This is a genomic window from Streptomyces daqingensis (assembly GCF_014645895.1).
Taxonomy (GTDB): domain Bacteria; phylum Actinomycetota; class Actinomycetes; order Streptomycetales; family Streptomycetaceae; genus Streptomyces; species Streptomyces daqingensis.
The window spans coordinates 57,672-112,275 of record NZ_BMMP01000014.1; the positions used below are offsets into that span (position 1 = coordinate 57,672).

Annotated in this window: 53 protein-coding genes (2 of these 53 only partly in view); 30 read left to right on the top strand and 23 right to left on the bottom strand. The window is 71.4% G+C overall.

Translation table 11 applies throughout. The features are described 5' to 3' along the window. A protein-coding gene (locus IEY56_RS20555) for an ArsR/SmtB family transcription factor (RefSeq protein ID WP_189038739.1) crosses the window boundary here: on the top strand, positions 1 to 123 show its end. The gene continues 207 nt to the left of window position 1, outside the view; only the last 123 of its 330 coding nucleotides appear in the window; the start codon falls outside the window, past its left edge; it ends in the stop codon at positions 121 to 123. A 67-nt stretch (positions 124 to 190) separates the two neighbouring features. Further along, positions 191 to 1,468 (top strand): ATP-grasp domain-containing protein, encoded by a 1,278-nt coding sequence (locus IEY56_RS20560; protein ID WP_189038740.1) that lies wholly within the window; start codon positions 191 to 193, stop codon positions 1,466 to 1,468. A gap of 34 nt (positions 1,469 to 1,502) precedes the next feature. Here the strand turns inward: IEY56_RS20560 and IEY56_RS20565 are convergent, their stop codons facing one another. After that, positions 1,503 to 2,594: a permease gene (locus IEY56_RS20565; RefSeq protein WP_189038741.1), complete on the bottom strand. Its 1,092-nt coding sequence runs from the start codon at positions 2,592 to 2,594 to the stop codon at positions 1,503 to 1,505. A gap of 333 nt (positions 2,595 to 2,927) precedes the next feature. Between IEY56_RS20565 and IEY56_RS20570 the strand changes: the two genes are divergently transcribed. Further along, entirely contained in the window at positions 2,928 to 3,254 is a 327-nt protein-coding gene (locus IEY56_RS20570) for an ArsR/SmtB family transcription factor (RefSeq protein ID WP_189038742.1), read from the top strand. A gap of 47 nt (positions 3,255 to 3,301) precedes the next feature. Here IEY56_RS20570 and IEY56_RS20575 read toward each other — a convergent pair whose 3' ends face one another. The 3 genes from IEY56_RS20575 to IEY56_RS20585 form a co-directional block, all read right to left on the bottom strand. After that, the gene (locus IEY56_RS20575; protein ID WP_189038743.1) at positions 3,302 to 3,706 is read right to left on the bottom strand and encodes an arsenate reductase ArsC; all 405 of its coding nucleotides are present in this window, start codon (positions 3,704 to 3,706) and stop codon (positions 3,302 to 3,304) included. 289 nt (positions 3,707 to 3,995) lie between these two features. Continuing rightward, on the bottom strand, positions 3,996 to 5,057 hold the full coding sequence (locus IEY56_RS20580; RefSeq protein ID WP_189038744.1) for a hypothetical protein: 1,062 nt from the start codon (positions 5,055 to 5,057) through the stop codon (positions 3,996 to 3,998). Positions 5,058 to 5,445: 388 nt separating this feature from the next. Next, positions 5,446 to 5,802 carry an ArsR/SmtB family transcription factor gene (locus IEY56_RS20585; RefSeq protein ID WP_189038745.1) on the bottom strand — a complete coding sequence of 119 codons (357 nt, stop codon included), beginning with the start codon at positions 5,800 to 5,802 and terminating at the stop codon, positions 5,446 to 5,448. Between the two features lie 359 nt (positions 5,803 to 6,161). Between IEY56_RS20585 and IEY56_RS20590 the strand changes: the two genes are divergently transcribed. Beyond that, the gene (locus IEY56_RS20590; RefSeq protein WP_189038746.1) at positions 6,162 to 6,632 is read left to right on the top strand and encodes an ArsI/CadI family heavy metal resistance metalloenzyme; all 471 of its coding nucleotides are present in this window, start codon (positions 6,162 to 6,164) and stop codon (positions 6,630 to 6,632) included. 291 nt (positions 6,633 to 6,923) lie between these two features. Here IEY56_RS20590 and IEY56_RS20595 read toward each other — a convergent pair whose 3' ends face one another. From IEY56_RS20595 to IEY56_RS20620, 6 genes are all read right to left on the bottom strand, one after another. After that, positions 6,924 to 7,967, bottom strand: coding sequence for a hypothetical protein (locus IEY56_RS20595; RefSeq protein WP_189038747.1), 1,044 nt, complete (start codon positions 7,965 to 7,967; stop codon positions 6,924 to 6,926). Between the two features lie 422 nt (positions 7,968 to 8,389). Further along, the gene (locus IEY56_RS20600; RefSeq protein WP_189038748.1) at positions 8,390 to 9,469 is read right to left on the bottom strand and encodes an ABC transporter permease; all 1,080 of its coding nucleotides are present in this window, start codon (positions 9,467 to 9,469) and stop codon (positions 8,390 to 8,392) included. Further along, complete coding sequence (locus IEY56_RS20605) at positions 9,466 to 10,428, bottom strand: ABC transporter permease (protein ID WP_189038749.1); 963 nt, start codon at positions 10,426 to 10,428, stop codon at positions 9,466 to 9,468. The genes IEY56_RS20600 and IEY56_RS20605 overlap by 4 nt, the downstream gene beginning before the upstream one ends. Further along, positions 10,421 to 11,998 carry a sugar ABC transporter ATP-binding protein gene (locus IEY56_RS20610; RefSeq protein WP_189038750.1) on the bottom strand — a complete coding sequence of 526 codons (1,578 nt, stop codon included), beginning with the start codon at positions 11,996 to 11,998 and terminating at the stop codon, positions 10,421 to 10,423. The genes IEY56_RS20605 and IEY56_RS20610 overlap by 8 nt, the downstream gene beginning before the upstream one ends. After that, the gene (locus IEY56_RS20615) at positions 11,998 to 13,068 is read right to left on the bottom strand and encodes an ABC transporter substrate-binding protein (RefSeq protein WP_189038751.1); all 1,071 of its coding nucleotides are present in this window, start codon (positions 13,066 to 13,068) and stop codon (positions 11,998 to 12,000) included. The genes IEY56_RS20610 and IEY56_RS20615 overlap by 1 nt, the downstream gene beginning before the upstream one ends. 182 nt (positions 13,069 to 13,250) lie before the next feature. Beyond that, positions 13,251 to 14,276, bottom strand: a complete 1,026-nt coding sequence (locus IEY56_RS20620) for a LacI family DNA-binding transcriptional regulator (RefSeq protein WP_189038752.1) — start codon at positions 14,274 to 14,276, stop codon at positions 13,251 to 13,253. Positions 14,277 to 14,446: 170 nt separating this feature from the next. On the opposite strand from IEY56_RS20620, the gene IEY56_RS20625 reads away from it, so the two are divergent. The 6 genes from IEY56_RS20625 to IEY56_RS20650 all read left to right on the top strand — a co-directional run bounded on the left by IEY56_RS20625 (position 14,447) and on the right by IEY56_RS20650 (position 23,261). Next, the gene (locus tag IEY56_RS20625; protein ID WP_373292144.1) at positions 14,447 to 17,104 is read left to right on the top strand and encodes a PA14 domain-containing protein; all 2,658 of its coding nucleotides are present in this window, start codon (positions 14,447 to 14,449) and stop codon (positions 17,102 to 17,104) included. Positions 17,105 to 17,359: 255 nt separating this feature from the next. Then, positions 17,360 to 18,724, top strand: a complete 1,365-nt coding sequence (locus tag IEY56_RS20630) for an MFS transporter (protein WP_189038754.1) — start codon at positions 17,360 to 17,362, stop codon at positions 18,722 to 18,724. Next, on the top strand, positions 18,721 to 19,944 hold the full coding sequence (locus IEY56_RS20635) for a M24 family metallopeptidase (RefSeq protein ID WP_189038755.1): 1,224 nt from the start codon (positions 18,721 to 18,723) through the stop codon (positions 19,942 to 19,944). Before IEY56_RS20630 ends, IEY56_RS20635 begins: the two co-directional genes overlap by 4 nt. Next, positions 19,944 to 20,837, top strand: a complete 894-nt coding sequence (locus tag IEY56_RS20640) for a LysR family transcriptional regulator (RefSeq protein ID WP_189038756.1) — start codon at positions 19,944 to 19,946, stop codon at positions 20,835 to 20,837. Before IEY56_RS20635 ends, IEY56_RS20640 begins: the two co-directional genes overlap by 1 nt. Before the next feature lie 406 nt (positions 20,838 to 21,243). Next, positions 21,244 to 21,999 carry a class I SAM-dependent methyltransferase gene (locus tag IEY56_RS20645; RefSeq protein ID WP_189038757.1) on the top strand — a complete coding sequence of 252 codons (756 nt, stop codon included), beginning with the start codon at positions 21,244 to 21,246 and terminating at the stop codon, positions 21,997 to 21,999. Positions 22,000 to 22,280: 281 nt separating this feature from the next. Then, entirely contained in the window at positions 22,281 to 23,261 is a 981-nt protein-coding gene (locus tag IEY56_RS20650; protein WP_229712073.1) for a class I SAM-dependent methyltransferase, read from the top strand. A gap of 53 nt (positions 23,262 to 23,314) precedes the next feature. Here the strand turns inward: IEY56_RS20650 and IEY56_RS20655 are convergent, their stop codons facing one another. From IEY56_RS20655 to IEY56_RS20665, 3 genes are all read right to left on the bottom strand, one after another. Next, positions 23,315 to 23,521, bottom strand: a complete 207-nt coding sequence (locus IEY56_RS20655; protein WP_189038758.1) for a hypothetical protein — start codon at positions 23,519 to 23,521, stop codon at positions 23,315 to 23,317. Positions 23,522 to 23,639: 118 nt separating this feature from the next. After that, positions 23,640 to 24,713, bottom strand: a complete 1,074-nt coding sequence (locus tag IEY56_RS20660; protein WP_189038759.1) for a LacI family DNA-binding transcriptional regulator — start codon at positions 24,711 to 24,713, stop codon at positions 23,640 to 23,642. Between the two features lie 133 nt (positions 24,714 to 24,846). Further along, positions 24,847 to 25,383: a Dps family protein gene (locus IEY56_RS20665; protein ID WP_189038871.1), complete on the bottom strand. Its 537-nt coding sequence runs from the start codon at positions 25,381 to 25,383 to the stop codon at positions 24,847 to 24,849. 229 nt (positions 25,384 to 25,612) lie between these two features. Between IEY56_RS20665 and IEY56_RS20670 the strand changes: the two genes are divergently transcribed. Beyond that, positions 25,613 to 26,386 (top strand): class I SAM-dependent methyltransferase, encoded by a 774-nt coding sequence (locus IEY56_RS20670; RefSeq protein ID WP_189038760.1) that lies wholly within the window; start codon positions 25,613 to 25,615, stop codon positions 26,384 to 26,386. Between the two features lie 4 nt (positions 26,387 to 26,390). On the opposite strand, the gene IEY56_RS20675 is transcribed toward IEY56_RS20670, so the two are convergent. Next, positions 26,391 to 27,545 (bottom strand): polyprenyl synthetase family protein, encoded by a 1,155-nt coding sequence (locus tag IEY56_RS20675; RefSeq protein WP_189038761.1) that lies wholly within the window; start codon positions 27,543 to 27,545, stop codon positions 26,391 to 26,393. A 440-nt stretch (positions 27,546 to 27,985) separates the two neighbouring features. On the opposite strand from IEY56_RS20675, the gene IEY56_RS20680 reads away from it, so the two are divergent. Together IEY56_RS20680 and IEY56_RS20685 are read left to right on the top strand one after the other, a co-directional pair. After that, positions 27,986 to 28,345, top strand: coding sequence for a DUF3140 domain-containing protein (locus IEY56_RS20680; RefSeq protein WP_189038762.1), 360 nt, complete (start codon positions 27,986 to 27,988; stop codon positions 28,343 to 28,345). 59 nt (positions 28,346 to 28,404) lie between these two features. Next, positions 28,405 to 29,940, top strand: coding sequence for an ATP-dependent DNA ligase (locus IEY56_RS20685; RefSeq protein ID WP_189038763.1), 1,536 nt, complete (start codon positions 28,405 to 28,407; stop codon positions 29,938 to 29,940). 123 nt (positions 29,941 to 30,063) lie between these two features. Here IEY56_RS20685 and IEY56_RS20690 read toward each other — a convergent pair whose 3' ends face one another. Further along, on the bottom strand, positions 30,064 to 31,116 hold the full coding sequence (locus tag IEY56_RS20690) for a phosphatidylinositol-specific phospholipase C domain-containing protein (protein WP_189038764.1): 1,053 nt from the start codon (positions 31,114 to 31,116) through the stop codon (positions 30,064 to 30,066). Positions 31,117 to 31,293: 177 nt separating this feature from the next. Further along, entirely contained in the window at positions 31,294 to 31,560 is a 267-nt protein-coding gene (locus IEY56_RS20695) for a GlsB/YeaQ/YmgE family stress response membrane protein (protein ID WP_189038765.1), read from the bottom strand. A gap of 192 nt (positions 31,561 to 31,752) precedes the next feature. Between IEY56_RS20695 and IEY56_RS20700 the strand changes: the two genes are divergently transcribed. Both IEY56_RS20700 and IEY56_RS20705 read left to right on the top strand, forming a co-directional pair. Beyond that, entirely contained in the window at positions 31,753 to 32,430 is a 678-nt protein-coding gene (locus IEY56_RS20700) for an alpha-ketoglutarate-dependent dioxygenase AlkB family protein (RefSeq protein ID WP_189038766.1), read from the top strand. Between the two features lie 85 nt (positions 32,431 to 32,515). Next, positions 32,516 to 32,746, top strand: coding sequence for a DUF6480 family protein (locus IEY56_RS20705; RefSeq protein ID WP_189038767.1), 231 nt, complete (start codon positions 32,516 to 32,518; stop codon positions 32,744 to 32,746). A 623-nt stretch (positions 32,747 to 33,369) separates the two neighbouring features. On the opposite strand, the gene gnd is transcribed toward IEY56_RS20705, so the two are convergent. From gnd to IEY56_RS20720, 3 genes are all read right to left on the bottom strand, one after another. Then, complete coding sequence (gnd, locus tag IEY56_RS20710) at positions 33,370 to 34,812, bottom strand: NADP-dependent phosphogluconate dehydrogenase (RefSeq protein ID WP_189038768.1); 1,443 nt, start codon at positions 34,810 to 34,812, stop codon at positions 33,370 to 33,372. Positions 34,813 to 34,882: 70 nt separating this feature from the next. After that, a complete protein-coding gene (locus tag IEY56_RS20715; RefSeq protein WP_189038769.1) occupies positions 34,883 to 35,470 on the bottom strand; it encodes a pyridoxamine 5'-phosphate oxidase family protein in 588 nt (195 codons plus the stop codon). A gap of 104 nt (positions 35,471 to 35,574) precedes the next feature. Beyond that, complete coding sequence (locus IEY56_RS20720; protein ID WP_189038770.1) at positions 35,575 to 36,375, bottom strand: DUF427 domain-containing protein; 801 nt, start codon at positions 36,373 to 36,375, stop codon at positions 35,575 to 35,577. A gap of 152 nt (positions 36,376 to 36,527) precedes the next feature. On the opposite strand from IEY56_RS20720, the gene IEY56_RS20725 reads away from it, so the two are divergent. The 3 genes from IEY56_RS20725 (at position 36,528) to IEY56_RS20735 (ending at position 37,867) form a co-directional block, all read left to right on the top strand. Then, positions 36,528 to 36,731, top strand: coding sequence for a hypothetical protein (locus IEY56_RS20725; protein ID WP_189038771.1), 204 nt, complete (start codon positions 36,528 to 36,530; stop codon positions 36,729 to 36,731). Between the two features lie 129 nt (positions 36,732 to 36,860). Further along, the gene (locus tag IEY56_RS28950) at positions 36,861 to 37,073 is read left to right on the top strand and encodes a hypothetical protein (protein ID WP_189038772.1); all 213 of its coding nucleotides are present in this window, start codon (positions 36,861 to 36,863) and stop codon (positions 37,071 to 37,073) included. A 293-nt stretch (positions 37,074 to 37,366) separates the two neighbouring features. Beyond that, entirely contained in the window at positions 37,367 to 37,867 is a 501-nt protein-coding gene (locus IEY56_RS20735; RefSeq protein WP_189038773.1) for a hypothetical protein, read from the top strand. A 248-nt stretch (positions 37,868 to 38,115) separates the two neighbouring features. Here the strand turns inward: IEY56_RS20735 and IEY56_RS20740 are convergent, their stop codons facing one another. Further along, positions 38,116 to 39,345 (bottom strand): acyl-CoA dehydrogenase family protein, encoded by a 1,230-nt coding sequence (locus IEY56_RS20740; RefSeq protein WP_189038774.1) that lies wholly within the window; start codon positions 39,343 to 39,345, stop codon positions 38,116 to 38,118. Positions 39,346 to 39,499: 154 nt separating this feature from the next. On the opposite strand from IEY56_RS20740, the gene IEY56_RS20745 reads away from it, so the two are divergent. The 7 genes from IEY56_RS20745 to IEY56_RS20775 all read left to right on the top strand — a co-directional run bounded on the left by IEY56_RS20745 (position 39,500) and on the right by IEY56_RS20775 (position 45,998). After that, on the top strand, positions 39,500 to 40,144 hold the full coding sequence (locus IEY56_RS20745; protein WP_189038775.1) for a TetR/AcrR family transcriptional regulator: 645 nt from the start codon (positions 39,500 to 39,502) through the stop codon (positions 40,142 to 40,144). 162 nt (positions 40,145 to 40,306) lie between these two features. Further along, complete coding sequence (locus IEY56_RS20750; protein ID WP_189038776.1) at positions 40,307 to 41,545, top strand: Mur ligase family protein; 1,239 nt, start codon at positions 40,307 to 40,309, stop codon at positions 41,543 to 41,545. Positions 41,546 to 41,570: 25 nt separating this feature from the next. Next, positions 41,571 to 42,299 (top strand): type 1 glutamine amidotransferase, encoded by a 729-nt coding sequence (locus IEY56_RS20755; RefSeq protein WP_189038777.1) that lies wholly within the window; start codon positions 41,571 to 41,573, stop codon positions 42,297 to 42,299. Positions 42,300 to 42,439: 140 nt separating this feature from the next. Beyond that, entirely contained in the window at positions 42,440 to 43,393 is a 954-nt protein-coding gene (locus IEY56_RS20760) for a cytochrome c oxidase assembly protein (RefSeq protein ID WP_189038778.1), read from the top strand. A 111-nt stretch (positions 43,394 to 43,504) separates the two neighbouring features. Next, on the top strand, positions 43,505 to 43,702 hold the full coding sequence (locus IEY56_RS20765; protein ID WP_189038886.1) for a hypothetical protein: 198 nt from the start codon (positions 43,505 to 43,507) through the stop codon (positions 43,700 to 43,702). Between the two features lie 120 nt (positions 43,703 to 43,822). Next, positions 43,823 to 44,563, top strand: coding sequence for a lysophospholipid acyltransferase family protein (locus IEY56_RS20770; RefSeq protein WP_189038779.1), 741 nt, complete (start codon positions 43,823 to 43,825; stop codon positions 44,561 to 44,563). 514 nt (positions 44,564 to 45,077) lie between these two features. Further along, positions 45,078 to 45,998: a cupin domain-containing protein gene (locus IEY56_RS20775; RefSeq protein ID WP_189038780.1), complete on the top strand. Its 921-nt coding sequence runs from the start codon at positions 45,078 to 45,080 to the stop codon at positions 45,996 to 45,998. A gap of 246 nt (positions 45,999 to 46,244) precedes the next feature. Here the strand turns inward: IEY56_RS20775 and IEY56_RS20780 are convergent, their stop codons facing one another. Beyond that, the gene (locus IEY56_RS20780) at positions 46,245 to 47,882 is read right to left on the bottom strand and encodes an alpha/beta hydrolase (RefSeq protein ID WP_189038781.1); all 1,638 of its coding nucleotides are present in this window, start codon (positions 47,880 to 47,882) and stop codon (positions 46,245 to 46,247) included. Between the two features lie 714 nt (positions 47,883 to 48,596). On the opposite strand from IEY56_RS20780, the gene IEY56_RS20785 reads away from it, so the two are divergent. After that, entirely contained in the window at positions 48,597 to 49,535 is a 939-nt protein-coding gene (locus tag IEY56_RS20785; RefSeq protein ID WP_229712074.1) for a M28 family peptidase, read from the top strand. A 70-nt stretch (positions 49,536 to 49,605) separates the two neighbouring features. Here the strand turns inward: IEY56_RS20785 and IEY56_RS20790 are convergent, their stop codons facing one another. After that, positions 49,606 to 49,911: a type II toxin-antitoxin system Phd/YefM family antitoxin gene (locus IEY56_RS20790; protein ID WP_189038782.1), complete on the bottom strand. Its 306-nt coding sequence runs from the start codon at positions 49,909 to 49,911 to the stop codon at positions 49,606 to 49,608. A gap of 70 nt (positions 49,912 to 49,981) precedes the next feature. Here IEY56_RS20790 and IEY56_RS20795 point away from each other — a divergent pair, with 70 nt between their 5' ends. Both IEY56_RS20795 and IEY56_RS20800 read left to right on the top strand, forming a co-directional pair. Continuing rightward, a complete protein-coding gene (locus IEY56_RS20795) occupies positions 49,982 to 50,620 on the top strand; it encodes an ATP-dependent Clp protease proteolytic subunit (protein WP_189038783.1) in 639 nt (212 codons plus the stop codon). A gap of 5 nt (positions 50,621 to 50,625) precedes the next feature. Continuing rightward, entirely contained in the window at positions 50,626 to 50,937 is a 312-nt protein-coding gene (locus IEY56_RS20800; RefSeq protein WP_189038873.1) for a hypothetical protein, read from the top strand. Between the two features lie 139 nt (positions 50,938 to 51,076). On the opposite strand, the gene IEY56_RS20805 is transcribed toward IEY56_RS20800, so the two are convergent. Continuing rightward, the gene (locus IEY56_RS20805; RefSeq protein ID WP_189038784.1) at positions 51,077 to 52,285 is read right to left on the bottom strand and encodes an 8-amino-7-oxononanoate synthase; all 1,209 of its coding nucleotides are present in this window, start codon (positions 52,283 to 52,285) and stop codon (positions 51,077 to 51,079) included. Positions 52,286 to 52,482: 197 nt separating this feature from the next. On the opposite strand from IEY56_RS20805, the gene bioB reads away from it, so the two are divergent. After that, positions 52,483 to 53,547: a biotin synthase BioB gene (bioB, locus tag IEY56_RS20810; protein WP_189038785.1), complete on the top strand. Its 1,065-nt coding sequence runs from the start codon at positions 52,483 to 52,485 to the stop codon at positions 53,545 to 53,547. Between the two features lie 36 nt (positions 53,548 to 53,583). Next, positions 53,584 to 54,604 carry the 5' portion of an adenosylmethionine--8-amino-7-oxononanoate transaminase gene (locus IEY56_RS20815; protein ID WP_189038786.1) on the top strand. The gene runs 272 nt beyond the window's last position, so 1,021 of the gene's 1,293 nt are visible here — the first part of the coding sequence; the start codon lies at positions 53,584 to 53,586; its stop codon lies beyond the right edge, outside the window.

Genomic DNA, 54,604 nt, shown 5'->3' on the forward strand with positions numbered 1-54,604 from the left:
ACCCGCCACCGCGCGGGCGCCAACATGCTCTACGCGATCGACGCCCGGTGCTCGACCGAACTGCCGCGAGCTGCCGCCGAACTGCTCGGCGCAGCTCGCAGGCAGAGATCCCCCGCGCAGTAGCCCCCGCTCCTACCGATCGCCCATCCGCACGCGGCCTCACCGCAGCCCCGAGAGGACGACGCACCACATGCCCACCCCGGAGCAGCCCGCCCAGCCGGAAACCGCCGACGAATCCGCGCCCCTGCTCCTGCTCATCGGCAGCGGCGACCGCCGGTACCGCGAATACATGGTGGCCGCGGTCGCCCGCCACTTCAGGCTCTGGCTGCTCGACGCCCCGGATCCCACGTGGCAGCTCCCCTACGTTCAGGGCACCACCCAGGTCGACACCCGTGCCCCGGAGGCCCTCCACGCCGCTGCTGGCCCCGTGACCGCCCGGCACACCGTGGCCGGCGTCTTCACCTACGACGAATCACTCGTGCACTCCAGCGCCCGGCTCGCACAGAGGCTCGATCTGCCGGGCGCATCACCCGAAGCCGTGCTCGCCTGCCGCGACAAGGCGACCACCCGGGACCTGCTGACCGGGGCAGGCGTGCCCCAGCCCGCCTCCACTCCCGTCACCACCGCGGAGGAGGCCCGGAAGGCAGCCGACTCCATCGGCTATCCCGTGGTGGTGAAGGCCCGCGGCCTGGGCGGAAGTATCGGCGTCATACGCGTGGACGGCCCCGCCTCGGTGGAGGAGGCCTTCCACTCGGCAGCCTCCGCGCAGTGGCCGGGCGTACCCCGCTACGCCGCCGACGTCCTGGTCGAGGAGTACCTCACGGGCCCGGAGATCAGTGTCGACTCCGTCGTCGCCTCCGGAGCCGTGACCCCCATGGTCCTCGCGCGCAAACAGGTCGGCATGGAGCCCTACTTCGAGGAGACGGGCCACACCGTTGACGCCGCCGACCCCCTGCTGAGCGACGCGGATCTCACGGATCAGCTCGATCGCGTCCACCGGGCGCTCGGCTTCGAACACGGCGCCACCCACGCGGAGTTCAAGCTCACCCTCGACGGGCCGCGGCTCGTCGAGCTCAACGCTCGCCTCGGCGGCGACTTCATCCCCTACCTGGGAATGCTCGCGACCGGCACGGACCCTTCCGTCGCTGCCGCGAGCGTCGCAGCCGGCCTCGTCCCGGACACGAACCCGAAGACGAGACGTACCGCGGCCATCCGCTTCCTGTACCCGGAAGCCGACTGCCAGGCGGTCGAGACCGTCGTACGCACGGACCTGCTGGGGCCGACCGTTCACAAGGCGGTGGCCACCGCCCCGCCCGGGGCGAGGCTGGCCCTCCCGCCGCGCGGCTACATGTCCCGCTTCGGCCACGTGATCGCCGTCGGAGACGATCCCGACCAGGTGGCTGCGGACCTGGCCGATCCGCGTCGGCTCATAGAACTGCGGTCGCGCCCCCTCGATGAGGAGGCGTGAGACCGACGGGCCCGGGGGGAGAGGCCCGTCGGTCTCACATGAAGGGGAGGGCTACCAGGCCGAGCCCGATGCTCCCTATGAAGCCCACCCCGAGGTAGAAGGCGAAGACCGGCAGTTTCACGACGCTCTTCACGGCCACCATCGCCGGAATCGTCGTCACCGCACCGCCCAGCAGGAACGTCACCCCCGCGGCACCGACCATCCCCTGGTTCAGAAGGCCCTCGACGACGGGGATGGCTCCGACGCCGTTGAGGTAGAGCGGGACGCTCACGGCCCCCGCGAGCAGCACGGAGACCACGCCCTCCGTGCCCAGGAGGGAGGAGACGATGTCGCCCGGCACGTAGCGGATGATCAGCGCCTCCAGGACGATGGCCAGCAGCAGCCACCGCCCCAGATGGATCGAGTCGCCCCAGATCTCCTTGAGGATCTCCACGGGCTTGAGGTTCTTCACGTCCCGCCGGACCAGCACGCGCCACGGTGTCCCGTCGTCGTCCGCCAGCGGGTCCGAGTCGGCCCTCGCGGAAGCGGGACAACCGCCCTGGGGAGCTGTTTCCTCAGCGGTCGCCGTGGAGCCGGCGCCTCCTGCGGCCACCGCCGCGGGCGCCTGGGCGGTCGAGCAGGCCGTCGCAGCGGCACCGGGATCGGTATCGCCGCACGTCGCTTCAGCGGTCCGCGGCTTCGAGGCCGCCAGCAGCGGATCCCGGAAACGCCCTCGCCGCTCCAGCGCGAGAACGATCAGACCGGCTCCGAAACTGAGAATCAGCGCTCCCACCAGCCGCGCCGTGGCCACCGGGAAGCCGAGCTGAGCGGCGGAGAGCGCGTAGATCTCGGGGTCCATCGAGGGGGAGGCGATCCAGAAGGACATCACCGCCGACAGCGGAACGCCCGCGATGAGGAACCGGCGGATCAGCGGGATGACGGTGAAGGAGCAGAACGGGCTGAAGGCACCGATGGCCGTCACGACCGCGACCCCCGCGATCCCGCGCCGGGAGAAGCTGCGCCTGGCGACCACGTCGATGGAGAGCCGCTGCACCGATATGCCGAGGATGACAGCGACCAGGAACCACGGGAGGTAGTGCAGGATCTCCCGCAGGATGAACACGACGAGCGCCTGCACTTCACTCACTGGGGACCCCTGTGGGCTGGACGACATGCTGGCAGCCGAGCGGGAGACCGGGCTCCGCAACTCCGGGATGCGACGCCGGGACCTCGGTTCATCGAATATCGAAGATAGACGATGGAGTAAGTCGGCGCCACCGCTCATCTCTCATCGGCGGTCCGGGCCGGCCCGAGCCGGGACCTACTGCGCAAGACTCCGCTCACAAGAGCAATACCAGGGTGTTCCTTGAGAAGCAGCGCCCAGAACCGGCCACTCCCGAACACCTGCGGACCAAAGTGGAATCCGGCCTTCTGGCCTGTGCACTCAATCGGCTAACATCGATAAGTAATGAGCGGCACCATGAACGCACAGCTGATCGACCGGAGCACGGCCGAGTCCTACGCGACCTGGTTCAAGGCCCTGTCCGATCCGACGCGTGTGCAGATCCTCAACCTCCTCGCCCTCGCCCAGGAGGCGATGAGTGTCGGAGAGATCGTCGAGAAGGTAGGCGTCGGGCAGTCGACGGTCTCTCACCACCTCAAGCTCCTGGCCGACGTGCGCTTCGTCTTCCGCGAACGCCGGGGGACGTCGATCCTGTACTCGATCAACGTCGCCTGCGTAGCGTGCTTCCCCAGTGCGGCCGACGCCGTCATGGGACGGCCGAGTGCCGCCCGGGACGTCGACTGACACAGCCCGTTGCCGGCCTCGGATCACGTCAGCGGGCGACCGCCGCATCACCCGGGGGCGATGTCGGAGACGAGCTCCTCGATACGGCGCTTGATCTCGTCCCGAATGGGCCGGACGGCCTCGACTCCCTGGCCTGCCGGATCTTCCAGCTTCCAGTCGAGGTAGCGCTTCCCCGGGAAGACGGGACAGACATCGCCGCACCCCATGGTGATGCACACGTCCGAAGCCTGCACAGCATCCACCGTCAGCACCTTCGGCGCCTCACCGGCGAGGTCGATGCCGACCTCGCGCATCGCCTCGACGACCGCGGGGTTGACCGCTTCTGCCGGCGCCGACCCCGCGGAGCGCACCTCGACGCGCTCACCGGCGAGGTGGGTCAGCCAGGCAGCGGCCATCTGTGAACGGCCGGCGTTGTGCACACAGACGAAGAGCACGGAAGGCCTCTCGGACATAGACGGTCCACTCCCCCTGGCCACACGGCCGCACGGCATCAGCGCAATCGGTGTCAGCGTCGATGATGAGGGCAACAGCCCGTGCTGACATCAGTCGAGGCTGAACTGACACCTCCCGGACGTCGATCTGGCCCCGTGCACCGTCTCCGCAGTCCGAGATCTCTCCCGAGCCTGTGCAGCGCGGGCAGACGCGGCTTCATCGTTGCGTGGCGATAAAGGATGAGGACCGCAAACGTCTTCGATCTGCCCCGGAAGCGACCCGAGCCGATCCCCGGTGTCGACCCGGCGCCTACTTGCGAACATGCCCGTTCTCGGCAGGCGGCGGTACTTGCGTGGCCGGGGGTGTGACGGTGCCGGTGGGGGCGGTGCATCCGGGCACGCTGCCTGCCGGGCTGCAGTCGTCCGGTCTGTTGCGGACGACCTTGCTGGCGGTGAGCGCGACCGAGCTGGAGTTCTCGTTGAAGATGCCGCCGCCGGCGGTGATCGCCGTGTTGCGTGTGATCAGACTGCGATCCAGCGTCGCCGTGCTGAAGGAGTTTCTGAGGCCAGCGCCTGTCACAGCGATGTTCTCCCTGAGCGTGGTCGAGTTCAGGTGCAGAGTGCCCGCGAACTGGTTGATACCGCCGCCGCGCAGCGCGGTGTTGCCCTTGACCTCGACGGAGTCCAGGCTCGCGGTGCTTCTGAGGTTCTCCAGGCCGCCGCCGGCGTCGTTGAGCGCCCTGTTGTTGAGCAGCGCCCCGCCTTTCATGATCAGCGTTCCGGGCTGGTCCAGAAGCTGGTTGCGTCCGTTGAGGATCCCGCCGCCGTTCTGGGTCGCGGTGTTGCGCTCGACGGTGCTGCGGTCGAGGTGGAGACGTCCGCCGACGTTGTGGATACCGGCGCTCGTCTCAGCTCGATTGCCCCTGATGACGGTGCGGTTCAGATTCGTCGTCCCGCTGTTCCAGAGGCCGCCCCCGGCGAAGTCCGGCAGGCTGCCGCCGCTGACCGTGAGCGAGTTGAGAGTGAGGGTGCCGCCGGAGAGGACGTGGAAGACGCGGAAGTCCTGCGTGGCGTTCGGCGCCCGGCGGATGGTGGTGTCGCGGCCGGTGATGGTCACCTTCCCGGTGATCTCCGGAAGCCCGTCGTCCGGATTGTCGGGGGCGGTGAGGGTGTAGGTGCAGTGGGACGCGAGGGTGACGCGGCCCCCGTCGGCGTTGGCCTGGGTGATCGCCTTCTTCAGGGCGGGGACGTCGTTACACCGCACATGCGTCCCTCCGGCGGCAGCGCTGGCCGGGCCGACCGGCAGGACCGCGAGGGACAGTCCCACCCCGACCGCAGCCATGACCGGACCGGACCGCGAAGTGATCTTCATCGCGCGACTCCCTCGACGCTGGAGAGTGGAACGGCACATCGCCGGCGTCCAGCAGCCCTGCTGGCCAGCCGCGATGATGAGGTGACGGTTCATCCGTAACCGCAGTCGCAGCGACCTCACCTGGCGTACCGCTGAACGGGCCCGATTCCTGCAGACCTTCACTCCCGGGAGGCCGGTGGCGTCGTACGGCAGGCCGAAGGGGCGGCCGAGCCCATGCGGCCCGTCTGGGAGCGTCGGACTCGGCGCCAACCGACCCGACGGGGCGGCAACAAGGCAAAGAGAACACGGGTGGGAGAAGAGTGTCGTCGGCCGCGAGGCGGTAGCTGGTGCCTCACGGACCCGAGCGCTGACCTTCAACAGCCGCGCGGACGGCCTGACCTGGCCTTCGTCATCCGGAGACGGAGAAGCTGCGCGCCAAGGAGGCCATCACGCTGGGAGCGACGCGGTAATAGACCCAGGTGCCGCGCCTCTCGGACGTCAGGAGCCCGGCTTCACGCAGCTTCTTCAGGTGGTGGCTGACGGTGGGCTGGGAGACCCCGACATCGGAGATGTCACACACGCAGGCCTCCCCATCGGCGTGGGAGGCGATCTGGGAGAAGAGCCGCAGGCGGATCGGGTCTCCGAGCGCTTTGAACATCGCAGAGGCCCGGTCGGCCTCCTCCATGGTCAGCGGCCGCTCGTTCAGCGGTGGGCAGCACGGCTCCACTTCTGCCTGTATCAGCGGCAACGCCTTGCTGTTCGACATAGGTCTATTTTGACACACGTCGAATAGGTGCGCCCTGACCTATACCCCCGGGGTGCGGCCATCGCCACCCCCGCTTATTTCGATACAGATCTAAGTTGACAATCGTCGAAGTAAGTGTGACGCTGACAGCACAAGTCATAGACAGAAGTCAAACCAAGCAGGTGAACCGTCGTGAACGCCTTCACTCCAGCACTCCCACTGAGGTGATCGGAGCCGACCTCTCGCCGCACCCGCGAGGGCCCGTCGACGAGAGCGCGGGCCGTGCGGGAGCCCGGCCCGCGTAGCTTCAAGGAGCCGCCAACTACACGACAAGCAACAACGCGAGACCCGAACGTCACCGCACTACCAGGAGGTGCGTCATGGCACGCCTACAGCTCGCACTGCGCGTCCCTGATCTGGACGCGTCCATCACCTTCTACAGCAAGCTCTTCGGCTCCGAACCGGCGAAAATCCGGGACGGTTACGCCAACTTCGCACTGACCGAGCCGCCCCTCAAGCTGGTGCTCATCGAAGGTGATGCGGGAGAGGAGACCCGCATGGACCACCTCGGAGTGGAAGTCGGATCCTCCGGCGCCGTGAACGACGCCACCGATCGGCTTCGCAAGGCGGGTCTGGCCACCTTCGAGGAGAACGACACCGAGTGCTGCTACGCCCTCCAGGACAAGGTCTGGGTCCACGGCCCCGGCAAGGAACCCTGGGAGGTCTACGTCGTGAAGGCCGACGCCAGCAGCCTCGCAAAGCAGGAGGGCAGCGCGTGCTGCGACGGCGCCGACGAAGAAAAGCAGGACGAGGCCCTCACCCCGGCCGCCGCCACGGGAGGTTGCTGCTGATTTGCGGAGGGAGGCTCTGACGGTCCCCCACCGCAACGGCGGCCGGTCAGACGCCAACCGCCCTTCCGCGCGCCTGGTCTTCCGCTCGGCTTCGTGCAACCCCCCGACCAGGAACGCGGGTTGGGCCTTCCCTGCCGTCCTGCCGGAAAGGCGGAGAGCGGGACCCGTCTCCAGGGTCCCGCTCTCCGTCGTCGTGGTGGCAGTCAGCGCGCCCGCACGGAAAGGTTCAACCCTCCTGCGGCGCGGCCGACTTGCTCACCCGCTCACCACTCGCGCCCTCCCTCCGCGGGATCAGCGCAGGGGCTTGGTGTCGGTGGCCGGCGGCAGCTTCGCGGCGGGCGGAACGGTACGGCCCGCGGGGTCCGAGCAGCCGGCGATGGTGCCCTGGGGCACGCAGTTGTCCGGCCTGTTGCGCACGACCCGGCTGTCGGTGAGCGTGACCTGGCCGTCGGCCTCGTTGATGATGCCGCCGCCGGTGGTGATGGCCGTGTTGCGGGTGACGAGGCTCCGGACCAGCGTCGCCGTGCTGCCGTTGTTCGAGATGCCCCCGCCCGACACAGCGATGTTGTCCCGCACCTCGGTCGACCTCAGACGCAGGGTGGAGCCGATCGTCTGGCGGATGCCGCCGCCCTCGATCGCGGTGTTGCCCCTGACCGAGACGTCGTGCAGGTACGCGGTCCCCGTGATGTTCTCCAGGCCGCCGCCGTTGTTGAGGGCGCGGTTGTCGCGGAGCGCCCCGCCGGTCATCTTCATGGTGCCGTTGCCCGTGTTGAACACTCCGGCGCCCCAGAGGTCCGTGGAGTTGCGCTCGGCGGTGCTGCGGTCGAGGTTCAGCTTGCCGCCGGTGTTGTAGAGGCCACCGCCCATCTCGGCGTGGTTGCCCCTGACCGTCGTCCGGTTCAGGTTCAGCGTGCCGTCCTCGTTCGCGACGCCGCCGCCGTTGTCGTCGGCGAGCGAACCTCCGCTGATCCGGAGGGAGTTCAGGGTCAGCGTGCCCCCGGAGACCACGTGGAGGATGCGGAAGTCCTGGGTGGCGTTCGGGGCACGCCGGATCGTGGTGTCGCGGCCGGTCAGGGTCACGTTCCCGGTGATCTCGGGAAGGCCGTCGTCCGCGTTGTCGGGGGCGGTCAGGTTGTAAGTGCAGCGGGACGCGAGGGTGATCCGTCCGCCGCTGGTGTTCGCCTTGGCGATGGCCGCCTTCAGTGCGGGGATGTTGTTGCAGGGGACGCGGGTGGTCGGCGACTGCGCGAACGCCTGTCCGGCGGGCAGGAGGGTGAGGCACAGGCCGAGGCCCGTGACTGCGGTGAGAGTGGCGCGTCTGAGCGTGTCAGTCATGCGGCTTCCCTTGGCTGGGGGGTGGGCAGGGGTACGCGGGTCACGCGATACGGCGGCGTCCGGTCCTGAGCAGCCTTCGACCTGTGCGCCGCTGATCACCACTCAGAGATATACGAAGTGCGCATTACGCGCATATCGGGATCATCCGTTCAGCACCGGGTGCTGTTCCTGGCCCCGACCCGATGCCGTCCCGTCATGTCCCACCGCGCCGCCGGAACATGACGGCGCGCCGCCCCCTGCGAGGGGGCGGCGCGGAAGGCTCAGCGGCCTGCGCGGACGCCTGTGAAGCCCGCTGCCGGCAAAGGGCAGGTCGTCCGGGACGGCACCCGCTCCCGCGCGGCCGGCGGGCAGCCGCCGGGACGTGAGCCGGGCCGGCCCCGGTCCCGGCGTTCGCCTGTCGTTCGCCCGGTTCGCTCGTGCCGTCAGCCGGGGGCCGTGAGCCGGGCTTTGCGGCGGCGGCCCAGCCAGGTCTGCACGACCACGACGACCACGAGGAACGCGCCGCTGACGACCTGCTGGTAGGCGGAGTCGAGCGAGCCGATCTGGTTGATGATGTTCTGGATGACCTTCAGCAGCAGCACCCCGACCAGCGAGCCGCTGACGTAGCCCAGTCCTCCCGTCAGCAGCGTGCCGCCGATGACGACGGCGGAGATCGCCTCCAGCTCCATGCCCTGGCCCAGGATGGTCACCCCGGAGGCCAGCCATGCGGCGTTGAGCGCCCCTGCCAGTCCGGCGAGCAGACCGGACATCGCGTACACCGTGATCTTCGTGCGGCTCACCGAGGTGCCCATGAGCGAGGCCGCGTCCTCGTTGCCGCCGACCGCGTAGACCTGCTGGCCGAAACGCGTACGGCGCAGGAGGAGACCGCCGAGCAGGAACAGTGCCAGCGTGATCCACACCGGTGCTCCGATGCCGAGCAGCTTGCCGCGCCCCAGGTCGGCGAAGAGCGAGTCCTTCGCGATGAGGAAGGTGTCGTTGCCCTCGTCGGTGATGTTGAGCATCAGCCCGCGCGCACCCAGCATCGCCGCGAGCGTGACGATGAACGGGGCCAGCCGGGCGCGGGCGATCAGAAGGCCGTTGACCAGCCCGATCCCGCCGCACACCGCCAGCGGCAGCAGCAGCGCGACGACGGGCCCGTACTTCGACCCCCAGGCCGCGAGGACGCCCCCGAGGACGAAGACGGAGCCCACCGAAAGGTCGATGCCGCCGGAGACGATCACGAACGTCATGCCGAGGGCGACGATCGCCAGGAACGCGGAGGAGACGGCGATGTTCTTCAGGTTCCCGGCGCCGGCGAACGAGTCGAACGACGCCGAGGCGATCAGCACCGTCAGCAGCAACGCGACCAGCGCGCCGTGCCGTTGGGCGAAGGTGCTCCACCGGTCGGCGCGGGTGCTCGTGCCGCCGTGCGCGGCCGCGCCCGCCGGTTTGGCCGGGCCTGCGGGCCCGCCCTCGCCGGGTGCGCTGCCGCCGCCGTCGTGCCGGCTCTTCGCGACGCTCATCGCTTCCCCCTCTCGCGTGCCGCGTACACCGCGGCCACGATGACGACGGCCTGCGCCATCTGCGTCCACGAAGGCGGAAGGTCGTGCTTGACGAGCGTGGCTGTCAGGAGCTGGATGAGCACGGCGCCGGCGACGGTGCCGCCGATGCGTACCCGTCCGCCGCTCAGCGGGGTGCCGCCCACCACGACGGCGGTGATGGCCGAGAGCTCCATGAGGGTGCCGAGCGACGTAGGGTCGCTGGCCTGGAGGCGGGCGGTGGCCAGGAAGCCGGCGACGGCGGCCAGGGCGCCGGAGGCGATGTAGACGTACACCAGCACCCTGCGGACGGGCAGCCCTGCGAGCCGTGCGGCCGGGCGGCTGTCGCCGATCGCGAGCAGCTGGCGGCCGAAGGTCGTGCGCCGCACGGTGAAGGCCACCACGGCCACGAGTGCCACAGCGATCAGGACCGGGTACGGGACGCCCAGGACGTCCCCCGATCCGAGGGCCCGCATTCCCGGGTCGCGTACGTCCTTCAGCTGCGGCAGCAGGACGAGGGCCAGGCCGCGCCCGCCGACCATGAGCGCCAGCGTCGCCACGATGGGCTGCACTCCGACGAAGGCGATCAGGGAGCCGTTGACCATGCCCACCGCGACGCCGCCGAGCACCGCCGCCAGCAGCGCGATCCACGGCCCGTAGCCCAGGTAGAGAGCCACCAGGGAGGTGGAGAGGGCCATGACCGAGCCGACCGACAGGTCGATGCCCTCGGAGCCGATGGCCAGGGCCATGCCCAGCGCCACGATGAGGATGGGCGCCACCTGCACGGCCTGCGTGCGGAAGTTCTCCGCGGACAGGAAGTGGTCGGTGAAGGCGATGTTGAACAGGAGCAGCACCGCGACGCCCACGTAGACGCCGTACGCCTGGAGCCAGGCGTGGACGGCGGCCCGGTCGGGCGCGGTGCGGGCTGCAGCGGTGTCAGTCATGTGCCGCCGCCTTCCGCACGTCGCCGGGCGCGGCGTCCGCCAGGTGCGGCTCCTCTTCGGCAGCCGCGGCGATGGCCTCCATCAGCCGGTCCTCCGTGACCTCGTCCCCGGTCAGCTCGCCGACCACAGCCCCGTCGCGCAGCACCACGACCCTGTCGGAGCCCTCGATCAGCTCCTCCAGGTCGGAGGAGATGAGCAGCACGCCGAGGCCGTCGGCGGCGAGTTCGTCCACGAGCTTCTGCACCTCGGCCTTCGCACCGACGTCGATGCCGCGCGTGGGCTCGTCCAGGAGCAGCACGCGCGGCTCGGCGGCCAGCCAGCGCGCCAGCAGGACCTTCTGCTGGTTGCCACCGGAGAGTTCGCCCGCCTTCTGGTGCGGCGAGGACGCCTTGATCCGCAGGCGCTCCATGAAGGTGCCCACCAGGGAGTCGATCCGTGCCTCCGAGACCAGACCCGCCCGCGACAGGCGGGGCAGCACGGCGAGCGCGATGTTCTCGCGCACCGAGAGTCCCGGGACGATCCCTTCGGTCTTGCGGTCCTCGGGGAGCAGGGAGATGCCCGCGCGGATGGCGGCTCCCGGCGAGCCCGTACGCACGCGGGCGCCGGCGACGGTGACCCGTCCCGCGCTGGGCGCCAGGGCGCCGGCGACGGACTTGGCGGTCTCGGTGCGGCCCGACCCCAGCAGGCCGCCCAGGCCCACCACTTCGCCCGGCCGCACGGCGAAGGAGACGTCGTGCAGCTGATGTTGCACGCTGAGGCCGTCGACGCGCAGCACCGGCTCGGCGGAGGCCGCCTCGTGATCGCCGCCGAACTTGGTGGTGCCTTCGGCCCGGACCTCGCCGATCTCACGTCCGAGCATCATCGAGACCAGTCGCAGCCGTTCGAGGCCCTGGAGGGGGCCGGTGTGGACGGTGCGCCCGTCCCGCAGCACGGTGACGGCGTCGCAGACGGCGTACAGCTCGTCGAGCCGGTGGCTGACGTAGACCACGGCCACGCCCCGGTCCCGCAGCCGCCGGATGACGCCGAAGAGGGTCTCCACCTCCCGGGGCTCCAGCGAGGAGGTCGGCTCGTCCATGACGACGACCTTCGCGTCGACCCAGACGGCCCGGGCGAGGGCGACCATCTGCTGTGCGCCGACGCCGAGTTCGCCGAGAGGCCGGCGCACGTCGGTGCGCACGCCGTACTCGCTCAGGATCCGCTCGCTCTCCCGGTGCATCCGGTCGAAGTCGATCAGCCCGAACCGGCCTCTCGGCTCCCGCCCCAGGAACAGGTTGCGGGCCACGCTCATCAGAGGGACGAGGTTGACCTCCTGGTAGATGGTGGAGATACCGGCCTGCTGGGCGGCCAGCGGGGTGCCGAACGTGGCGGGCCCGCCGTCGCGCAGCACCTCTCCCCCGTCCGGCGCGTACACGCCCGTCAGCACCTTGATGAGGGTGGACTTGCCCGCACCGTTCTCGCCGATGAGGGCGTGCACCTCGCCCGCCCGTACGCCGAAGTCGACGCGGTCCAGGGCGAGGACGCCGGGGAAGCGCTTGGTCAGCGACCGGGTGGAGAGTACGTGCTCCGCCATCAGTACGCCTTGCTCAGGTCCCGCTCGGCGTTGGCGCGGGTGTAGACGCGGTCCTTGATGACGATGGTCTGGGCGACCTTCTTGCCGCTCGTGAAGTCGTCGAGCGTCGAGAACGCGAGCGGGCCGAAACGGGGGTTGGACTCGATGACGCCGTGGATCCACTTGTCGGTGACGCCCTGCACGGCGTTGCGTGTGCCGTCCACCGTCACGATCTTCACGTCGCCGGCCTTCTTGCCCGCGCTCTTGAGGGCGTTGACGGCGCCGAGGCCCATCTCGTCGTTCTCGGCGTAGATCCCGTCGATGTCGGGCTTCGACTGGATGAGCTGCTCGGTGACCTGCTGGCCCTTCTCGCGGGCGAACTCGCCGGTCTGCTTGAAGACGACCTTCAGTCCGGGCGCCTTCTGCTTGACGCGGTCGCGGAAGCCCTCGGTGCGTTCGGTGGTGACGTTGTTGCCGGGGGTGCCGAGGAGGATGGCGACCTTGCCCTTGCCGCCGGTCGCCTTGATCATCTGGTCGGCGGCGCGGCGGCCCTGCTCGACGAAGTCGGAGCCGATGAAGCTCACGTAGTCGTCGCACGCCTTGGCGTTGATCTTCCGGTCGACGGTGACGATCGGGATCTTCTTGGCGGCGGCCTGCTTGAGCACCGGTTCCCAGCCGTCCGAGTTGAGCGGCGCGATGACCAGCAGGTCGGCGCCCTTGGAGATGAGGTCCTGCACGTCGCTGATCTGCTTGGAGAACTGCGACTGGGCGTTGGCCGACAGCAGCTTGACGCCGCGCTTCTTCGCCTCCGCCTTCAGGGAGGCGGTCTCGGCTATCCGGAAGGGGTTCGCTTCCTTCTCGGACTGGGAGAAGCCGACGGTGGCCTTCTCCAGGTCCAGCTTCTTGCCGCCGTATCGGCCGATGGTGCAGGTCTTGGCGCCCTTGGTGGGTTCGGCGGCGACCTGCCCGCCTCCCTGGGAGCCGGAGGACTTGCCCGCGGCGTCGTCCTCCGACTTGGCGCATGCGGTGGTGAGCGCGAGAGCGGTGAGGAGTGCGGTGGTGGCGGTGAGGCGTCGTGCGAGCGGATTCATGGGTACCCCCACGGTGTTTCAGGCAGACGGCGTGGCGCTAGCTCCTTTTACATCGTTGGAAGAACTGTGTAAACACCGCGCGCACGAACTCGCCGGACGAAACGCGCTGGACCCGGGGCCGCATCGGGACCGGCGCACCCCCGCGCGGCGGGCGGAAAGAGGCGCGACAGGAGCCCGCGCGCTCAGTTCGCCGGGCGCCGTCCGAGCGTGCTCTCCCGCTCCATCAGCGCGAATCCGGGGTGGAGCCGGCGGGTCGCTCCGACACCGCCCTCCCCTGCCAGGCGTTCGACGATCGACTCCACCGCCAGCCGGGCGATGGCCTGCTTGTCGGGGGCCACCGTCGTGAGCGTCACGGCGCCGTACCGTCCCTCCGTCAAGTCGTCGAAGCCGACGACCGCGACGTCCTCCGGCACCCGCAGCCCCCGCTCGGACATCACCCTCATCGCGCCGATCGCGATCAGGTCGTTGTAGGCGAACACCGCGTCGGGACGGTGCCCGGCGTCCAGCAGCGCCGCCATCCCGGCAGCGCCGTCCGCGCGGTCCCAGCCCTCCACCGGGGCGACCAGCGCCTCGTCGGCCGTCACGCCGCTGGCGGCCAGCTCCGCCTGCCAGCCCAGCAGCCGCAGGTGGGAGGGCTGGCTGGGGCGGTCGCCGCGGGCGCCGAGGAAGGCGATGCGGCGCCGGCCGAGGTCCAGCAGGTGGCGCACGGCGGTACGGGCGGCGGCGATGTTGTCGATCGCGATGTGGTCGTGGGGCAGGTCGTAGCGGCGCTCGCCGATCAGCACCAGCGGCGCGTCGTCGGTGCGCGCCGCCAGGTCCTCGGCCTCGAGCTCCAGCGGGTTGAGGATCAGCCCGTCGATGACGCGGGCCCGGAAGCCCTGGGTGACGAGGAGTTCGCGCTCGCGGCTGCCCTGGGTGTGGTCGAGCAGGACGGTGTAGTCGTGGGCCGCCGCGGCGTCCACCACGGCGCCGGCGAGTTCGGCGAAGTACGGGTTGCCCAACTCCGGTACGGCGAGGGCGATGATCCCGGTGCGGCCCTTGCGCAGGTGCCGGGCCGTCAGGTTCGGGCGGTACCCCAGGGCGTCGATGGCCCGCTGCACCTTCTCCCGGGTGGCCGGGGTGACGTGCTGGTACTTGTTCACCACGTTGGAGACGGTCTTGACCGACACTCCGGCGTGCGCCGCGACGTCCTTGAGGCTCACCCTCACCCTGCGCTCCTCACCTCGGGAGGGCCGTCGCTTCCACCGCCCCGGGCACCTGGACAGGGCACAGCCGGCGTGCTGTCATGCAGACAACCCTTGCTTCCAACGTTATACAAGACGGACCGGAGCAAGGGCAGTGCCGCAACCATCTCCTGCACACCTCATCCGGAGGTCCCGTGAGACGCGCACCTGGCCGGCCCGCCGTTGCCGCCGTTTTATCCCTTCTCGTCCTGCTCGCGGTGTCGTTGGGCTCAGTGCCCCCCGCAGCGGCCGTCCCGTCCGCACCCGCACCGCCCCAGGTACACGGCCTGAAGGGCGAGTACTGGACCCAATCCGCCCCGGGCGCACACGACTTCGGCACCCTCCAGGCCACCGCGTTCGACCCTTCCCTCGACTTCGCCGACCTGGAACCGCGGCTCGAGGCCCGCGCCGGCCGGGCGGACCACGCCAGCGTCCGCTGGACGGGCACCCTCACTCCCGCGACGTCCGGGGAGCACACCTTCCACATCACCGGTGATAACGGCTTCCGCATGTGGGTCGACGGCGAACTCGTCATCGACCACTGGGTCGCCGACTGGGACAACGAGCAGAACTCCCGGCCCGTGCGGCTGGAAGAGGGCACCCGCCACGACGTGAAGGTCGAGTACTTCGAGGAGGACGGGGGCTCCGGTCTCCACGTGCGCTGGACGCCGCCCGGGGGCGAGAAGGCCCCGGTCCCGCAGTCCGCGTACTCCCCTCCGGAGGACTTCGAGTACGACGGACCGGCCGAGGTCCGGGTGGGCCCCTCAGGGCGCACCCTTGATCTGGCGTTCGCGCAGCGCCTCTCCGCCCCGCCCGCCGCGTTCCCGGAGCATCTCGAGGCCGTCATCGGCGGCGTCGAGTGGCCGCTGGGCCGCGCGCGTGTGAACCCGCGGGACGACCACCGGCTGACGGTCGACCTCGAGGAACCCGTGGTCGGACAGGGCGGCAGCGCCGACGTGCGCTACGACGGTGACGGCGGGCTCGCCGGCGCCGACGGCGAGAAGGTCGGAGGCTTCTGGACCGCGGGCGAGAACGCCTCCACCTACCAGCTGCGGACCGAGTGGGCCGAGGACGTCGGGCCGGACAACGCGCTGCCCGCCTACCCGCGTCCGCAGCTCAAGCGCGACGAGTGGCGCAACCTCAACGGCGTCTGGCAGTTCGCCGCCGCCGAGGAGGGCGAAGCACCGCCTGTCGGGGACGAACGCCCGCTGAAGGAGCGGATCCTCGTCCCCTACCCGGTCGAGTCACAGCTCTCCGGCGTCGAACGGCACGAGGAACGCATGTGGTACAAGCGGTCGTTCACCGTGCCTGCCGGCTGGGACATCGGCTCGGGCAAGCGCCTCCACCTGAACTTCGACGCAGTCGACTGGCAGGCCGCCGTGTACGTCAACGGCAAGCGAGTCGGCTCGCACAAGGGCGGTTACGACCGCTTCACCGTCGACGTCACCGACGCCCTGCGGCCGGGCCGGCAGCAGGAACTCGTCGTCGGCGTCCACGACCCCACGGACTCGCCCGGCGGCCCCAACCCGCCCGTCGGGAAGCAGCGCTTGGAGCCCGAAGGAATCTGGTACACGCCCTCGTCGGGCATCTGGCAGACCGTGTGGATGGAACCCGTCGCCGCGGAGCACACCACCGACGTCAGGACGACGCCGGACGTGAGCGGTGAACAGGTGAGCGTGACGGCGCGCGGCGTGCCCGACGGTGTACCCGTCACGGCGGTGGCGTACGACGACCGGGGCGGCGAGAAGGGCGCCGGGGGCAAGGGCCGGGAGGTCGGACGGGCCACCGGGAGCGGAGACACGCCCTTCGACGTCCCCGTGCCCGATCCCAGGCTGTGGTCGCCCGGCGATCCGCACCTCTACACGCTGGAGGTGACCGTCGGGGAAGGAGCCTCCGCCGACACCGTGGAGAGCTACTTCGGCATGCGCGAGATCGGCGTCGAGACCGTCGACGGCAAGCGGCGCATGGTGCTCAACGGCGAGCCGGTCTTCTCCATGGCCACGCTCGACCAGGGCTTCTGGCCGGACGGCCTGCACACCCCGCCCACGGACGAGGCGCTCGCCTACGACCTGGAAGCGCACAAGAAGCTCGGCTTCAACTCGGTGCGCAAGCACATCAAGGTGGAACCCGACCGCTGGTACTACCACGCCGACCGGCTGGGCCTGCTGGTGTGGCAGGACATGCCGTCCATGCGCTCGGACCGCACACCGGACCAGGCCGCGCGGAAGCAGTACGAGCACGAGATGAAGCGCATGATCGCGCAGCACGACAGCCACCCCTCGGTGATCATGTGGGTCACCTTCAACGAGGGGTGGGGGCAGTACGACCAGGCGAGGATCGCCGACTACGCCAAGGGGCTCGACCCGACGCGGCTGGTGAACAACATGAGCGGCCACAACTGCTGCGGTGCCGTCGACGGCGGCAACGGCGACGTCTCCGACGCCCACGGCTACCCCGGCGCGCAACTGCCCGGACCCGACGGCCGGCGGGCGCTCGTCAGCGGCGAGTACGGCGGACTCGGCCTGGCGGTGCCGGGGCACGCGTGGCCGGTGCGGCACACCTACGTCGGCGTCGAGAAGGAGGAGTTCACCGACGAGTACCTCGCCAAGCTGGAGGAGATCGAGCAGTTCGCCGCCTGCGACGGCAGCAGCGGCGCCGTCTACACCCAGATCACCGACCTCGAAGGGGAGCTGAACGGCCTGCTGACCTACGACCGCAAGGTCGCCAAGGCCGACGGCGACCGTCTCGCCGCGGCTCACGCCGCCCTGCTGAAAGGCGCCGCCGAGGGCACGCTGACCTGCGAACGGGAGTAGCGGGCCCGCCCTTGTGCCGTCGCGGCCCTCCGGCCGGGGCCGCGGCGGCCGAGGCGGTGGGACGGTCGAGACGGTGGTGGCCGAGGCAGTGGGACGGTCGAGGCGGTGGGGCGGTGCGCGCGGGCGACGGCCGTCAACCGGGCAGTTCACCACCCGTGATATCGGCCGCATATCACGAAAGCCACATCTGATATTGGACGCGGCAATTCCGCATTCTTACGGTGGGGCGAACGACGCCCACGCCGAGGAGGCCGCATGGCCACGCCCCCCGTCGAAAAGCCCGTACCCGACGAGCGCACCGGCCTGCGCCGCGTTCTGATCTCCAGCTTCGCCGGTACCTCGATCGAGTGGTACGACTTCTTCCTCTTCGGGTCGGCGGCCGCGCTGGTCTTCCCGCACGTCTTCTTCCCCGGCAGCGACCCCGCCACCGGAACGCTGCTCTCCTTCGCCACCTACGCCGTGGCCTTCCTCGCCCGCCCGCTCGGCGGCATCGTCTTCGGGCGCATGGGAGACGTCGTCGGCCGCAAGAAAGCCCTGATCGCGACGCTCTTCCTCGCCGGCGGCGGCACCTTCCTCATGGGCTGCCTGCCCGGCTACGACGCGATCGGCGTGACGGCACCCGTGCTGCTCGTGCTGCTGCGCCTCGTCCAAGGCCTCGGCCTGGGCGGCGAGTGGGCCGGTGCGGTGACCCTCTCCGCCGAGCACGCGGAGGCGGGCGGCAAACGGCACCGGCGGGGAATCCTCACCTCCTGGACGCAGCTGGGCGTCCCCGCCGGCAACCTCGTCGCTGTGGCCGCGCTGACAGCCGCGAGCACGGCGCTGCCCGACGAGGCCTTCCTCTCCTGGGGATGGCGGCTGCCGTTCCTGGCGAGCGCGGCCCTGGTCGCCGCCGGCTGGTGGATGCGGGTGAAGGTCGAGGAGTCACCGCTGTTCGAAGCCGCCGAACCGGCCCGGGCGCCCATCCGCGAGGTGCTCTCGACCCACTGGCGCCAGGTCCTGCTGACGGTCGGCATGCGCATCGCCTCCGACGTGTCGTACTACGTGTTCGCCGTCTTCGCGCTCGCATACCTCTCGGGGACGCTCGGGCTGCCGCGCGACTGGGGCCTGTACGCCGTGATCGTCGGCTCCGTGCTGCAGCTCGCCGTCATCCCGGCGTCGGCGGCCGCCTCGGACCGCTACGGCCGCCGCCCCGTCTACATCGCCGGCTCCCTCGCCGTCGCCGCGGGCGCCCTCGTGGCGTGGCCGATGATCGAGACCCGCAGCCTGGCGGGGGTCCTGGCCGCGGTGAGCATCGGGCTGGTGGCGCAGGCGGTGATGTACGGGCCGATGGCCGCGTTCATCACCGAGCTGTACAGCACGCGGCTGCGCTGCTCCGGCTCCTCCTTCGGCTACCAGATCGCGGGAATAGCCGGCGGCGCCCCCGCCCCTCTGATCGCCGCCCTCCTCGTCGACCGCTTCCACACCACTACGGCGGTGAGCCTCTACGTCGTGGCCACCGCCCTCATCGCCGCCCTGAGCGCCTACCTGGCGAAGGAGACCCGCTGGAACAGGCTCGACCAGGACACCGGCGCGCCCTCACCCGCACCCGCCGTCGCACCCGCCACCGGAGAGCCGTCTTGAACGACACCGCCGTCGCCACGATCCGCCGCCGCCTCGCCGAGGAGGGACTGTCGGGGTACGTCGCCGTGACGCCCTCGAACCTCTTCTACGTCACCGGGTTCCGCAGCTACTTCGTCTCCGAGTGGTGGCGGATGCACGGCACCGTCTTCGCGCTGGTCCCGGCGGACCCGCGGAAGCCGGTCACCGTGGTGCTCGGCGATTTCGAGGAGAAGACGGCCCGCGCCGCCGCACCCGACGTCCAGCTGCGGACCTACCGGCTGTGGGTGGACCTCAACACGGCCGAGGAGATGGCGGCGGACCCGTCCGGCGCGCAGCCCGCCTCACGTCCCGAGCAGTACGACGACGGCGAGCTCGACGGCGTCCTCACCGCCGCGCTGCGCGAGTCGGGCATGGACCAGGGCCGGGTCGCCACGGATATGCAGCATCTGCCCGTACCGGCGCTGCGCCGGCTGGAGCGGTGCGCGCCCGGAGCCGGCTGGGAGGACTTCACCGACGACATCTACCGCGTACGGCTCGTCAAGCAGCCGTGGGAAGTGGAGCGGCTCGCGCTGGGCGTGGAGCTGTCGGAACTCGGCATGACCAGCGCCGTGAAGCACCTGGAGGAGGGCATGACGGCGCACGACGTGCGGTTGCTGTACCAGTCGGGCGTCACCCGGGCCGCCCTGGACGACGCACGGTTCGCGGGCTACACCGACAACTGGGTGCTGCCCGCGGTGGGTTCGCGTACGTCCGCCGGCTACGGGGCGCGCGACGGGCGTCTCACTGCGGGGGACCTGGTGAAGTTCGACTGCGGCACGACGGTCGGCGGCTACCGCTGCGACGGCGGGCGGACCTTCGCCTACCGGCACCGCACGGCGCCGGCGGAGAGGCTGTACGGAGTGCTGGCGGAGGCCCAGCGCATCGCCCGCTCCATGATCCGGCCGGGGACGGTCGTGGGGGACGTCTTCCGGGCGGCCGTCCACCACGTGCACAGCAACGGCTTCCCCTCCTACACCCGGGGCCACGTCGGGCACTCCGTGGGCATCGACACCTTCCACGAGGAGCCGCCCTACATCAGCCCCTCGTCCGAGACGGTGATGGAGCCCGGGATGGTCTTCGCCGTCGAAGTGCCCTCGTACACGCCCGACGTGGGTGCGGTGATGATCGAGGACATGCTGGTCGTCACCGAGGACGGGTCGCGGCTGCTGCACGGCCTGCCCCACGAACTGGCCGTCGTCTGATGGAACTCCGCCTGCTGCAGGCACTGGTCGCCGTCGCGGACGAACTCCACTTCGGCCGTGCCGCCCGGCGCCTCGGCATCGCGCAGCCGCCGCTCAGCCAGCGCATCCGGCGCCTCGAAAACGAGCTGGACGTCAAGCTGTTCGAGCGGAACAGGCAGGGGGTGTCGCTGACCACGGCTGGCGCGGAGCTCGCGGAGCAGGCCAGGAGGGTCATCGCCGGCGCGGAGCACGTGGAGAAGCTGGCACACAACATCCGAAGCGGCGGAGCGGGGACCCTGCGCGTCGGCGCTGTCGGCTCCGCCTTCTACCAGGCGCTGCCCACACTGCTGACCCCGGCCCGCGACAGGCTTCCCGAACTCCGCCTGCACATAAGGGAGATGGAGACTCCGCAACTGATCACCGCGCTGCTCTCGGCGGAACTGGACGTGGCCCTGCTGCGGCCGCCGGCGGGCCGGGGGCTGCGGTCGCGGACCGTCTGGCGTGAGCCGCTCGTCCTCGCGCTGCCGGAGGGTCACCCCCTCGCCGGTGAGGCGGAGGTGCACGCCCGGCAGCTCGGCGGCGAGCCCCTGGTGCTCTTCCCCCGCGACTCGGGTCCCGGCTACTGGGACCGCGTCGAGACGCTGCTGCGCGCTGCGGACATCGCGCTGGAGCCGGTCGCCGAGGCGGACCACGTGACCACCATGCTCGGACTCGTCGCGCTCGGAGTGGGGTTGAGCATCGTCCCCGCCTCGGCACGGGTCCTGCGTCTGACCGGTGTGCGGTACGTCCCGCTGCAGCCCCGGACGGAGTTGCCGCTGGCGGCCGTCGTCAACCCGGAGACGCTCACCCCGGCCGTGGACCGCTTCCTCACCACGCTGCCCAGGAAGCCCGTCCTCCCCGCCGACCCCGGATGACCGGCGCTCCCGCGGTCGTCGACGCCGGCGGCGAGGGCGGGTCGTTGGGATCTTCGTTGATCAGCCCGGGGCGCCGGATGGTGCATCGCAAGGCGGAGGATCGTCCTCGTACTCGGGTCCCCCATGCCGAAGGCCAGGGGAGTACTCGGAAGACTCCGACAACGCAGCGAGGTGCCGTAGCCGGCGTCGCGGGCCTACGGAGATCCACACGACACGGCCTAGCAGTACGCAGCGCCGGACGACGCGTGACTCGGCGCATGGACGACGCGCAACTGCCGTCCGCCGCCCCGTAGTCGTCGCCGGCGCCGAGGGCGCCCGGGCCACCGAGACGTGGAGGGCGGTGTGCTCCATCGGTCTCCCGACTCGGCCACGCCGCCGTGACCCCCACCAGGGCTAAGCTGGCGCGATGTTCACACCGCAGGGCCCGAGCCTTCGCGAACTCGCCCGCCAGGCTCTCTCCTCCGTCGAGCACGGCTACGACCTCCTCGCGCCGAAGTTCGACCACACACCGTTCCGCACCCCCGACTCCCTCCTCGGTGCGGTACGGCGGGCGCTCGCGGAGATCGGCCCGTTCGAGCACGGGCTGGACCTGTGCTGCGGCACCGGAGCGGGGATGACCGTGCTGCGCGAGGTGTGCCGGAGGAGCGTCACCGGAGTGGATTTCAGCGCCGGGATGCTGGAGGTGGGCAGGGAGCGCGCCGCTGTCCCGCACCCGTCTGCCGACGGCGCCCGGGACGCCTACGCGCCGGCCGTCTCGTGGGTGCGCGGCGACGTCCATGCGCTGCCCTTCAGGCCCGTCTTCGACCTTGTCGTCAGCTTCGGCGCGTTCGGGCACTTCCTGCCACGCGAGCTGGACGGTGTGTTCGCCCAGGCTCACTCGGTTCTCCGGCCAGGCGGACGTTTCGCGTTTCCGCTCCCCGCCCCCGCGACGCCCCGCTCCTCCTGGTATTGGGCGGCACTGGGCTTCGACGTGGCGATGCGCGTCCGGAACGCCCTCTGGCGGCCGCCGTTCGTCATGTACTACCGGCCGTTCCGGCTTGGCCTCGCCCGGCGGAAGCTGGAGCAGGCGGGCTTCACGGTGGAGCTGCTCGCCCTGCCCGAGTTCGGCCGCCGGCCCGACGGCAGCCCGCGGTGCCGGATGGTCGTGGCGACGCGGAAGTAGCCGGCGGGGGCCGGCCGTCGAGCCGCCCCGCGTGGCCCGCTCGCGGCTGAGCCGGAGCTGCACGCTGATCACGGAGCGCTCCATCTCGGCGAAGAGGCCCATCAGCTGCATCGCGGTGCGCATCGAGTCTTCGGGGGCGCCCGTTTGGCTACCTCCTGAAGCAGCCAGTTCGCTTCGCTCTCCTGGCAGCTCCTGGCATGCCAGCAAGGGCGGGCTGCTCCGCCCTTGATGTCTCTCGTGCAGAGGCAGGACCGTATGCGGCTGGCGATGAGCGCGCATCTGTGCGGCGTGATCGCCTCAGCGAGGCCGACACCCAGCAGGTGCGCGAGCACTTCGACAAGGTCTCCTTCGTGGAGGAGACCACCTCGGCCATCATCCAAGCGGTCGTCCACAACGCCGTGCCGGCCGTCATACAACCTTCCGACGGCGTCCTCAACGGGGCGATCCTCCTGGTTGCCGCAGCCCCCGGGCGGCCCGCGCGACTACGCTGCCGCCCGGCTGCCCCGGGTGACCCGACTCCCCGCCGGGACGCGGCAGTTCGGCCGCGGAGCGGCCCGAGCGCCCATGGCAGGCGGGTGCGCGACACTGGTGGCATGGACGGTGACCGCGAAGCTGACGCGAACAGGCTGGCCGCGGAATCGGCCGCCCGTAACGACCCCACGGGATGGTTCGAGAAGCTCTACGCCGAGGCCGCGGCGGGTGAGGCCGTCGTGCCGTGGAACCGGGACGCGCCCAACCCCCTCCTCGTCGGCTGGGCGGAGCAGTCCGGAGTCGCGGGCGCGGGCCGGCGGGCGCTCGTCGTCGGCTGCGGGCTGGGGCAGGACGCCGAATACACCGCGAGGCTCGGATTCCGCACGACCGCGTTCGACATCTCGCCCACAGCGGTGCGCCGCGCACGGGAGAGCTTCCCCGGCTCGACCGTCGACTACGTCGTGGCCGACCTCCTCGACCCGCCCGGTGAGTGGGCGGGCGCCTTCGACCTCGTCGTCGAGTCCGTCACGGTGCAGTCCTTGCCGCTGTCGGTACGGGCGCGGGCCATCGGCAACGTGGCCGGCATGGTGGCCGAAGGCGGAGAGCTCCTGGTGATCGCCGACGTCCGCGAGGAGGGCGAGCAGGTGGACGGCCCGCCGTGGCCGCTCACCCGCACGGAGGTGGACTCCTTCGCCGTCCGCGGGCTCCATGCCGCCCAGGTCGAGAGGGTGGCCCACCCGGACGCCTTCGAGCAGCGTCACTGGCGCGCGCGGTTCCTGCGCGCCACCTGACCCGGCGACGTCCCGGCGACGCGGGCGAACCTACGCCGGACGCGCCCGGCAGTTCACTGCGGGTGCGGCCGCAGCGCGTGGTCGGCGGTGCAGCGCGGCGGCTCCAGCCGGTCGGCCAGACGCCGCAACGCGCGGGCGAGAGTGTGCCGGGACCGCCCGGGCGGGCGCGGCTCCTCCGGGACCTGCGGCGCGTCCGGCAGCGCTGACCCGGCGTGCCTCTTGGTGACCTCCACGATCATGGGACCTGCGACGGGGAACATGATTTCTCCTCCGGTTCGTCGGTTCGGGTGCGTGCGGATGCGTTCGGTGCGGATGCCGCCGTACTGGCGGGCCGTCCGGTGTTCAGGGCAGCTGTCCGGGGCAGCGGCCGTCCGGTGTTCAGCGGGGTACGGGACCGGTCGTGGCCCGGACGACCAGTTCGGTGGGCAGCTGGACGCGCGGAACGGCCTCGCCCGGATCCCGCGGGTCGAGAAGGAGCCGTGCGGCGCGGCGCCCCTTCTCCCCCATCGGCTGGCGCACCGTCGTCAGGCGGGCACGGGCCGCTTCGGGCACGTCGTCGAAGCCCGCGACCGAGATGTCCCTGCCGGGGACGAGACCCCGCTGCTCGCAGGCGTCGAGCACGCCCAGCGCGAGCACATCACCGGTCGCCAGTACGGCTGTCGGCCTGTCGGCGACGTCGAGGAGGTGCGCGGCCGCGGCGGCAGCGGCGGGGCGTGAGTTGCGGCCCGCCGCCACGACGGGCACGTTCGCCCAGTCGACGCCCGCCTCCTCCAGCACCTCGCGGTATCCGCCCAGCCGGCCGTGGAGGACGGCGCACTCGGAGTCACGCTGCTCCTCGACGGTGGCGCGCCCGGCGCGGCCCGGTTCGACGACGTGGTCGACCATCACGGCGACGCGCCGGTGCCCCAGCCTGGTGAGATGCTCGGCCGCCAGCCGCGCCGAGGCGCGCTCGTCGATGCCCACATGCGGTATCGACGGGTCGTCGTTCTCGTCTGTGGTGACCACGGGGAGGCCGCGCGCCTGGATCACCTTCTTCGCCGGGTGCCGAACCGGCATGCAGTACAGGCAGAAGCCGTCCACCACGGCGTCGCGCATCGCCGTCTCCGCCTCGTCGGTCCCCGGCGGCATCGGGATCAGCAGCAGGCCGGTGCCGGACGACTCGGCGACCTCGGCCACTCCCCGGAGGAAGCCGACCGAGTACGGGTCCGCGAACGCGTAGGAGAGGGTCTCGGTGAAGACCAGGCCGATCGCCCCCGCCCTGCCCCGCCGCAGCGAGCGGGCCGCCGCGTCAGGACCGGGGTAGCCGAGCCGGCGGGCGGCCTCGAGGATCCGCTCGCGCAGCGCGCTGTTGAGCTGGTCGGGACGGCTGTAGGCGTTGGAGACGGTCGTACGTGAGACGCCCACCTCGTCCGCCACCGTCTGCAGCGTCGCTCGCGTGGTCCGGGGCTCCATGGCTTGCTTGCCTGCCTTCTGTATCGATCAAGTCTGTATCGATACAGTAGAAAGCGCGGCCTGCGCCTGTCCACTCCTTTTCAGCCGCTCCTCAGCGGTCACGCCCGCAGCGGGCCGGCGCACCGGCCCGCGATCAGGGCTGCCTGCGCGCCTGCTCGTTGGCCCGCGAGGCGGCCTCCCGCTCGGAGCTCGCGCTGCTGGTGCTCAGCGCACCGCCCGCGCTCTCCAGGTGGGCGCGCACGAACCACTGGTAGAGCTCCAGGCCCCGGAGCTGCTCGATGAGCATGTCCTGGGTGACCGGGTCGCTCTCGTCGGTGGCCCTGGCGGCCGCGCGGTGGTCCTCGATGACCCCCGTGTAGACGAGGTCCAGAGCGCCGAGATGCTCGATGGCCTCGGCCCTGCCGATCGTGTAGTCCTCCCAGTGCCTGCCCTCCACGATCGCCCCGGGGGTGCCGTGCGGCGAGCCGCCGAGCGTCGAGATGCGCTCGGCGGTGGTGTCGGTCATGTCGCGCACCGAGTCGACCTGCGGGTCGAGCATCTTGTGCACCGCGATGAAGTGCGGGCCGACCACGTTCCAGTGGATGTGCTTCAGCGTCAGGGCGAGGTCGTTGAGGGCGTGCAGGCGCGTCGTGAGCAACTGGATGACGTCGCCGCCGTCCTGCTGGCTCATACCGGGGACGGTGTACTTCGGGTTGGGGGCGCTGCTGGACACGGCTGTCTCCCTCTCCACCTCGACTGTCCGCCCGCGCGGCGGGGGCCACCTCCATGCCACCACCGCGTGCCGCGCGCCGCCTGCCGGGGCGTCCGCCCCTACCCCATTCGGGACGCAGGCGGTCCGTGCGGCGCGCGACGCGGCGTCGTACGCCCCGGTACGTCCGGGCGGCGGCGAGGGTGTGGTCATGACTGTGCTCCACGACAGCGGCCTGACCCGCGCGTTCGACAGGGCCGCGGGGGCGTACGACCCCCTGACCGCGCTGAACCCCGGCTACCACCGCCACCTGCGGCGCGCGGCCGAGCGGATGCTGACCGGCGACCAGCGCGCCCGCGGCGGCGACGGCATGCGCGTCCTGGACCTGGGGTGCGGTACGGGTGCCTCCACGGCGGCGTTGCTCGGCGTGGCGCCGAAGGCCCGGATCGTGGCGGCCGACGCGTCGGCGGGGATGCTGGAGAGGGCCGCGGCCAAGGCGTGGCAGGGCGACGTCGCGTTCGTCCGGGCTCCGGCGGAGGGGCTGGAGGAGGCCGGGGTGTGCGGGCCGTTCGACGCGGTGTTCGCCGCCTACCTGGTCCGCAACCTGAGCGAACCGGACGTCGTACTCCGCGACCTGCGGCGGATGCTCAGTCCGGGCGGGCGGCTGGCCGTCCACGAGTACACCCTCAGCGGCGCCGCGGTGCACCGGGCGGTGTGGTCCGCGGTGTGCCGGGGCGTCATCGTGCCGCTCGGATCGCTCGGCCCGGGAGGAGGACGGCTCTACCGGCACCTGTGGCGCAGCGTCCTCGCCTTCGACACGGCCGGGGCCTTCGCACGCCGGCTCCGGTCGGCCGGATTCGAGTCGGTGCGCTGCGCCGCCGTTCGCGGCTGGCAGAGAGGCATCGTCCACACCTTCTACGCGACGGCGCCGGCCGCCTCCCGGGAGGACACCGCGCAGGAGGCGGGCAGCAGCGGACAGCCGTGACCGGCTAGCCGGCGGGGCGCTTCTCCACGATGCGGCGCACGAGCGCGGGGAGCCGCTCGCGCGCCGGGGCCTGAAGTCCGGCCTGTTCGAGGACCGTCAGGGCGTCGGCGGTGAGCTGTTCGATACGGGTCTCGACGGCGTCGGCGGCACCGAGGCGGGTGAGGAGGTCGCGGACCCGCCGCAGGTCCTCGGGGGCCAGGTCCCTGTTCCCGATGGCGTCGCGCAGCTGGCGTTCGGCCTCGTGCCTGCTGTGGGCGCGGGCGCGCTGCAGGGCGATGGCCGTCAGATACGTCGAGGCGCCGTCCTTGATGTCGTCGCCCGACGGTTCACCGGAGCCGTCGCTGCCGAACACGCCGACGAGGTCGTTGCGCAGCTGGAAGGCGACGCCCGCGCTGCGTCCCGCCCTGCGCAGGGACGCGATGAGGTCGGGGCCGGCTCCCGCGATGGCCGCGCCCAGATGGAGAGGGCGCTCGACGGTGTAGAGGCCGCTCTTGAGGTAGGCCACGCGCAGCGACTCCTCGGGCGAGTCCACGCCGGTGCTCTGCCCGTACAGGTCCAGGTACTGGCCGGCGATGATCTCGGTGCGCATGGCCTGCCAGGCCGGGGCCGCCGCCCTGCGGGCCTTGGCGTCCAGGCCGGCGCTCTCGAAGAGGTCGTGGGCCCACACCAGGGCGAGATCACCGGCAAGGACGGCGGCGTACGCCCCGAAGTCGTCGGGGTCGCCGCGCAGTCCGGCGGCGCGGTGCCGGTCGGCGAAGGCCACGTGGGCGGCGGGCGCGCCGCGCCGGGAGGGCGAGCCGTCCATCAGGTCGTCGTGGATCACGGCGCACGCCTGCAGCAGCTCCAGCGCGGTCGCCACCTTCAGCACGGCCTCGGCGTTCGTGCCGCGGGACTCCCCGCCGCAGCCTCGCCAGCCCCACCACAGGAACGCGGGCCGGGTGCGCTTGCCGCCGCGGAGTACGACGTCGATGAGCACGTCGATGACGTCCTGCGCGAACTGCTCGCTGCTGCGGGCGGCCTCTTCGCGCCGCTGGGCGAGGTACCGCTCCAGGAGGGTGCCGATGACTGCGGCGGTGTCCTGGTCGGGATCGGCGCCCAGTGCGTGGGGAGGGGCGTCATGGCTCGCCTCGTGCACGTGTGCGCTCGGTCGGCGCTGCACGGCGACTCCTTCCTGAGAGGTCGGCCCGGCAGAGCACACCGAGTGCGGTCACGGACGGCGAAGAAGGGTCTCCGGAGAGTTTTTCAGCAGCTGCCGCGTCGTGCACCTCGGCCGCCACCGGCAGCGGGACGGCGCCGCAGGCATTCCCGAGGGAAAGGAGGGCACTCGGAGAACGAAATGCGCAAAGCGCCCGAAAGGCACATGTACATGTCGATGAGCAGGAAGATGGGCAGGGGTGGCCGGCGCTCCTGGAGGGTCCAGGGAAGCGTCGCTGTCGGGAGGGTCCGCCGCAAGATGGCGGAGAGCACCCGCGCGGTCAGCGGCCCCGGGGGCCCCACCACAGTCCGGCCGGGGCGGGGGGAGGCGCTCCGGACGCGGGGGACCGCCGGCAGCGCCGCCCACGACGCAGCGGACCTTCACGAGGGAGGTGGGCGCAGCTCATGAGCGAGACCGAACAGCGCACCCAGCGGGAACAGCTCTTCACGGACTTCGAGAAGTACGTCAACATGCCGGCGGGACAGCTGGAGCGCTGGCTCGCCACCAACGAATCCCGCCACGTCGGACGGCACAAGGGGCAGAGCGAGAGTCACGGGCACGCCGCGGGGCGACGCATCGTCCGGCTGCTGCGCAGGCGCAGAGCGGACTTCACCGCTGACGATCTCGTGCACATGCGCAGAGCCGTCCGCCACATAGAGCGGCAGCTGCGGCACCGGCCGCGCGGCGACGTCAGCGAGACGGCCTGGCGCTTCTCGCTGATGAACTGGGGTCACGACCCGCAGCGCCATGACCAGACGCGCTGAGCCGTTCTCCCTCCGGCGGGGCCGCCGCGCGCCGGGCGGAGTCGGGCGAGGATGGAACCATGCTGCTGGCTGAGGTGGCCCGTACGTCGCAGGAGATCACGACGGTCTCCTCCCGCAAGGAGAAGGTGGGGATCCTTGCACGGATGTTCCGCCGCGCCTCGCCCGACGAAGTGCCGCTGGTCGTCACGTACTTGGCAGGCAGGCTCCCGCAGCGCAGGACGGGTGTGGGCGTCAGTGCCCTCTCCGAGCGCCACCCGCCCGCTCCCGAGCCGCAGTTGGACGTCTCCGCGGTTGACGGGGCGCTGGAGCAGATCGCGACCGTACGGGGCAAGGGCGCCCAGACGGAACGCGCACGGCTTCTGGGCACGCTGATGTCGGCGGCCACCGCAGAGGAGCAGGACTTCCTCTTCCGCCTGCTGACGGGCGAGTTGAGGCAGGGCGCGCTCGACGCGTTCGCCGTGGAGGGCCTCGCGGAGGCGGTGGGCGCTCCCCCGGACCGGGTGCGGCGCGCGGTGATGTTCGGCGGCTCCCTCGGCGCCGTCGCGCGGGCCCTGCTGGAGGAAGGGCCCTCCGCGCTGGGCCGGTTCGAGCTGCAGACGGGCCGCCCGGTGCTGCCGATGCTGGCGCAGAGCGCGAAGAACGTGCTTGAGGCTCTGACGAAGCTCGGCCCGTCCGTGGTGGAGGAGAAGCTGGACGGCATCCGGGTGCAGGTGCACAAGGACGGCGACAGCATCGCCGTCTACACCCGCACTCTCGACGACATCACGGGCCGGCTGCCCGAAGTCGTGGACGCCGCACAGGACTTGGCCGCGCGCCAGGCCGTACTCGACGGCGAGGTGATCGCCCTCGACGGCCGCGGGCGTCCTCGGCCGTTCCAGGAGACCTCGCAACGGGTCGGATCCCAGCTGGACGTGGCGACGGCCAGGACGGCGCTTCCGGTCACGCCGCGGTTCTTCGACGTGCTGTCGGTGGACGGCCGCGACGTGGTCGATCTGACGGTACGGGAGCGGCACGAGGCGCTGGCCCGGGTGGTGCCCGAGGAGCTGCGCGTGCGCCGTCTGGTCCTGGAGGATCCCGGGAGCGCCGAACAGCGCGCCGCGGCCGAGGAGTTCGCCCGGGAGGTGCTGGAGCAGGGCCAGGAGGGCGTCATGGTCAAGGGGCTGGACTCGTCCTACAGCGCGGGGCGGCGCGGCGCCGCGTGGCTGAAGGTGAAGCCGGTGCACACCCTCGACCTGGTGGTGCTCGCGGCGGAGTGGGGCCACGGGCGACGTACGGGCATGCTGTCGAACCTGCACCTGGGGGCCCGGCGCCCCGACGGAAGCTTCGCCATGCTCGGCAAGACGTTCAAAGGGCTCACCGACAAGCTGCTCGCCTGGCAGACGGAGCAGCTGCGCGCGATCGCCGTCGCCGAGCACCCGTGGGGGGTGGAGGTGCGGCCCGAACTCGTGGCGGAGATCGCCGTCGACGGGCTGCAGCGCTCCACCCGCTACCCGGCCGGTGTGACGCTCCGCTTCGCGCGGGTGCTGCGCTACCGCACCGACAAGACCGCCGCCGACGCCGACACCGTCGACGACGTCCTCGCGCTGCGCAGGTGACCCGCCGCGCCGTGCACGGCGCGACGGAGCCGAGCGATGCGCCGGGACGGCGGGACGCGCGGATGCCCGGACGCGCGCAAGGACGGACGGGGATGGGTGAACGGGCCCCGGAGCGGGGCGTGTTCAGCCTCGCGGCACCACCTTGGACAGCACGGAGGGCAGCTTCGCCCAGTCCGAGGTGATGAAGCTGGCGTGCGAGGCGGCGAGTTGGGTGAGCCGGTCGCCGGCCTCCTCTTCGGTGGGGCTGGTCCCGTCGATCTCCGGGGCGACCTTGTGGGCGTCCGTCATCACCACGAGGTAGCCGTTCTCCCGGTACCAGGCCGTGTCGATCTCACCGCCGGTGAAGGTCGAGGCGTCACCGTCGAAGAGGACGAACCACGGGCGCAGCGCTTCCTCGTAGCGTTCGGTGCGGGGGTCGCCCTTCTCGGCGCCGTGCACCGCGGGGAAGGCACCCGCCTCGGCGAGGGTGCCCTTGCCGGCGAGGTCCTCGAGGTGAGTGGCGTACTCCTCGTCGGTCCACAGGTCGTCCGCCGGGTTGCTCTCCTCGAGGGTGCCGGGAATCAGCTCGATGACGAATTTGCCGGCGAGGGCGTCGCGGTCGGGCCACCCGGTGGCGCCCACGGCCTCGTCGAGGGTGGCGTGGTCGCCGACCACGTCGGCGGGGCGCAGCAGGGCGTCGCCCAGCTTCTCCCCCAGCAGGGCGTCCAGTTCGTCGGGGCCGCGGTCGGCCTTGTCGTAGAAGCCGTCCTTCATCTCGACCTTGATGAGCACGGGCGGGTGCTGGGGGTTCGCGTCGTGCCAGGCACGCATGTCGGCCAGGCAGCCGTCCAGTGCCTGGTCGCGCTTGTTCGAGCGCAGTTCCGCGGCCGACTCGGCGTTGCCGCAGTTGTTGTCGTTGCCCGTGGGATTGCTGTGGGAGACGCGCCATCCCTTGCCGACGATGTTGGTCCACACGTCGAGTTCGAGGAGCGAGGCACCGGAGTCGAGTGCGTCGGCGAAGTACTCGTACTTGTCCTTCTCGTAGGCGTTGTGCACGCCGACTGACGTGGTCTCGCCGTAAGTTGCGGCGGCGGCCTCGGAGCCCGCCTGCGCGGAGAGGGGCGTTGCCAGCGCTGCGGCTGCCGTGACGAGGGCAGCCGCCGATACGGCGACGGCCAGGCGGGGTCTGCTGCTCATGGGGCTGATACCTCGGTCTGTGGGGGGCCAAGTGAGCATCAGCGTAGAGCTGTTCGAGCAGCGTGGGGCGGGCTTGGCAGAACGGGACAGACGGCGGCAGCCCCCACAGCGAAGCCTCCTGCCACCCGGAAGGGTCGGCAGGAGGCGGCTGCGGCTTCTCCGTGGGCAGGGCCCCGTTCAGCGGCGGCGGCGCTTGGAGCGGTCGAGAGCGGCGACGCCGAGGGCTGCGAGGGCCAGCTGTATGAGCCACTCGATCCAGTCCACGCTCTTGGTGTCGCCCACACCGAAGTAGGTGGCGATGGCCGATCCGACGAGCGCGGCGACGATGCCCACGGCGATGGTCAGCAGGATGCCGACGCGCTGCCGTCCGGGAACGATCAGCCGCCCCAGTACACCGATCACAGTACCGATCACGATGGCGCTGATGATGCCTGCGATCTCCATGATCACCCCTTGTCCGTCGTGGTGTTCCCTTCTCTTGCCCGCATCCGGACGCCGCACTCGGCGCTCTTTTCGAACGGTGCGTAGGGTTCGGAGATGACGGCCGGGAGCCCCCGACGGCGGCAGTCCGCGGTGCGGCCCCGGCGCCGCTCCGCTGCCCGTCTTCCAGCGAATCCGTCACGGAAGGAGCCGGCCATGGACGCGCTGCTTCCGCGCCCTCCGGTGGACCTCGGCCCCGGCGCCGTGCACGTGCCGGGCTGGCTCGGTGCCGAACAGCAGCGGCGCCTGGTCAAGGCCTGCCGGGAGTGGGCGAGCGGACCGGTGCCGTTGCGGCACACGAGGCTGCCGCGGGGCGGCGTGATGTCCGTCCGGACGGTGTGCCTGGGCTGGCACTGGCAGCCGTACCGCTACTCCCGGACGGCGGACGACGTGAACGGCCGCCGCGTAGCCGAACTGCCGGAGTGGCTGGCCGACTTGGGGCGCCGCGCCGTGGCCGCGACCGCGCAGCACGAGGACGCGTGCGGTGAGGGCTGGACGTCCGGGCGCTACGACCCGGACACCGCCCTGGTCAACTTCTACGACGGCCGGGCGAAGATGGGCATGCACCAGGACAAGGACGAGCGGTCCGCGGCCCCCGTCGTCTCACTGAGCATCGGCGACACCTGCCGCTTCCGCTTCGGCAACACGGAGGGGCGCGGCCGGCCGTGGACCGACGTCGAGCTGGCGTCGGGCGACCTGCTCGTCTTCGGCGGTCCGGCGCGCTACGCGTACCACGGCGTCACCAGGGTCTTCGAAGGCACCGGCGATCCCGCGACGGGCCTCGCCTCCGGGCGCCTCAACCTGACGCTGCGGGTCACCGGCCTGAGCGGCTGACGCCGCGTGCGGCCAGCCGCGGGTCCCACGCCGTACTTCGCACCCCGCATGTGTAAGACGGCCCCAGCGTGCCTACTCGTACGCCATGGACGAGAAGTACCCCGACCCGGAGGAGCCGGGCCACACACCGGGCCTCGAGCCCGGCGGGCAGGTACCGCCCGGCGAGACCCCGCCGGGTGAGGACAGCACGGCCGGGGCGGGGCCGGACGAGCACCACAACCCTCCGAAGGGGTGGGCCAAGGCACCGGTGATCATCATCGGCGTGCTCGTCCTGCTCTTCCTCATCTACTTCGTGGCCTGGGCGGTCGAGCTGTGAACCGCCCGGACCGGCGCGCCGGCGGCGGACAGGACTCGTGACGGTGGCCTGACCGTCCGCCGGCACCGCCGGGGCCGCGGGTACGGAAGCGCATCCCTTCCCGCTTCCGTACCCGCGGCCCCGGCATTCTCGCGTGGCCGTCGTCGGCGTTCGTCGACGTCCCCGCGAGCTGCGTCTCCGCACCCGCGTCTCCGTCCCGCCGCTTCAGCGCCGCCGGCTGCCGGCTGTGCCCTGGCCGCCGCGGGACGGAGGGCGGCTCACGGCGGCGGAGCCGGCTGCGGCTCGGGCTCCGGAGGCACCGGCTCGGGGCCGGGCGACGGGGGCTGCGGGATCGGGTCGGGCGCCGGACCGGGCGGCGGAGCCGGCGTGGGCCCCGGAACGGGGTCGGGGGCGGGACCCGGCGGCGGCGTGGGTTTCGGTGGGACCGGGTCGGGCCGCCGGCCGGTGGCGGCGTCGCATGACTGCTGCGGCATGGAAACTCCAGCGGTCTCGCATAGCGGCATGTCCGTACCCGCGCCGGGTGCCCTTTCTCCGCGGTGCCACTCCCCCGTCCCCAGGGCCGCCGGCGGGGGCCCGGGGACGGGAGAGGCAGCCGCACCGAGCGGTACGGGCCGCGAGGGCGGTCAGTCCGAGGACACCTCGCTGCGGTCGCCGCCCCAGAGGGTGTGGAAGGAGCCGTCACGGTCCGTGCGGCGGTAGGTGTGCGCGCCGAAGAAGTCCCGCTGGGCCTGGGTCAGGGACGCGGGGAGCCGCTCGCTGCGCAGGGCGTCGTACGAGGCCAGAGCGGCGGAGAACCCGGGCACCGGGACGCCGTGCCCGACCGCGGTCGCCACCACCGAGCGCCAGTCTGCCTGGGCCTCGCCGATCTCCTTGCCGAAGTGATCGTCGGCGAGCAGCGTCGGCAGGTCCGGACGGGCGGCGAACGCGGAGCGGATGCGGTCCAGGAACGCGGCCCGGATGATGCACCCCGCGCGCCAGATGGCCCCGACCGCGCCGGGGTCGATGCCCCAGCCGAACTCGTCGCTGCCGCTGCGGATCATGTTCCAGCCCTGCGCGTACGACGTGATCTTCGAGGCGTACAGGGCCTGCTCCACCTTCTCCGCGAAGCGCTCGGCCTCCTCCGGCGCGAGGGGCGAGGCCGCCGGGCCGGGCAGGTGTCCGCTCGCCGAGCGCAGGTCGGTGTGGCCCGACAGGGAGCGGGCGAAGACGGCCTCGGCGATGCCGGAGACCGGCACCCCCAGGTCGAGCGCCGTCTGCACGGTCCAGCGGCCGGTGCCCTTCTGCTCGGCCTGGTCGGCGACGACGTCGACGAAGGGCTTGCCCGTCTCCGCGTCGGTGTGGGACAGGACCTCCGCGGTGATCTCGATGAGGTACGAGTCCAGGCGCCCGGTGTTCCACTGCCGGAAGGTCTCGGCCACGCGTGCGGGGCTGAAACCGGCGACGTCCCGCAGCAGGTGGTAGGCCTCGCCGATGAGCTGCATGTCGGCGTACTCGATGCCGTTGTGCACCATCTTCACGAAGTGGCCCGCGCCGTCGGGGCCGACGTGCGTCGTGCAGGGGGTGCCGTCCTCGGCCTTGGCGGCGATGCTCTCGAGCATGGGACGCAGCGACTCGTACGCCTCGGCGGAGCCGCCCGGCATGATGCTCGGGCCGTGCAGCGCTCCCTCCTCGCCCCCGGAGATGCCCGCGCCGACGAAGTGCAGGCCCCGCTCGCGCAGGTCGGCCTCGCGGCGGCGGGTGTCGGCGTAGTGGGCGTTGCCTCCGTCGATGATGACGTCGCCGGGTTCGAGCAGCGCGGCGAACTCGTCGATCACGGCGTCCGTGGGCGCCCCGGCCTTGACCATGATGATCAGGCGGCGCGGCCGCTCCAGCGCGGCGACGAACTCCTCCGCCGTCTCGGCGGCGACGAAGCTCCCCTCGTCTCCGAAGTCACGCACCAGGTCGCGGGTCCTGGTGGCCGTGCGGTTGTGCACCGCGACCGTGTACCCGTTGCGGGCGAAGTTCCGGGCGAGGTTGCGGCCCATCACGGCGAGGCCGGTGACGCCGATGTGTGCGGTGGTGCTCATGCGGATGCTCCCGGGGGTGGACTGGTCCGGAGTACGGAACGCGTTTCGGCGGTGGCAATTCTGCCCGCCGTCAGAATGTGCGCGGCGGGAGGGGCAGGGGCAGGCCGGGGAGACCGTCGAGGCTGACCCCGACGTGCTCCTTCGTCTCGCAGTAGGCGGCGAAGGAGTCGGCGGTCTCGCGGGCGAACCGCTGCGTGTGCAGGGGGCGCTCCCCCTGGTGCTCCATGAAGGGCACCGCGAAACCGCAGGTGTCGCTGATCCTCTCGGCCTCGACCGTGATGACGGCACGCAGGTCCGTGCGGGCCCGCATCTCCTCCCCGAAGTGCGGCAGCAGCCGCGCCCAGCGCGGGTCGTCGCGGAAGACGGGGGTCCCGCGGCCGTGGATGCGCAGGATCCGGGGCGGGCCCTCGAACGCGCACCACATCAGCGTCACGCGCCCGTTCTCCCGCAGGTGCGCGACGGTCTCCGCGCCGCTGCCGCCGAGATCGAGGTAGGCGACGGTGCGGTCGTCGAGGACCGCGAAGGACCCCGCGAGCCCCTTCGGTGAGAGGTTCACGTGGCCGTCGGCGGCGAGCGGGGCGGTGGCGACGAAGAAGACGTGCTGCTTCTCGATGAAGGCGCGCACCCCGTCGCTGATGTGTTCGTATACCTGACCCATTCCCGCATTATCGGCCCGCCGGACGCCCGCCGGCCCCGGATCGGCCAAGGACCCGCGGCGGGGCGCGGGGCAGGGCGGGACGGGGCCCCCGCCGGTTCCGGGGCTCAGGCCAGCGGCTCGCCGTCGACGAACGTCTGCACGCCGTCGGCGAGGAAGCACAGATGGCGTGCGATGCGCCGGGCCTCGTCCAGCGGCTTCTCGTAGCACCAGGCGGCGTCCTCGATGGCGGTGGCGCCGTCGCGCACCGTCAGGTAGGAGGCCTGTCCCTTGTACGGGCAGTGCGTGCGTGTGGCGCTCAGTTCGAGCAGTTCCCCGCGGACGTCGCTCTGCGGAAGGTAGTAGCGGTTGGGCAGGCCGGTCTCCGACAGCAGCATGGCGCGCCTGCTCTCCGCGACCTGGCGTCCGGCCGCCTCGACCACCACGTGCCGGCTGGTGGGCCGTACGTCGACACGGTGGTACGGGTCGCGGATGTGGCCGACGGCCTCCTCGTCCTCGTCGTACCAGGTGTCCATCGACGCCCAGTAGACGGCGACGTGGCCGCGGAGCCACTCGACGCCGGGGAGCGGCTCGGGGTAGCCCCACACGGCGTTCTCGGCCAGCCGCTCCCCCACCCTGACGCTCCAGTAGCGGGCGTCGCCCTTGAAGGGGCAGTGGGTGGTGTGGAGGCTTTCCTCCAGCAGCTCGGGCCGTACGTCCGAGGCCGGGACGTACACCTGCGGCAGCAGATTGCTCTCGTGCAGGAGCTTGGCGTTGTCGCTGTCCAGGACTTTCTCCCCGGAGAGCAGTGCCCGTACCCGGCGCGGGAAGGGCTGCCACAGCAGCCGGTGCGCCGGGCCGTCGATGCTGTAGTTGACGGTGGCCGGTGACCGCGACGCGAGCGGCCCGCCGCCGAGGGTGAGTGACATGGCGTGACGACCTCCGGGGCGTGGCGGTGATATGCGCTGCCTGCTCTGCTCTCCACTGTCGCACCGCCGCGCCCCGCGGGGCAGGCGAAAGGCTCTCGCGGCGAGTGCTCGGGTGCGCACATGCTGCGCCGAGCTGGTGGAAGGCGTTCGCCATGGATACCGCGAAGCTCGAACTGGCGGCCCAGCGATGCCGCGAAGCGGAAGAGGCCCTGGAAGCGGCCCGAAGCGACCTGCGTACGGAAGCCGCCGTGGCACTGCGCGGCGCCGACCGCGACGGTCAGGCCGCCGTCTCCCGCATCACCGGCTGGTCCCGTGCCTACCTCAGGAAGCTGATGCGCGCCGACAAGGCCGGATGACCGGGCGGCTGACGTTCCCCGGCGGTTCCGGTCCGGCGGGCGCGGCCGCAGTACTCATCGAATCCTCATGGAGGGGCTGCGAGGCTCGCCCCGCGAGGCGGAGGGGCCGCCCGCGGGAGGATGCGGGGCATGTCCGAGCAGTTTCTGGACGTCACGTACGAGGACCGGGGCGGCCGCGGCCTCAGGGGGACGCCGCGCCGCTGGCTCTCCGGGCGGCCGCGGCGGGTCTTCGTCACGGTCGTCGCGGTGAACGCCAGGCCGAGTCGCGTCGCGAGGGAGACCAACTGGGCCTGGGTTCCGTCGTGGAGGTCCCGTTCGACCCCGCGCAGGTCCGAGTCGTGAGCGTCGACGGCCCCGGACCGGGTGCGGCTCAAGTCCTCGACCCTCTCGGCGAGTTGGCGCTTGCTGTCGCCCACGACCAGCAGCAGGCCGTAGAGCGCCGAGGTGATACGGGCGATGACCGGGACGGGCTGACGAAGGCGAGCACCGCGCCGAACAGGATCCGGTCACGCCACTCCCACGGTGCGAGCAGCAGCGCGACGCCGAGCAGGGCGACGGACGCGGAATCTGCTCCCCCGCGGAGGCCGGGCGTTGCCGCCGAAGTCGGGTGACCGTAGGTTCGCGGCGTCGAACTCATGGCTGTTCGGGACGGGGTGTGGGCGGTGGAAGGCTCGGAGGAGGTCTTCCGCCTCGAGCGGGGATCGACGGGATTCCGCGACCTCCGCGATCCGCCTGTGCCGGAGACCGATCCGAGGTCATGCCGCGCCGCCTGGTACGCCACCGGCCGGGTCGCCGGCGGTTGGGTCGGGGATTTCACGGAGCAGCTGTACCCGCAGAATTTCCACCGCGGCTCGGTCACCGTCCGATACCGCACACACGTAGGGCTCTTCCACGCCCAGTACCCGCTGATCGCCTTCGTGGACGGCAGGCACCACCGGTACACCGACGAGTTCCGGGACCCCCCGACGTGGGCGAGCATCCTCGGTGATCTCGGCTTCACCGTCCTGGGTGCGTCGCTGCTCCTGTCACCGGTTGCCGAAGCGGACACGACTGCCCTGTCTCCCACGGAGCACGAGCAGATGAAGCGCTGGCAGCCGGAGACCCTGGGAGCGACGCTCTTCAACTCCTGGGACTGACGGGCCCGTCCGGCTCGACGCCCTGGACGACGCGCTGCCTTCGGCGCGCCGCCCCCTTGGAGCATCCGCAGGTGAGGCGGGAGTCCAGCACCTTCCTACCGACTTCGCCGCGAACGAAACGGGAGGCGGTTGGGAGACCGACTGAGATCGGCTCCTTCCGATGCCTCTTCACGCACAGGCCCCCGGCCGGTGACCGAGGGCCCTGCTCCTGGCGGTTGTCGCTCTGCGCGTCCTACGGGGTGCGCGTGTCAGCGGATCGGCATGCCGGACAGCGTCCGGGCGATGACGAGGCGCTGGATCTCGCTCGTCCCCTCGAAGATCGTGTAGATCGCGGCGTCGCGGTGCATCCGCTCCACGGGGTATTCGCGGGTGAAGCCGTTGCCGCCCAGGATCTGCATGGCCTGCGCGGTGACCTTCTTCGCCGTCTCACCTGCGTAGAGCTTGGACATCGAGCCCTCGGCGGCGTCGAACTTCTTGCCCGCCGCGGCCATCCACGAGGCACGCCACACCAGGAGGCGGGCGGCGTCGATGCTGGTGCGCATGTCGGCCAACTGGAAGGCGACGCCCTGGTTGTCGATGATGGGGCGCCCGAACTGCTCGCGCTCCTTGGCGTAGTCGAGAGCGACCTCGTACGCGGCGCGCGCGATACCGACGGCCTGGGCGCCCACGGCGGGCCGGGACGCCTCGAAGGTCGCCATCGCCGCGTTCTTCACGCGCTCGCCGCTCTTGGCCTTCTGGCGTGCGCGCGCGAGACGCTCGTCCAGCTTCTCCTTGCCGCCCAGCAGGCAGCTGCCGGGAATCCTCACGTCCTCCAGCACGACCTCGGCCGTGTGCGAGGCGCGGATGCCGTGCTTCTTGAACTTCTGGCCCTGGGCGAGGCCGGGGGTGCCGGGCGGGACGATGAAGGACGCGTGCCCCTTGGAGCCCAGTTCGGGGTCGACGACGGCGACGACGACGTGGATGTTCGCGATGCCGCCGTTGGTGGCCCAGGTCTTCGTGCCGTTGAGGACCCATTCGTCCTTGGCCTCGTCGTACACGGCGCGGGTGCGCATCGCCGAGACGTCCGATCCGGCGTCGGGCTCGGAGGAGCAGAACGCGGCGACCTGCACGTCGTTGACGTCACCGTACATCTGCGGGACCCAGGTGCCGATCTGCTCCTCGGTGCCGTTGGCGAGCACGCCCACCGCCGCGAGGCCGGTGCCCACGATGGACAGCGCGATGCCCGCGTCGCCCCAGAAGAGCTCCTCCATCGTCATCGCGACGCCGAGGCCCGTCGGGTCGAAGAACTGCTGCGCGTAGAAGTCGAGGGAGTAGAGTCCGATCTTGGCCGCCTCCTGGATGACGGGCCACGGGGTCTCTTCGCGTTCGTCCCATTCGGCGGCGGCCGGCCGGATCACATCCGCGGCGAATCCGTGTATCCAGTCACGGATCTCCTTCTGGTCCTCGTTGAGATCGAGTGCGAATGCGGGGTCGGCCATTGGACGTCCTTCCGATCGGCTAAGTTACCTATGGTAATAGTCAGTCTGTTACTGGCCGGTAGCAATGTCAACTCCCGGCCGCCTCCGGCCTTCCGCATTACGCGGTGTTACGTTTCGCCTGAGGCAGCCGGAACGGTACGGGGTGGGAGGCGCCATGGAGACCACACAGCAGACCGACCAGCGCAGCGCAGCGGAGCGCCGCCGCAGAGAACTGCTGGAGGCCGCCGACCGCGTGGTGCTGCGCGAGGGGCCCGGCGCGTCGATGAACGCCATCGCCGCCGAGGCGGGCATCACCAAACCGATCCTCTACCGCCACTTCGGCGACAAGGAGGGCCTCTACAGCGCGCTCGCCGTGCGGCACACGGACGCTCTCGTGAGCGCGCTGCGCAGCGCCCTGGACGCACCCGCGGAGCGGCGCCGCCGGGTCGAGGCCACCCTGGACACCTACCTCGCGGCCATCGAGGCGCGGCCCCAGGTCTACCGCTTCCTGATGCACCCCTCCGAAGGCGGCACCAGCGGCGAGCCGGGCTTCGAGGCGGGCCAGCACTCAGCGCCGCTGCTGCGGCGGCTCGGCGAGGAGCTCGGCAAGGTCATAGAGGAGCGCCTCGAACTCGGCCCCGGCGGCGAGGAGCGCGCGAGGGTGTGGGGGCACGGCGTCGTCGGGATGGCGTACGCGGCCGGTGACTGGTGGCTGCGTGAACGCCCTTGCAGCCGCGAGCAATTGGTCAGCCAGCTCTCCGACCTGCTGTGGGGCAGCCTCTCCATGGTCGAGGACAGGCGGGGCGCGCCCGGTCTGTGACGGGCGGTACGGGCCCGGCGCACGCGCCGGGCGGCCCGTCCGGCGCGGAGCCGGACGGCTGGCGCGGGCCGCGCGGCGGTGCGCACCGGGTGAGGCGGTTCGGGCGCGGCCCCGGACCTCGATAGGCTGCTCCCGGACCGAGGGGCAAGGAGGAGCAGGACGATGGCAGGCAACCCAGAGCCGCTGTCCGCGCGCGCGAAGCTCGCCGTGACGGCCGGCAGGGCAGCGGCCGCGGTGTCGCGGGCAGCGGGACGCGGAAGCGGATCGGTGATCGGCGGCAAGGTGGCGCTCAGGCTCGACCCGGACCTGCTCGCCGAGGTGGCCCATCACCTGGACATCGTCCTGGTGTCGGCGACCAACGGGAAGACGACCACGACGCGTCTGATCGCGGAGGCGCTGCGCGCCAACGGCGGCGTGGTCTCCAACGCGCTGGGCGCGAACATGCCCGCGGGGATCACCTCCGCGCTGGCGGGCGGCAGCGAGGCCCAGTACGGCGTGATCGAGGTCGACGAGAAGTACCTCGCCACCGTCGCGCGGGACGTGACGCCCAAGGCCATCGCGCTGCTGAACCTCTCGCGCGACCAGCTGGACCGCGCGGCCGAGACCCGGATGCTGGCCGAGCGCTGGCGGGAAGGGCTCTCCGGCTCCAAGGCCGTGATCATCGCCAACGCCGACGACCCCCTCGTCGTCTGGGCGGCCTCGTCCTCGCCGAACGTCGTGTGGGTGGCCGCCGGGCAGGAGTGGAAGGACGACGCCTGGTCATGCCCCGCCTGCGGCGGCGTGATGCAGCGCCCGGGAGACGACTGGTTCTGCGGAGAGTGCGGATTCCGCCGCCCCACCCCGAGCTGGGCGCTCTCCGGCGACGAGGTGCTCGACCCGCACGGGTCGGCGTGGCCGATCAAGCTGCAGCTGCCGGGGCGCGCCAACAAGGCGAACGCCGCCACGTCGGCGGCGGTGGCCGCCGCGTTCGGCGTCCCTCCGCAGACGGCGCTGGAGCGCATGCACGCCGTCACGGCCGTGGCCGGACGCTACGACGTCGTGACCTTCCAGGAGCGGGAGGTGCGGCTGCTGCTCGCGAAGAACCCCGCCGGCTGGCTGGAGACGTTCTCCCTCATCGACGCGCCCCCGGCCCCGGTGATCCTCTCCGTCAACGCCCGCGGCGCCGACGGCACGGACACCTCCTGGCTGTGGGACGTGGACTACTCGAAGCTCGCCGGGCACCCCATCTGCGTCATCGGCGACCGCAAACTCGACCTGGCGGTGCGTCTGGAGGTCGCCGGAGTCGACTTCCAGGTGTGCGACAACGCGGTGGCGGCGGTACGGGCCTGTCCGCCCGGCCGTATCGAGGCCATCGCCAACTACACCGCTTTCCAGGACCTGCGCCGCGTCGTCGGCAACTGACCCATCGACCCGAGGAGTTGGCAGCATGAGTGACAGGGGCCTGCGGGTGGTGTGGGTCTACCCGGACCTTCTGAGCACCTACGGCGACCAGGGCAACGCGCTGGTGGTGGAGCGGCGCGCGCAGCAGCGCGGGCTCGCGGTGCAGCGCACGGACGTCCGCTCCGACGAGCAGGTGCCCACCTCGGCCGACATCTACCTGATCGGCGGCGGCGAGGACCGGCCCCAGCGGCTCGCGGCCGAGCGGCTGCTGCGCGACGGCGGCCTCCAGCGGGCCGTCGACAACGGCGCGATCATCTTCTCCGTCTGCGCCGGGTACCAGATCCTCGGCCGGGAGTTCGTGAACGACCTGGGCGAACCGCAGAAGGGCCTCGGCCTGCTGGACGTGGTGAGCACCCGGGGCGAGGCGGAGCGCTGCGTCGGGGACGTGCTGGGCGACGTCGACGAGCGGCTGGGCCTGCCGCAGCTGACCGGCTTCGAGAACCACCAGGGCATCACGCACATCGGCTCCGGCGCCCGCCCGCTGGCGCGCGTGCGGCTCGGCAAGGGCAACGGCACCGGCGACGGCACCGAGGGGGCGTGGAACGACACGGTCTTCGGTACGTACATGCACGGTCCGGTGCTCGCCCGCAACCCGCAGATCGCGGACATGCTCATCAAGCTGGCACTGGACGTCAACGCGCTGCCGCCGGTGGACGACCAGTGGTACGAGGCGCTGCGCAAGGAGCGCATCGCCGCCGCCCTCCAGCCCGCCTGAGGGCGCACCGACACCCCTCCCCTGCCCGTTCCCACGGCCGCCCTGCGGGGCCCGAGGGGACGGGCAGGGGCGCTCTCGGGCCGCCGTGAGGCGCGTTCTACGCTGGTGCGGGCGGATCAGCGCAAGGCGGGAGACTTCGGATGGACCACGACGGGCACGGCATGCCGGCGGATCTTCCGCCGTTCACACTCGCCCGTGGCCTGGAGTTCACAGGCGAGCCCTTCTTCCTGACGGGCTGCCTCCTCGGGCTGGTGCTCTACGCGGTCGCGGTGGTGCGGCTGCGCCGCCGGGGCGACGGCTGGCCCGTCGCGCGTACCGTCGCGTGGACGGCGGGCGTGCTGACCGTGGCGCTGGCGATGTGCACCGGACTCAACGAGTACGGGATGGTGCTGTTCAGCGTCCACATGGTGCAGCACATGATCATCAGCATGCTGTCGCCGATCCTCCTGCTGCTGGGCGCGCCGGTCACGCTCGCGCTCAGGGCGCTGCCCGCCGCCGGGCGGGGCCGCAAGGGACCGCGTGAGCTGCTGACGGCGCTGCTGCACAGCCGCTGGATGCGGGTGGTGTCCCATCCCGCGTTCACCATCCCCCTGTTCATCGCGAGCCTGTACGCGCTGTACTTCACGCCGCTCTTCGACTTCCTGATGGGTTCGCAGGCGGGGCACCTGGCGATGATGGTGCACTTCCTCCTCGTCGGGCTGGTCTTCTTCTGGCCGATCATGGGCGTGGACCCGGGACCGCACCGGCCGGGTTACGTGATGCGCATGCTGGAGCTGTTCTCCGGGATGCCCTTTCACGCCTTCTTCGGGATCGCGCTGATGATGGCCTCCGAGCCGATGATCGCCACGTACGCCGACCCGCCGGCCTCGCTGGGCGTGAGCGCGCTGTCGGACCAGACGGCTGCGGGCGGCATCGCGTGGGCCTTCAGTGAGATCCCCTCGGTGCTGGTGCTGATCGCGCTCGTCTTCCAGTGGCACAGGTCGGAGGAGCGGCAGGCGCGGCGCCAGGACCGTGCGGCGGACCGGGACGGCGACAGGGAACTGCAGGCCTACAACGCCTATCTCGCCTCATTGCAGGCCCGGCAGCAGCAGTGACGTCCGGGTAGTAGCGCTCCGGGCGGCAGTGGAGCGACGATGGGGGTGTGACCCGGCCCGTTTTGTGCGGGATTCCCCGTCACCGGCCGGGCTCCTGAGGAGGGTGCCGCTATGCCTCGAACGCCTGGACCGTCCGGACCGCCGCACACGATGCCCCGCTCGTCGAAAGCGCTCACGGTCAGCACCGTGTCCGCCCTCGTCCTCGTGACCGCATACACCGTGACCCTGGGGGGAAGCGGCTGGTTGTGGTTCGCGTGGGTGGTGCTGGGACTGGTGACCGTGGGCGTCGTGACCACACAGCGGGACTGAAAGCGGAACGAAAGCCTCACAACCTCACAACGTCCCGCCCGAGGGTGGCCCCCCTCCACCGCCGGCCCGCCGGGGGACTACTCTGCGATCTCACCGGAACGCATGGGGGAAGGCCGTAGCGTGTTCTACAACTTGTTCAAGTACGTCCTGCTGGGCCCCCTGCTGCGGTTGTACTTCCGGCCCAGGATCGAGGGCCTGGAGAACATCCCCGACGAGGGGGCGGCCATCGTGGCCGGCAACCACCTCTCCGTCTCGGACCACTTCCTGATGCCCGCCATGCTGCGGCGGAGGATCACCTTCCTCGCGAAGTCCGAGTACTTCACCGGGCCCGGCATCAAGGGGCGCCTCACGGCCGCGTTCTTCCGCAGCGTCGGGCAGATCCCCGTGGACCGCTCCGGGAAGGGCGCCGGGCAGGCCGCCATCGAGGAGGGCCTGGGGGTGCTGCGCAAGGACGAGCTGCTGGGCATCTACCCGGAAGGGACCCGCTCCCACGACGGGCGGCTCTACAAGGGCCGCGTCGGCGTCGCGTCCATGGCGCTCCAGGCGGGCGTGCCCGTCATCCCCTGCGCCATGGTCGGGACCTTCGAACTGCAGCCGCCGGGGCAGAAGATGCCGAGGATCGGGCGGGTGACGATCCGCTTCGGCAAGCCGCTGGACTTCTCGCGCTACGCGGGCATGGAGAGCGAGCGTACGATTCTGCGCGCCGTCACGGACGAGATCATCCACGAGATCCTGCAGCTGTCGGGCCAGGAGTACGTGGACTTGTACGCCCCGGAGGCGAAGGCCAAGCAGCAGCAGGAGGCCAAGGAGCGCGAGGCTGCGCGCAAGCGGGAGAAGCGCGAGGAGGGCCGCAGGGCCTGAACGTCCCGCACAGGGCCTCCGCCGGGACACTGCGGGGTCCGGTGCCCCGGAGCGCCGTACGGGGCGCACGCGCCTCCTGAAGCGCCCCAACGTCCGCACTCGGACGCGCAGACGGCGCGGGAGGGGTATGCGCGCCCGGCTGTTCCGTTCGCCTTGCGGTCAGTGAGCGCGCGCAACCCGGGCCGGGGCAGGCACATTTGCGCCGACCGAGCGACCGGCGCTGTGAGCGGAGACGCAACCGGAACGAAAGCCCCGCGACCGCGAATGCGCGGCTTTTCACCGAGGCGGGCACCAAGCGCATCTCCGGGCGGTGTCACTGAAACGTCCATCCCGGCCGGTTGCCCGGTATCGCGGCCGGATTCCCGGTGCCGGCCGCGTGGACACCTTGCGCGGACCGTTGGCTGGAAGGCGCCGTCACGTGCTCCTACGCGGACTCGTTAGCCCGTTGCGAGCGCTCATTGCCGCAGTCACGACGCCACGCCGTCCCCGCCGGAAGACACGAGGGAGCTCTCCCATGAGCCTGGCCGACACCCAGACCCCCGCCGACCCGCCCGAGTCCGACGGGCCGAAGTACCCCTTCCACATCACCAGAGAAGAGGAACGACGGCTCCGCCTGCAGGGTGCCAAGGCCGCGCCGTCTCTGGTGATCGGTCAGGCCTCCTCGTTCGACGAGTACGCCCGCCAGCTGATGATCCCACCCGCCGTCATGGACCTGGCGCGCAAGGCCGAGAACCTCCGCCTGTCGGCGTGGGAGGTCGAAGCCATGCGCAAGCACCTCGCCCCTGCCACCGCGCCCGGCGACAAGGTGGGGCTGCTGCGCGAGATCCTGGTGGAGAAGTACAAGCACGACCAGACCCATCCGCCGTACATCCGCGTCGCGTGCACCGGCCGGGGCGACTTCGACTACCTGGCCACGCAGAGCGGCCACCTTGACCCCGACGAGCACCACCCGAAGGGTGACATCGGCTCACCCGTGGTCCTGGAGATCTGGCCTGCGCAGCACTACTCGCCCATCCACTCCCACGGCCAGACCACCGGCATCGTGTTCTGCCTCGCCGGCCAGCTCGACGTCATGGTCTACGAACACCTCGACTGGAACGCTCCCAAGCAAGGGCTGCTCACCCTCACCCCGGGACAGTGCGCCTGGCTCTCCAGGGACAACTACGCCGTCCATCGGGTCTACTGCCCGATGGACGGCGGCGGAGGCACCACCGGCCCGGGCTACATGAACGCGAGCTCCGACTTCGGCGCCAGCTTCCACGTCTACCTCAATCCGGGCGAGACGGCCGTCGAGTCGTCCGACAGCGCGAGCCACTCCCGCGACGCCTTCAACTACATCGGCGAGGACGACAAGCGCCAACACTCCTTCGCCACGGAGTCCGACCTCTCCTGGAGCGTCCTCCGACGGGTCCTGGCCGGTACCCCGCTGACCTGACCCCGGACCTGCGCCACGTCGTCACGCAGCGCCCGCGGCTGCCGCCCCGGCTCACCCACAGCCGGGAGCCGGCACTGGGGCCGGGCAGACTGAGCCGTCGCAACTTCCGCGCTGAGGTGCGGACTTCGACGTCCCCACCGGACAAGGGGCCGGGCACGCGAAGGGGGCGGCCGGAAGGTCCGGCCGCCCCCTATGCGCGCGTCAGGCGGTGCGGGTGCACCGCCTCAGCGGTCACGTGGCGTCAGCTCACGGCAGCGCGGGCAGCTGGGCCCGGGCTTCCGCCTCGGCCTTCGCGGGCGCCTGCTCCGGTTCCGGGGTGGTGTGCGGGCCGCAGGTGACGTCCTTCTTGTCGACGGTGCCCTTGAGGAGGTACGCGTCGACGCGCTTGTTGATGCACTCGTTCTCGACGTTGGTGATGCCGTGCGAGCCGGCGTCCTTCTCCGTGATCAGACGCGAGCCCTTGAGGCGCTTCTGCAGCTCCACGGCGCCGCCGTACGGGGTGGCCGCGTCGCGCTCGGCCTGCGTGATGAGGACGGGCGGAAGCCCCTTGCCGCCGCCGATCTCCAGCGCCTCCTGCTGCTTCACGGGCCACGTGGCGCAGGGCAGGTTGAGCCAGGCGTTGGACCAGGTGAGGAACGGGTACTTCTCGTGCAGCTCGGAGTTGTCCTTGTCCCACTTCTCCCAGCTGGTGGGCCACTTGGCGTCCGTGCACTCCACCGAGGTGTAGACGGCGTTGCCGTTCTCCGACTGCTTGTTGCCGGCCTTGTCGGCCATGTCCGGTCCGGCGGCCTCGACCAGGGCCTTCTCGTCACCCTTGAGGTAGGCAGACCACACGCCGGCGACCTCTGCCCACGCCTGGTCGTAGTACGGGGCGCTCGTGAAGAAGTCGAGCAGCTCCGCAGGGCCGACGACGCCGCCGACGGGCTCCTTCTTCGCGGCGGCGCGCAGCTTCTCCCACTGCTTCTCGACCTTGGCGGGGGTGTCGCCGATGCCGTAGGTCGCGTCGTGCTCGGCGACCCACTTCTTCCAGTCGTCCCAGCGCATCTGGAAGGCCACGTCCTGGTCCAGGTTGTTCTGGTACCAGATCTGGTCGCGCGAGGGGTTCACCACGCTGTCGACGACCATCCGCCGCACGTGGTCCGGGAAGAGGGTGCTGTAGACCGCGCCGAGGTAGGTGCCGTAGGAGACGCCCAGGAAGTTCAGCTTCTTGTCGCCGAGCGCGGCGCGCACGACGTCCAGGTCGCGGGCGGTGTTGGGCGTCGTCATGTGCGGCAGGAGGCCGCCGCTGCGCTCCTTGCAGCCGTCCGCGTACTCCTTGGCCAGCTTGCGCTGGGCCGTCTTGTCCGCCTCGTCGTCCGGAACCGGGTCGGCCTTGGGCGCCTTGACGAACTCCTGGGGGTCCATGCAGGAGATGGGCGCGGAGTGCCCGACGCCGCGGGGGTCGAAGCCGACGAAGTCGTAGGCCTTCGCCGCCTTCGTCCACAGCGGGTTCCCGTCGACGACGCGGGCGGGGAAGCGCATGCCCGAACCGCCCGGGCCTCCGGGGTTGTAGACGAGGGATCCCTGGCGTTCGTCCTTCGTCCCGGTGCTCTTCACACGGTTCACGGCGATCTTGATGGTGCGGCCGTCGGGCTTGGCGTAGTCGACGGGGACGGTGACGTAGCCGCACTGGATGGGCTTGTCGAATCCCCAATCCTTCGGGCAGGTCTTCCAGTCGACGCCTGCCTTGGCGGCGTGGGCGGCAGCGGCCTTCACGCCGCGCGCCTCGGCGCTGCCGGAGCCGTCCTGGCCGGCGCCGTCCGCGAGGGCGGACGGAACCACGATGAGGCCGGCTATGAGGGCACCGGCGCCCGCTGCGCCGATGGTCGCTTTTCTTCTGTTCACGTGGGGGCTCCCCCTGGGGTGGCTGACCGCCTGGGCGGCGGGTGATCACAGATCACGGTCCTGTGGGGCGGATCCTTCCGCCCCTTGACGGGCAAGGGACAGGTCACTCCGATGATCTTTACCAAGTCGTGAATCTACCGGCTCCGCCGTGGGCGCGCCTGAGCAGAAGGCCATAGGGGTCACGCCGTGACCAGCGGCGGAGTCCGCAGAGCGCCTCGTCGAGGGCGGGAGGCGACAAGGGGAGGACGGCGGGACGGAGCCGGGCGCGACGCGCCTGCGGGAGGGCGGCTGTCGAAGTCCGGTACGGCCGCGGGGAGTTGCCCGGAAGCCGGGCGGCAATCTCCCCCGCCCGCCGATGGACCTCCCCGTCCGGTCCCGGCATGCCCCGGCGTCCCCGGCGCCCCGCGGGCGCGTACGGGACTCAGCGCCCGCCGCGCGGGATGGGCAGTGGCCGCGCGGGCCGTGACGAGGAACGCAGTGCGATCGGCCGCGCATCCGCGCCGCACACCCCCGGGCGCTCAACCCGTCCCGGCATAACGGCAGTTCAGAGGGTGTGCGCCGGGCGCGCGGACCTGCCCCTGCGCTCCGTGCTCCTCGCATGACGCAACGTCCCGTACAGCAAACGCCCTTGACTCCACGCAGGGATCACGAGGATTCTCATGTGCAAGTCACACCCGTCAGTAACTTCGAACCCCCCACATCATCGGAGTCCCTGTGAACCGCACAGCGAAGCGCCGTACCCTCATAGCCGCGTCCGCCAGCGCCGCACTGGCCGCCTCACTCCTCGGGGCGACCGGGGCCTACGGCGCCCTCGACGAGTCCGCCGCCGCGGCTCCCGACATCAACGTCGCCGACGTCCAGCAGGACCTGAAGGAACTGCAGTCCATCGCCGAGGCCAACGGCGGCAACCGGGCGCACGGCCAGCCCGGCTACAAGGCGTCCGTCGAGTTCATCAAGGGCAAGCTGGACAAGGCCGGATTCGAGACCAAGGTCCAGGAGTTCGACGGGGGCGGCATGAACCTCGTCGCCGACTGGCCGGGCGGCTCCGAGGACGAGACCGTGATGGTCGGCTCGCACCTCGACTCCGTCGAGAGCGGCGCGGGCGTCAACGACAACGGCTCGGGCTCCGCCGGCATCCTCGAGGTGGCCCTCGCCGTCGCCGACGCGAAGCTGGAGCCCAAGAAGCACCTGCGGTTCGCCTGGTGGGACGCCGAGGAGCTGGGTCTGGTCGGCTCGCAGCACTACGTCGACAGCCTCGGGGCCGACACGGAGAAGATCTCCACCTACCTCAACTTCGACATGATCGGCTCCCCCAACGCCGGTCACTTCGTCTACGACGACGACGCGACGGTCCAGGGGATCTTCAACGACTACTTCAAGGAGAAGAACATCGAGACGGAGACCTCCTCGGAGGTCAACGGCCGCAGCGACCACGCCTCGTTCGCCGCTGCGGGCGTCACCGTCGGCGGTACCTTCACCGGCGCCGGGGACACCATGTCCGAGGAGCAGGCGCAGAAGTGGGACGGCAAGGCCGGCGAGTCCTACGACAAGTGCTACCACTCGGAGTGCGACGACACCTCGAACATCAACGAGAAGGCGCTCGACCTGCACACCGACGGGATCGCGCACGCCGTGTGGCAGCTCAGCTCCTGACGCCGCACGCCCCGACCACCGCCGCGCGGCGGTGAGTCGGCTTCTCAGGAGCCTCCGCCGCTCCTGAAGTTCAGCTCTCCCGGCCCGGCCGCCTGTCACCGGCGGCCGGGCCGCTGTGTTCCGCGGCGATGCCGAAGCGGTGGCGTTCGCCCGCGGAGGACGACGGACTCTCGCGGACGCTCGAGAAGGTGCTGATGACGCCTTCCTCTGCCGCTTCGTCCATCTCCCGGAGTCTGTCCAGGTCAGCGGCCGAGACGAGCGCGACCAGCGGCTTGCCGTGCCGGGTCACCACCACGCGCTCGCTGCCGTAGACCACACGGTTGATCAGGTCGGCGAGGGCGGCGCGCGCTTGCGTCACCGGAATCTCGTAGGTCATGGCTCCAGCATAACGTCACGTACATCCTGTACATTTTTTACAGGAAGGGCCGACCACGAGAGGTGACGCCATGCCGCACAGACCCACAGCCCGCTACGTCCTGCCGGAGCTGAGCGAACGGACGAGCAACGGGACCCGGACGCTGGACCCGTACTCCAAGCTGCTCGGCGAGCGGATCGTCTTCCTCGGCACGCAGATCGACGACACCGCGGCGAACGACGTGATGGCCCAGCTCATCCAGCTGGAGGCGGCGGCGCCGGAGCGGGACATCTCGCTCTACATCAACTCCCCCGGCGGCTCGTTCAGCGCGATGAGCGCCGTCTACGACACGATGCGGTACGTCTGCTGCGACATCGAGACCGTGTGCCTCGGCCAGGCGGGACCGGTGGCCTCGGTGCTCCTCGCCGCCGGCACGCCCGGCAAGCGCATGGCGCTGCCCAGCGCCCGCATCGTCCTCGACCAACCGCACGTGACTGAGGCGCTGCAGGGCCAGGCCGACGATCTGGCCGTCCACGCAAGGGAGTTGACGCGCACCCGCGAACGGCTGGAGGAGATGTACGTACGCCATACCGGGCAGCCGCCGGGCACTGTGCGGGCCGACCTGGAGCGGGAGACGGTCCTCGACGCCGGTCAGGCGGCGGAATACGGGCTGATCGACCGGCTCACGGTCAGTCGCAGGACCGCCGCGCCCGGGCAGGGCGGGGGGTGAGCGCGGTGTGGCCGCCCGAACTGCCGCCGCTGCCCGCGCTGACACAGGCGGAGGGGAAAGTCGTCGACGGCTACCTGGAGGTGCTCGACCTGCTGGGCCGGATCAACCCGGCGCGGTCCGGGGACACTTACGGCAGGCTGCGCGCGGCGCAGGCGCTTGTGGGCAAGGCGTCGTCCCTGCGCGACGCCTTGGCGCTGATGCACGAGCGGGGCGAGAGCGAGCTGCACGGCACGACGCTGGCAACAGCCCTGCGCGTGCTGGACGGTGAGCGTCGTGCGGCTCGCGTGACCCTGCCGCCCCTCTCCCGCGGCAGGTGAGGACGCGGGCGGCGCCCGTCGCGGGACGCGCAGCGCCCGGAGTCTGGAGCTGCGGAGCCCCGGCAGCCCGGGCCCCTGGCCCCTGGACTCCGGACAGGAGCCGGTGCCGGGAGGCCCGGAGCCCGTCCCGGAAGGCGCCTCAGCCGGCCGCTCCCTCCGGGGCGGTACGCACGATCGTGGCGACGGCGGCGGCCAGCTGGGCGTCGCTGAGGTCGGCGCGTGCGGTCAGGCGCAAGCGGGAGATTCCGTCCGGCACCGAGGGCGGGCGGAAGCAGCCCACCTGCAGCCCGGCCGCGCGGCAGTCCGCGGCCCAGCGCACGGCCGCACCCGGCGAGGGGGCGCGCACCGAGACGACGGCGGCGTCCGGGTGCGCGGGGCGCAGTCCCGCCGCGGACAGCTCCCCGTGCAGCCGGGCCGCGGCGCTACGGACGCGGACCGCCCGCTCGGGCTCGCGGCGCAGCAGGCGGAGGGCCGCGAGGGCGGCGCCCGTGGCGGCCGGTGCGAGGCCGGTGTCGAAGATGACGGTGCGCGCCGTGTCGACGAGGTGGCCGATCACCCGGGCGGGGCCCAGGATCGCGCCGCCCTGGCTGCCGAGAGCCTTGGAGAGGGTGACCGTGGCGACCACTCCCTCCGTGCCCGCGATCCCGGCGGCGTGCACGGCGCCGCGTCCGCCCTCGCCGACGACGCCCAGGCCGTGTGCGTCGTCCACGAGCAGCGCGGCGCCGTGCTCGCCGCAGACCTCGTGCAGGGCGGCCAGCGGCGCGGCGTCCCCGTCGACGGAGAAGACCGTGTCGGTCACGGCGAGGGCGTCCCCGGCGTGCCCGTCCAGCGCCTTCGCCACGGCGTCGGGCACCGCGTGGGGGACGACGACCGTCTCCGCGCGGGAGAGGCGGCAGCCGTCGATGAGGGAGGCGTGGTTGCCGGCGTCGGAGACGACGAGGCCGCCGCGGCCGGTGAGCGCGGTCAGCGCCGCGAGATTCGCCGCGTACCCGGACGAGACCACCAGTGCCGCTTCGAATCCGCAGAACCGGGCGAGTTCCGCCTCGAGTTCGGCGTGCAGGGCGGTGGAGCCGGTCACGAGCCGAGAGCCGGTTGAGCCGGCGCCCCAGAGGCGGGCGGCGCCGGCCGCCGCGCCGGTCACCTCGGGGTGGCGGGTGAGGCCGAGGTAGTCGTTGCCCGCCAGGTCCAGCAGCTCCGAGTCGGCGGGGCGGTGCCGCAACGTCCGTACGAGGCCCGCGCATTCACGCGAGAGGCGGGCCTCGTCGAGCCAAGCGAACGGGTCGCGCCGGACGGCCCGCGGACGGGGCTCGCCCTGCGGGTCCGAGGGCGTGCGGGACTCCTCTTGCATGCGGCGTCCTAGTGTCCGTGAACGGGTGTGAGGCAGGGGGCGTCGCCGGGCGCACCACCGGGGGCGTTTGTAGGCGGTCCATAGACGGTAGCCGCTCGCACGGTGCCTCGCGGTGTGGCGATACACACACCCGCCCCGGCCAATGTTGTGACCCTTCTCCTTGGCTCTGAGCGGGGAGATCAGCAAGGATCGGCACCATGGACCTGCTGAAGACGCTCGTTGAGAAGGGGCTGCGGCGCGAACTGCCGACCCGTGAAGAGGCACGCGCTGTTTTGGAGACCTCCGACGACGAGTTGCTCGACGTCGTCGCCGCCGCCGGGAAGGTGCGGCGGCACTGGTTCGGGCGGCGAGTGAAGCTGAACTATCTGGTCAACCTCAAGTCCGGGCTGTGCCCCGAGGACTGCTCGTACTGCTCCCAGCGTCTGGGGTCGAAGGCGGAGATCCTCAAGTACACGTGGCTCAAGCCGGAGGAGGCGGCGTCGGCCGCCGCGGCGGGCCTCAAGGGCGGCGCGAAGCGGGTCTGCCTGGTCGCCAGCGGCCGCGGCCCCACCGACCGGGACGTCGATCGCGTCTCGCAGACCATCTCGGCCATCAAGGACGAGCACGCGGACGTCGAGGTGTGCGCCTGCCTGGGGCTGCTCTCCGAGGGGCAGGCCGACCGGCTGCAGGCCGCCGGCGCCGACGCCTACAACCACAACCTCAACACCTCGGAAGAGACCTACAAGGACATCTGCACCACCCACACTTTCGAGGACCGGCGGGAGACGGTCCGTCAGGCGCAGACCGCGGGCCTCTCCGCGTGCTCGGGGCTGATCGCGGGGATGGGCGAGAGCGACGAGGACCTGGTCGACGTCGTCTTCTCCCTGCGGGAGCTGGATCCGGACTCCGTCCCGGTCAACTTCCTCATCCCCTTCGACGGGACGCCTCTCGCGGACGAGTGGAACCTCACGCCCCAGCGGGCCATGCGCATCCTCGCGATGGTCCGCTTCGTCTGCCCGGACGCGGAGGTGCGGCTCGCCGGCGGCCGCGAGGTGCATCTGCGCTCGCTGCAGCCGCTCGCGCTGCACGTCGTCAACTCCATCTTCCTGGGCGACTACCTGACCAGCGAGGGCCAGGCCGGCCAGGCCGACCTCGACATGATCGCGGATGCCGGCTTCGAGGTGGAGGGCGCCGGCACCACGACGCTCCCGGAGCACCGCTCGGAGGAGCTGGTCTCGGTGCGCAGGCGCGGCGCCGGCACCGCGCTGCCGCCCAATGCGTGACGGAGCGGCAGCGGCGACCGGCAAGGTGAACCACCCATGACGCATGAGGAGTTGCTCGCACTCGACCGACAGCACGTGTGGCATCCCTACGGCCCCATGCCGGGCCGCTCGGAGCCGCTGCTGGTGGAGTCGGCCGCGGGTGTGCGGCTGCGGCTGGCCGAGGAGTTCTGCGGGCAGCGGGAGCTGGTCGACGGGATGGCCTCGTGGTGGTCGGCCGTGCACGGCTACAACCACCCCGTACTCAACGAGGCGGCGCACCGGCAGCTGGAGCGGATGAGCCACGTCATGTTCGGCGGGCTCACGCACGAGCCGGCCGTGCGGCTGGCGAAGCGGCTCGTCGACGTCACGCCCGAGGGTCTGGAGCACGTCTTCCTCGCGGACTCCGGGTCCGTGTCGGTCGAGGTCGCCGTCAAGATGTGCCTGCAGTACTGGCGTTCGCAGGGACGCGGCGGCAAGCGGCGTCTGATGACGTGGCGCGGCGGCTACCACGGCGACACCTGGCAGCCCATGTCGGTGTGCGACCCCGACGGCGGGATGCACGAGCTGTGGTCGGGGGTGCTGCCCCGCCAGGTCTTCGCCTCGGCGCCGCCGTCCGGCTTCGACGCCCCGCCCGACGAGGAGTATCTGCGCCACCTGCGGGACACGGTCGCCCGTCATGCCGACGAACTGGCGGCCGTGATCGTGGAACCGGTGGTGCAGGGCGCGGGCGGCATGCGCTTCCACTCCCCCGCGTACGTACGGGCCTTGCGGGAGGCGTGCGACGAGCACAACGTACTGCTGGTGCTCGACGAGATCGCCACCGGCTTCGGGCGGACGGGCTCCCTGTTCGCCGCCGAGCACGCCGGGATCGTTCCCGACGTGATGTGCCTGGGCAAGGCCCTGACGGGCGGCTACCTCACGATGGCCGCCACGCTGTGCACCCCGCGGGTAGCCGAGGGGATCTCGCGCGGCGAGGTGCCCGTCCTCGCGCACGGTCCCACGTTCATGGGCAACCCGCTCGCCGCCGCTGTCGCGGACGCCTCCGTGGGGCTGCTCCTCGAAGGCGACTGGGCGGGTG

What these genes read in the sequence shown, in the direction of transcription:
- IEY56_RS20630 (WP_189038754.1), top strand. Translation starts at nt 17,360, where the DNA reads ATGGCCACGCCCCCCGTCGAAAAGCCCGTACCCGACGAGCGCACCGGC.
- IEY56_RS20705 (WP_189038767.1), top strand. Translation starts at nt 32,516, where the DNA reads ATGGACGAGAAGTACCCCGACCCGGAGGAGCCGGGCCACACACCGGGC.
- IEY56_RS20590 (WP_189038746.1), top strand. Translation starts at nt 6,162, where the DNA reads ATGGCACGCCTACAGCTCGCACTGCGCGTCCCTGATCTGGACGCGTCC.
- IEY56_RS20640 (WP_189038756.1), top strand. Translation starts at nt 19,944, where the DNA reads ATGGAACTCCGCCTGCTGCAGGCACTGGTCGCCGTCGCGGACGAACTC.
- IEY56_RS20745 (WP_189038775.1), top strand. Translation starts at nt 39,500, where the DNA reads ATGGAGACCACACAGCAGACCGACCAGCGCAGCGCAGCGGAGCGCCGC.
- IEY56_RS20600 (WP_189038748.1), bottom strand. Translation starts at nt 9,469, where the DNA reads ATGAGCGTCGCGAAGAGCCGGCACGACGGCGGCGGCAGCGCACCCGGC.
- IEY56_RS20680 (WP_189038762.1), top strand. Translation starts at nt 27,986, where the DNA reads ATGAGCGAGACCGAACAGCGCACCCAGCGGGAACAGCTCTTCACGGAC.
- IEY56_RS20715 (WP_189038769.1), bottom strand. Translation starts at nt 35,470, where the DNA reads ATGGGTCAGGTATACGAACACATCAGCGACGGGGTGCGCGCCTTCATC.
- IEY56_RS20570 (WP_189038742.1), top strand. Translation starts at nt 2,928, where the DNA reads ATGAACGCACAGCTGATCGACCGGAGCACGGCCGAGTCCTACGCGACC.
- IEY56_RS20765 (WP_189038886.1), top strand. Translation starts at nt 43,505, where the DNA reads ATGCCTCGAACGCCTGGACCGTCCGGACCGCCGCACACGATGCCCCGC.
- IEY56_RS20700 (WP_189038766.1), top strand. Translation starts at nt 31,753, where the DNA reads ATGGACGCGCTGCTTCCGCGCCCTCCGGTGGACCTCGGCCCCGGCGCC.
- bioB (WP_189038785.1), top strand. Translation starts at nt 52,483, where the DNA reads ATGGACCTGCTGAAGACGCTCGTTGAGAAGGGGCTGCGGCGCGAACTG.
- IEY56_RS20660 (WP_189038759.1), bottom strand. Translation starts at nt 24,713, where the DNA reads ATGGAGCCCCGGACCACGCGAGCGACGCTGCAGACGGTGGCGGACGAG.
- IEY56_RS20605 (WP_189038749.1), bottom strand. Translation starts at nt 10,428, where the DNA reads ATGACTGACACCGCTGCAGCCCGCACCGCGCCCGACCGGGCCGCCGTC.
- IEY56_RS20755 (WP_189038777.1), top strand. Translation starts at nt 41,571, where the DNA reads ATGAGTGACAGGGGCCTGCGGGTGGTGTGGGTCTACCCGGACCTTCTG.
- IEY56_RS20670 (WP_189038760.1), top strand. Translation starts at nt 25,613, where the DNA reads ATGACTGTGCTCCACGACAGCGGCCTGACCCGCGCGTTCGACAGGGCC.
- IEY56_RS20580 (WP_189038744.1), bottom strand. Translation starts at nt 5,057, where the DNA reads ATGAAGATCACTTCGCGGTCCGGTCCGGTCATGGCTGCGGTCGGGGTG.
- IEY56_RS20610 (WP_189038750.1), bottom strand. Translation starts at nt 11,998, where the DNA reads ATGGCGGAGCACGTACTCTCCACCCGGTCGCTGACCAAGCGCTTCCCC.
- IEY56_RS20760 (WP_189038778.1), top strand. Translation starts at nt 42,440, where the DNA reads ATGGACCACGACGGGCACGGCATGCCGGCGGATCTTCCGCCGTTCACA.
- IEY56_RS20685 (WP_189038763.1), top strand. Translation starts at nt 28,405, where the DNA reads ATGCTGCTGGCTGAGGTGGCCCGTACGTCGCAGGAGATCACGACGGTC.
- IEY56_RS20795 (WP_189038783.1), top strand. Translation starts at nt 49,982, where the DNA reads ATGCCGCACAGACCCACAGCCCGCTACGTCCTGCCGGAGCTGAGCGAA.
- IEY56_RS20615 (WP_189038751.1), bottom strand. Translation starts at nt 13,068, where the DNA reads ATGAATCCGCTCGCACGACGCCTCACCGCCACCACCGCACTCCTCACC.
- IEY56_RS20740 (WP_189038774.1), bottom strand. Translation starts at nt 39,345, where the DNA reads ATGGCCGACCCCGCATTCGCACTCGATCTCAACGAGGACCAGAAGGAG.
- IEY56_RS20735 (WP_189038773.1), top strand. Translation starts at nt 37,367, where the DNA reads ATGGCTGTTCGGGACGGGGTGTGGGCGGTGGAAGGCTCGGAGGAGGTC.
- IEY56_RS20645 (WP_189038757.1), top strand. Translation starts at nt 21,244, where the DNA reads ATGTTCACACCGCAGGGCCCGAGCCTTCGCGAACTCGCCCGCCAGGCT.
- IEY56_RS20750 (WP_189038776.1), top strand. Translation starts at nt 40,307, where the DNA reads ATGGCAGGCAACCCAGAGCCGCTGTCCGCGCGCGCGAAGCTCGCCGTG.
- IEY56_RS20560 (WP_189038740.1), top strand. Translation starts at nt 191, where the DNA reads ATGCCCACCCCGGAGCAGCCCGCCCAGCCGGAAACCGCCGACGAATCC.
- IEY56_RS20805 (WP_189038784.1), bottom strand. Translation starts at nt 52,285, where the DNA reads ATGCAAGAGGAGTCCCGCACGCCCTCGGACCCGCAGGGCGAGCCCCGT.
- IEY56_RS20585 (WP_189038745.1), bottom strand. Translation starts at nt 5,802, where the DNA reads ATGTCGAACAGCAAGGCGTTGCCGCTGATACAGGCAGAAGTGGAGCCG.
- IEY56_RS20720 (WP_189038770.1), bottom strand. Translation starts at nt 36,375, where the DNA reads ATGTCACTCACCCTCGGCGGCGGGCCGCTCGCGTCGCGGTCACCGGCC.
- IEY56_RS28950 (WP_189038772.1), top strand. Translation starts at nt 36,861, where the DNA reads ATGTCCGAGCAGTTTCTGGACGTCACGTACGAGGACCGGGGCGGCCGC.
- IEY56_RS20665 (WP_189038871.1), bottom strand. Translation starts at nt 25,383, where the DNA reads ATGAGCCAGCAGGACGGCGGCGACGTCATCCAGTTGCTCACGACGCGC.
- IEY56_RS20595 (WP_189038747.1), bottom strand. Translation starts at nt 7,967, where the DNA reads ATGACTGACACGCTCAGACGCGCCACTCTCACCGCAGTCACGGGCCTC.
- IEY56_RS20695 (WP_189038765.1), bottom strand. Translation starts at nt 31,560, where the DNA reads ATGGAGATCGCAGGCATCATCAGCGCCATCGTGATCGGTACTGTGATC.
- IEY56_RS20655 (WP_189038758.1), bottom strand. Translation starts at nt 23,521, where the DNA reads ATGTTCCCCGTCGCAGGTCCCATGATCGTGGAGGTCACCAAGAGGCAC.
- IEY56_RS20790 (WP_189038782.1), bottom strand. Translation starts at nt 49,911, where the DNA reads ATGACCTACGAGATTCCGGTGACGCAAGCGCGCGCCGCCCTCGCCGAC.
- IEY56_RS20725 (WP_189038771.1), top strand. Translation starts at nt 36,528, where the DNA reads ATGGATACCGCGAAGCTCGAACTGGCGGCCCAGCGATGCCGCGAAGCG.
- IEY56_RS20775 (WP_189038780.1), top strand. Translation starts at nt 45,078, where the DNA reads ATGAGCCTGGCCGACACCCAGACCCCCGCCGACCCGCCCGAGTCCGAC.
- gnd (WP_189038768.1), bottom strand. Translation starts at nt 34,812, where the DNA reads ATGAGCACCACCGCACACATCGGCGTCACCGGCCTCGCCGTGATGGGC.
- IEY56_RS20690 (WP_189038764.1), bottom strand. Translation starts at nt 31,116, where the DNA reads ATGAGCAGCAGACCCCGCCTGGCCGTCGCCGTATCGGCGGCTGCCCTC.
- IEY56_RS20575 (WP_189038743.1), bottom strand. Translation starts at nt 3,706, where the DNA reads ATGTCCGAGAGGCCTTCCGTGCTCTTCGTCTGTGTGCACAACGCCGGC.